The 57,671-nt window shown below is 43.0% G+C and carries 45 protein-coding genes, 1 tRNA gene and 12 pseudogenes; 36 read left to right on the top strand and 22 right to left on the bottom strand.

Annotation, left to right across the window (positions count from 1 at the left end; translation table 11 throughout):
- Positions 1 to 103: 103 nt before the first annotated feature.
- Complete coding sequence (locus HUK62_RS16580; protein ID WP_176538372.1) at positions 104 to 991, bottom strand: SDR family NAD(P)-dependent oxidoreductase; 888 nt, start codon at positions 989 to 991, stop codon at positions 104 to 106.
- A gap of 308 nt (positions 992 to 1,299) precedes the next feature.
- Entirely contained in the window at positions 1,300 to 2,577 is a 1,278-nt protein-coding gene (locus HUK62_RS16575; RefSeq protein WP_176538371.1) for an aminotransferase class I/II-fold pyridoxal phosphate-dependent enzyme, read from the bottom strand.
- 295 nt (positions 2,578 to 2,872) lie between these two features.
- Here HUK62_RS16575 and ettA point away from each other — a divergent pair, with 295 nt between their 5' ends.
- The gene (gene ettA, locus HUK62_RS16570; protein ID WP_004978114.1) at positions 2,873 to 4,534 is read left to right on the top strand and encodes an energy-dependent translational throttle protein EttA; all 1,662 of its coding nucleotides are present in this window, start codon (positions 2,873 to 2,875) and stop codon (positions 4,532 to 4,534) included.
- Between the two features lie 59 nt (positions 4,535 to 4,593).
- Here the strand turns inward: ettA and HUK62_RS16565 are convergent, their stop codons facing one another.
- The 5 genes from HUK62_RS16565 to HUK62_RS16545 form a co-directional block, all read right to left on the bottom strand.
- Complete coding sequence (locus HUK62_RS16565) at positions 4,594 to 5,397, bottom strand: DUF4198 domain-containing protein (RefSeq protein ID WP_176538370.1); 804 nt, start codon at positions 5,395 to 5,397, stop codon at positions 4,594 to 4,596.
- 148 nt (positions 5,398 to 5,545) lie between these two features.
- Positions 5,546 to 5,887: a membrane protein gene (locus tag HUK62_RS16560; RefSeq protein WP_010327661.1), complete on the bottom strand. Its 342-nt coding sequence runs from the start codon at positions 5,885 to 5,887 to the stop codon at positions 5,546 to 5,548.
- A 152-nt stretch (positions 5,888 to 6,039) separates the two neighbouring features.
- A tRNA-Glu gene (locus HUK62_RS16555) sits at positions 6,040 to 6,115 on the bottom strand.
- A gap of 92 nt (positions 6,116 to 6,207) precedes the next feature.
- Positions 6,208 to 7,716, bottom strand: coding sequence for a glutamate--tRNA ligase (gene gltX / locus HUK62_RS16550; protein ID WP_176538369.1), 1,509 nt, complete (start codon positions 7,714 to 7,716; stop codon positions 6,208 to 6,210).
- 148 nt (positions 7,717 to 7,864) lie between these two features.
- The gene (locus HUK62_RS16545; protein WP_176538368.1) at positions 7,865 to 8,149 is read right to left on the bottom strand and encodes a hypothetical protein; all 285 of its coding nucleotides are present in this window, start codon (positions 8,147 to 8,149) and stop codon (positions 7,865 to 7,867) included.
- Positions 8,150 to 8,560: 411 nt separating this feature from the next.
- Here HUK62_RS16545 and HUK62_RS16540 point away from each other — a divergent pair.
- Both HUK62_RS16540 and HUK62_RS16535 read left to right on the top strand, forming a co-directional pair.
- Positions 8,561 to 9,189 (top strand): annotated as a pseudogene (locus HUK62_RS16540) (transposase); the annotation flags it as partial.
- Positions 9,189 to 9,545: pseudogene (locus HUK62_RS16535) on the top strand (transposase); the annotation flags it as partial. The pseudogenes HUK62_RS16540 and HUK62_RS16535, both read left to right, overlap by 1 nt.
- Before the next feature lie 72 nt (positions 9,546 to 9,617).
- On the opposite strand, the pseudogene tnpA reads toward HUK62_RS16535, so the two are convergent.
- Positions 9,618 to 9,881, bottom strand: a pseudogene (tnpA, locus tag HUK62_RS16530) (IS200/IS605 family transposase); the annotation flags it as partial.
- A 32-nt stretch (positions 9,882 to 9,913) separates the two neighbouring features.
- A pseudogene (locus tag HUK62_RS16525) lies at positions 9,914 to 11,473 on the bottom strand (IS66 family transposase).
- Between the two features lie 60 nt (positions 11,474 to 11,533).
- Between HUK62_RS16525 and HUK62_RS16520 the strand changes: the two are divergent.
- The 3 genes from HUK62_RS16520 (at position 11,534) to HUK62_RS16510 (ending at position 13,928) form a co-directional block, all read left to right on the top strand.
- On the top strand, positions 11,534 to 11,917 hold the full coding sequence (locus tag HUK62_RS16520; RefSeq protein ID WP_176538367.1) for a transposase: 384 nt from the start codon (positions 11,534 to 11,536) through the stop codon (positions 11,915 to 11,917).
- Positions 11,914 to 12,249: an IS66 family insertion sequence element accessory protein TnpB gene (gene tnpB, locus HUK62_RS16515; protein WP_176536922.1), complete on the top strand. Its 336-nt coding sequence runs from the start codon at positions 11,914 to 11,916 to the stop codon at positions 12,247 to 12,249. Before HUK62_RS16520 ends, tnpB (HUK62_RS16515) begins: the two co-directional genes overlap by 4 nt.
- Positions 12,250 to 12,323: 74 nt before the next feature.
- The gene (locus HUK62_RS16510) at positions 12,324 to 13,928 is read left to right on the top strand and encodes an IS66 family transposase (protein WP_176538517.1); all 1,605 of its coding nucleotides are present in this window, start codon (positions 12,324 to 12,326) and stop codon (positions 13,926 to 13,928) included.
- On the opposite strand, the gene HUK62_RS19250 is transcribed toward HUK62_RS16510, so the two are convergent.
- The 4 genes and pseudogenes from HUK62_RS19250 to HUK62_RS16495 all read right to left on the bottom strand — a co-directional run.
- On the bottom strand, positions 13,925 to 14,059 hold the full coding sequence (locus HUK62_RS19250) for a hypothetical protein (RefSeq protein WP_267314093.1): 135 nt from the start codon (positions 14,057 to 14,059) through the stop codon (positions 13,925 to 13,927). The two genes, HUK62_RS16510 and HUK62_RS19250, sit on opposite strands and share 4 nt — an antisense overlap.
- A 74-nt stretch (positions 14,060 to 14,133) precedes the next feature.
- Complete coding sequence (gene tnpB / locus HUK62_RS16505) at positions 14,134 to 14,469, bottom strand: IS66 family insertion sequence element accessory protein TnpB (RefSeq protein WP_176538366.1); 336 nt, start codon at positions 14,467 to 14,469, stop codon at positions 14,134 to 14,136.
- Positions 14,466 to 14,894, bottom strand: a complete 429-nt coding sequence (locus HUK62_RS16500) for a transposase (protein WP_005401365.1) — start codon at positions 14,892 to 14,894, stop codon at positions 14,466 to 14,468. The genes tnpB (HUK62_RS16505) and HUK62_RS16500 overlap by 4 nt, the downstream gene beginning before the upstream one ends.
- Before the next feature lie 82 nt (positions 14,895 to 14,976).
- A pseudogene (locus HUK62_RS16495) lies at positions 14,977 to 15,132 on the bottom strand (transposase); the annotation flags it as partial.
- Between the two features lie 20 nt (positions 15,133 to 15,152).
- On the opposite strand from HUK62_RS16495, the gene HUK62_RS16490 reads away from it, so the two are divergent.
- The 10 genes and pseudogenes from HUK62_RS16490 to HUK62_RS16445 all read left to right on the top strand — a co-directional run bounded on the left by HUK62_RS16490 (position 15,153) and on the right by HUK62_RS16445 (position 26,579).
- Positions 15,153 to 16,211: an RNA-guided endonuclease TnpB family protein gene (locus HUK62_RS16490; RefSeq protein WP_005401363.1), complete on the top strand. Its 1,059-nt coding sequence runs from the start codon at positions 15,153 to 15,155 to the stop codon at positions 16,209 to 16,211.
- Positions 16,212 to 16,213: 2 nt separating this feature from the next.
- Positions 16,214 to 17,110 (top strand): annotated as a pseudogene (locus HUK62_RS16485) (sulfate ABC transporter substrate-binding protein).
- A 252-nt stretch (positions 17,111 to 17,362) separates the two neighbouring features.
- Entirely contained in the window at positions 17,363 to 18,382 is a 1,020-nt protein-coding gene (locus HUK62_RS16480) for a sulfate ABC transporter substrate-binding protein (protein ID WP_039890570.1), read from the top strand.
- A gap of 187 nt (positions 18,383 to 18,569) precedes the next feature.
- Entirely contained in the window at positions 18,570 to 19,493 is a 924-nt protein-coding gene (rsmH, locus tag HUK62_RS16475; RefSeq protein ID WP_004978100.1) for a 16S rRNA (cytosine(1402)-N(4))-methyltransferase RsmH, read from the top strand.
- Entirely contained in the window at positions 19,493 to 19,825 is a 333-nt protein-coding gene (gene ftsL, locus HUK62_RS16470; protein WP_004691506.1) for a cell division protein FtsL, read from the top strand. The genes rsmH and ftsL overlap by 1 nt, the downstream gene beginning before the upstream one ends.
- Before the next feature lie 12 nt (positions 19,826 to 19,837).
- Positions 19,838 to 21,661 carry a penicillin-binding protein PBP3 gene (gene ftsI, locus HUK62_RS16465; RefSeq protein WP_010327652.1) on the top strand — a complete coding sequence of 608 codons (1,824 nt, stop codon included), beginning with the start codon at positions 19,838 to 19,840 and terminating at the stop codon, positions 21,659 to 21,661.
- A gap of 7 nt (positions 21,662 to 21,668) precedes the next feature.
- The gene (locus HUK62_RS16460; RefSeq protein WP_005401359.1) at positions 21,669 to 23,165 is read left to right on the top strand and encodes a UDP-N-acetylmuramoyl-L-alanyl-D-glutamate--2,6-diaminopimelate ligase; all 1,497 of its coding nucleotides are present in this window, start codon (positions 21,669 to 21,671) and stop codon (positions 23,163 to 23,165) included.
- 9 nt (positions 23,166 to 23,174) lie between these two features.
- On the top strand, positions 23,175 to 24,584 hold the full coding sequence (gene murF / locus HUK62_RS16455) for a UDP-N-acetylmuramoyl-tripeptide--D-alanyl-D-alanine ligase (protein WP_005401358.1): 1,410 nt from the start codon (positions 23,175 to 23,177) through the stop codon (positions 24,582 to 24,584).
- Positions 24,585 to 25,703 carry a phospho-N-acetylmuramoyl-pentapeptide-transferase gene (mraY, locus tag HUK62_RS16450; RefSeq protein WP_004691502.1) on the top strand — a complete coding sequence of 373 codons (1,119 nt, stop codon included), beginning with the start codon at positions 24,585 to 24,587 and terminating at the stop codon, positions 25,701 to 25,703.
- Positions 25,704 to 25,772: 69 nt separating this feature from the next.
- Positions 25,773 to 26,579, top strand: coding sequence for a putative RNA methyltransferase (locus HUK62_RS16445; protein WP_039890567.1), 807 nt, complete (start codon positions 25,773 to 25,775; stop codon positions 26,577 to 26,579).
- A 31-nt stretch (positions 26,580 to 26,610) separates the two neighbouring features.
- Here the strand turns inward: HUK62_RS16445 and ponA are convergent, their stop codons facing one another.
- Positions 26,611 to 29,139: a penicillin-binding protein PBP1a gene (ponA, locus tag HUK62_RS16440; RefSeq protein ID WP_005401356.1), complete on the bottom strand. Its 2,529-nt coding sequence runs from the start codon at positions 29,137 to 29,139 to the stop codon at positions 26,611 to 26,613.
- Between the two features lie 166 nt (positions 29,140 to 29,305).
- On the opposite strand from ponA, the pseudogene HUK62_RS16435 reads away from it, so the two are divergent.
- From HUK62_RS16435 to HUK62_RS16415, 5 genes and pseudogenes are all read left to right on the top strand, one after another.
- Positions 29,306 to 30,364, top strand: a pseudogene (locus HUK62_RS16435) (pilus assembly protein PilM).
- Positions 30,364 to 31,020 carry a PilN domain-containing protein gene (locus tag HUK62_RS16430; RefSeq protein ID WP_005401354.1) on the top strand — a complete coding sequence of 219 codons (657 nt, stop codon included), beginning with the start codon at positions 30,364 to 30,366 and terminating at the stop codon, positions 31,018 to 31,020. The pseudogene HUK62_RS16435 and the gene HUK62_RS16430 overlap by 1 nt, the downstream one beginning before the upstream one ends.
- Complete coding sequence (locus tag HUK62_RS16425) at positions 31,017 to 31,754, top strand: type 4a pilus biogenesis protein PilO (protein WP_005401353.1); 738 nt, start codon at positions 31,017 to 31,019, stop codon at positions 31,752 to 31,754. The genes HUK62_RS16430 and HUK62_RS16425 overlap by 4 nt, the downstream gene beginning before the upstream one ends.
- Complete coding sequence (locus HUK62_RS16420; protein ID WP_005401352.1) at positions 31,754 to 32,281, top strand: pilus assembly protein PilP; 528 nt, start codon at positions 31,754 to 31,756, stop codon at positions 32,279 to 32,281. Before HUK62_RS16425 ends, HUK62_RS16420 begins: the two co-directional genes overlap by 1 nt.
- 64 nt (positions 32,282 to 32,345) lie before the next feature.
- A pseudogene (locus tag HUK62_RS16415) lies at positions 32,346 to 33,092 on the top strand (AMIN domain-containing protein); the annotation flags it as partial.
- A 10-nt stretch (positions 33,093 to 33,102) separates the two neighbouring features.
- Here the strand turns inward: HUK62_RS16415 and HUK62_RS16410 are convergent.
- Positions 33,103 to 34,053 (bottom strand): IS481 family transposase, encoded by a 951-nt coding sequence (locus HUK62_RS16410; protein WP_006582413.1) that lies wholly within the window; start codon positions 34,051 to 34,053, stop codon positions 33,103 to 33,105.
- 71 nt (positions 34,054 to 34,124) lie between these two features.
- Between HUK62_RS16410 and pilQ the strand changes: the two are divergent.
- The 13 genes and pseudogenes from pilQ to HUK62_RS16345 all read left to right on the top strand — a co-directional run.
- Positions 34,125 to 35,387, top strand: a pseudogene (gene pilQ, locus HUK62_RS16405) (type IV pilus secretin PilQ); the annotation flags it as partial.
- Between the two features lie 88 nt (positions 35,388 to 35,475).
- On the top strand, positions 35,476 to 35,958 hold the full coding sequence (locus HUK62_RS19140; protein WP_265937476.1) for a shikimate kinase: 483 nt from the start codon (positions 35,476 to 35,478) through the stop codon (positions 35,956 to 35,958).
- Positions 35,959 to 35,988: 30 nt separating this feature from the next.
- Complete coding sequence (aroB, locus tag HUK62_RS16395; protein ID WP_005401349.1) at positions 35,989 to 37,074, top strand: 3-dehydroquinate synthase; 1,086 nt, start codon at positions 35,989 to 35,991, stop codon at positions 37,072 to 37,074.
- Between the two features lie 7 nt (positions 37,075 to 37,081).
- Positions 37,082 to 37,921, top strand: a complete 840-nt coding sequence (locus HUK62_RS16390) for a hypothetical protein (RefSeq protein ID WP_005401348.1) — start codon at positions 37,082 to 37,084, stop codon at positions 37,919 to 37,921.
- Between the two features lie 447 nt (positions 37,922 to 38,368).
- Entirely contained in the window at positions 38,369 to 42,844 is a 4,476-nt protein-coding gene (gene gltB / locus HUK62_RS16385) for a glutamate synthase large subunit (RefSeq protein WP_171054262.1), read from the top strand.
- 72 nt (positions 42,845 to 42,916) lie between these two features.
- Positions 42,917 to 44,338 carry an FAD-dependent oxidoreductase gene (locus HUK62_RS16380; RefSeq protein WP_176538365.1) on the top strand — a complete coding sequence of 474 codons (1,422 nt, stop codon included), beginning with the start codon at positions 42,917 to 42,919 and terminating at the stop codon, positions 44,336 to 44,338.
- Positions 44,339 to 44,560: 222 nt separating this feature from the next.
- Positions 44,561 to 45,438 (top strand): annotated as a pseudogene (locus HUK62_RS16375) (metal-dependent hydrolase).
- Between the two features lie 148 nt (positions 45,439 to 45,586).
- Positions 45,587 to 46,177 (top strand): LemA family protein, encoded by a 591-nt coding sequence (locus tag HUK62_RS16370; protein WP_005401344.1) that lies wholly within the window; start codon positions 45,587 to 45,589, stop codon positions 46,175 to 46,177.
- Positions 46,178 to 46,223: 46 nt separating this feature from the next.
- Positions 46,224 to 47,297, top strand: coding sequence for a TPM domain-containing protein (locus HUK62_RS16365; RefSeq protein WP_005401343.1), 1,074 nt, complete (start codon positions 46,224 to 46,226; stop codon positions 47,295 to 47,297).
- Positions 47,291 to 47,851 carry a TPM domain-containing protein gene (locus HUK62_RS16360; protein ID WP_005401342.1) on the top strand — a complete coding sequence of 187 codons (561 nt, stop codon included), beginning with the start codon at positions 47,291 to 47,293 and terminating at the stop codon, positions 47,849 to 47,851. The genes HUK62_RS16365 and HUK62_RS16360 overlap by 7 nt, the downstream gene beginning before the upstream one ends.
- A 615-nt stretch (positions 47,852 to 48,466) precedes the next feature.
- Positions 48,467 to 48,814: pseudogene (locus HUK62_RS16355) on the top strand (hypothetical protein); the annotation flags it as partial.
- 317 nt (positions 48,815 to 49,131) lie between these two features.
- Positions 49,132 to 49,317 (top strand): hypothetical protein, encoded by a 186-nt coding sequence (locus HUK62_RS16350; RefSeq protein WP_010327641.1) that lies wholly within the window; start codon positions 49,132 to 49,134, stop codon positions 49,315 to 49,317.
- A gap of 33 nt (positions 49,318 to 49,350) precedes the next feature.
- Positions 49,351 to 50,283: an IS5-like element ISAha2 family transposase gene (locus tag HUK62_RS16345; RefSeq protein WP_010327640.1), complete on the top strand. Its 933-nt coding sequence runs from the start codon at positions 49,351 to 49,353 to the stop codon at positions 50,281 to 50,283.
- Positions 50,284 to 50,439: 156 nt separating this feature from the next.
- Here the strand turns inward: HUK62_RS16345 and bfr are convergent, their stop codons facing one another.
- The 6 genes from bfr to gmk all read right to left on the bottom strand — a co-directional run bounded on the left by bfr (position 50,440) and on the right by gmk (position 55,264).
- Complete coding sequence (bfr, locus tag HUK62_RS16340) at positions 50,440 to 50,904, bottom strand: bacterioferritin (RefSeq protein WP_004691472.1); 465 nt, start codon at positions 50,902 to 50,904, stop codon at positions 50,440 to 50,442.
- Between the two features lie 251 nt (positions 50,905 to 51,155).
- Entirely contained in the window at positions 51,156 to 51,350 is a 195-nt protein-coding gene (locus HUK62_RS16335) for a bacterioferritin-associated ferredoxin (RefSeq protein ID WP_010327639.1), read from the bottom strand.
- A gap of 155 nt (positions 51,351 to 51,505) precedes the next feature.
- Complete coding sequence (locus HUK62_RS16330; protein WP_004691470.1) at positions 51,506 to 51,889, bottom strand: RidA family protein; 384 nt, start codon at positions 51,887 to 51,889, stop codon at positions 51,506 to 51,508.
- 69 nt (positions 51,890 to 51,958) lie between these two features.
- Positions 51,959 to 54,058: an HD domain-containing protein gene (locus tag HUK62_RS16325; RefSeq protein ID WP_005401339.1), complete on the bottom strand. Its 2,100-nt coding sequence runs from the start codon at positions 54,056 to 54,058 to the stop codon at positions 51,959 to 51,961.
- A 223-nt stretch (positions 54,059 to 54,281) separates the two neighbouring features.
- Positions 54,282 to 54,563 carry a DNA-directed RNA polymerase subunit omega gene (gene rpoZ / locus HUK62_RS16320; RefSeq protein ID WP_004978050.1) on the bottom strand — a complete coding sequence of 94 codons (282 nt, stop codon included), beginning with the start codon at positions 54,561 to 54,563 and terminating at the stop codon, positions 54,282 to 54,284.
- Between the two features lie 77 nt (positions 54,564 to 54,640).
- Positions 54,641 to 55,264, bottom strand: coding sequence for a guanylate kinase (gene gmk / locus HUK62_RS16315; protein WP_005401338.1), 624 nt, complete (start codon positions 55,262 to 55,264; stop codon positions 54,641 to 54,643).
- A 134-nt stretch (positions 55,265 to 55,398) separates the two neighbouring features.
- Between gmk and ispH the strand changes: the two genes are divergently transcribed.
- Positions 55,399 to 56,349, top strand: coding sequence for a 4-hydroxy-3-methylbut-2-enyl diphosphate reductase (ispH, locus tag HUK62_RS16310; protein WP_004978047.1), 951 nt, complete (start codon positions 55,399 to 55,401; stop codon positions 56,347 to 56,349).
- Positions 56,350 to 56,563: 214 nt separating this feature from the next.
- Here ispH and HUK62_RS16305 read toward each other — a convergent pair whose 3' ends face one another.
- A complete protein-coding gene (locus HUK62_RS16305) occupies positions 56,564 to 57,496 on the bottom strand; it encodes an IS5-like element ISAjo1 family transposase (RefSeq protein WP_176538364.1) in 933 nt (310 codons plus the stop codon).
- A 54-nt stretch (positions 57,497 to 57,550) separates the two neighbouring features.
- On the opposite strand from HUK62_RS16305, the pseudogene HUK62_RS19305 reads away from it, so the two are divergent.
- Positions 57,551 to 57,668, top strand: a pseudogene (locus HUK62_RS19305) (IS3 family transposase); the annotation flags it as partial.
- Positions 57,669 to 57,671 lie beyond the last annotated feature (3 nt).

Here is a 57,671-nt window from a genome sequence, read left to right as displayed (position 1 = left end):
TGATGAGCTCTTTTTCTTAAGCTAATATTAAGAACTATAAAAGAGTGGTGAAAAATTGAGTTACCCAACCTTTAATCAAAGGTTGGGTAAATTGTAAGAAAACTTACCAGTGTTCACCTGGGAACAAACGTGCATACGCTTTTTGTACCCAGTTGAGTTTTTGCTGTTCGCCCACAGACGCGGTAGAACTTGGGAATAAGTTATAACCAATCGACATGAGCTTATTGTTGATGTCTGGTGCAATTGAATGAGTGATTGATGCCAAACGCCCTAAGTTAGTTGCCACTTTCTTCGGACGCTTCACAATCGCATAAGCAACTAGATCTGCTGCTTGTTCAGGCGAAAGAGTCGGGACGTATTTATAAATTTTCGTCGGCGCAATCATTGGCGTACGTACCAAAGGCATATACACCGAAGTAATCGCAATTTTATGTGAATGCACTTCAGCAGAAAGACAGCGACTGAATGCATCTAATGCGGCTTTAGATGCCACATAAGCCGAGAAACGAGTGGCATTTGCCAATACACCAATCGAGCTAATGTTAATAATATGCCCATCACGACGAATCATCATTTGTGGCAGGATGTTCATGACTAAACGTACCGCACCAAAGTAGTTGAGCTGCATGGTGCGTTCAAAGTCGTGGAAGCGTTCGGCTGACTCATGTACAGCACGGCGGATCGAACGACCTGCGTTATTAATTAAAATATCAATATGATCGACTGAAGCTAAAATCTGCTTAGAGACTTCATCAATCGAGTCTAAATCATTTAGGTCACATGGAAAAACAGAGGCTGAACCACCTTTGGCCTCGATTTCTGCTTTAACTTCATCTAGTGTTTCTTTGGTGCGCGAAACTAAAAGGACGTGTGCTCCTGCGTCAGCCAGTTTGTGTGCAACGGTTAAACCAATACCACTTGAAGCGCCTGTAATTAAGACGGTTTTTCCATTTACGCGTTCTTTAAAAAGTCTATCTATTCTTGAATTCACGTTATCATTCCTGATCTAAGTCAAATATTTGAGGGTTATGGCTGTTTTTGTATTCGATTATTAAGGCTGCATTTTCGGAGAAATGTAGCTGCTTTCCTTCACGGTATAATACCTAAACTGCTTAAAAATATCACGGCATAAGTTAATGAAATAATAAATAATTTTAGAGCAAAAGCTCTATTTTATTTGTTATAATTACTTGTTTTTACCACGAATTCAAGCGAAGTGAAAGGGCTATAAATATAAAAGACAAGCGTATAAAAAACCTCAATCATGTGATTGAGGTTTTAAGTTTAGTGGTCTGTATTTTAGACTTGAGCCAAGGCCTGCTCTAAATCTGCAATCAAATCATCAATATGTTCAATACCTACAGATAAACGCACCATATCAAGACTTACTCCAGCAGACTTTAATTCTGCTTCATTCAGTTGGCGATGTGTGGTGGTGGCAGGGTGGCAGGCTAGACTTTTGGCATCGCCAATATTGACCAAGCGAGTGAAGAGTTGCAGAGCATCAATAAAGCGGGTGCCACCTTCACGGCCATCTTGTACCCCAAAGGATAAAATTGCCGAAGGTATTCCTTTGACATATTTTTGTGCCAAGCCATGCTGAGGGTGATCTTTCAGGCCGGCATAGTTGACCCATTTCACTTTGGGATGGGCTTGTAAATATTCTGCGACTTTCTGCGCATTTTCAGTATGACGTTCCATACGCAGGTTTAGCGTTTCTAAGCCTTGTAGAATCAAGAACACGCTTAAAGGGCTAATCGCAGCGCCGGTATTACGTAGTGGTACCACGCGGGCACGCGCGATATAAGCTGCTTCGCCTAAAGCTTCTACATAGTTCACGCCGTGATAGCTTGGGTCTGGCGTATTCAGTACTTTAAAGCGCTCAGGATGCTTGCCCCAAGGAAATTTACCGCTGTCAACAATCGCACCGCCAATCGAGTTACCATGCCCACCAATATATTTGGTCAAGGAATGCACCACAATATCTGCCCCATATTCAAAGGGTTTCAGCAGTGCAGGCGTTGCAACGGTATTATCGACCACCACAGGCACACCATATTCATGTGCGATTTTGGCAATCGCTTCGAGGTCTATAATATTGCCCAGTGGATTGCCAATCGATTCAACAAAGACCAACTTGGTTTTTTCATCAATTAAACCGCGGAGGGCTTCTGGATCTTGATAATCAAAGAAACGGACTTCAATGCCTTGTTTCGGTAGAGTGTGGGCAAACAGGTTATAGGTGCCACCGTACAAGGTTGAAACAGAAGCAATGTTGTCCCCTGCTTCGGTAATCGTCTGAATCGCATAAGTAATGGCTGCCATGCCAGATGCTAAAGCCAACGCGCCAATTCCCCCTTCGAGTGCGGCTAAACGTTGTTCTAGCACCGCAGTGGTCGGGTTCATAATTCGAGTATAAATATTGCCTTGTACTTTAAGGTCAAATAGATCCGCACCATGTTGCGTATTATCAAAGGCATAAGACGTGGTTTGATAAATCGGTACGGCCACTGCTTTGGTGGTGGCTTCGGGGCTATATCCAGCATGGATAGCCAAAGTTTCATCTTTATAGGTCATGGGACTTCATCTGCGTGAGTTAAATATTGCACAGTCTACCATCAATGAATATGAGTGAAAGTGTGAAAATGATGAATATTTATCTAAAAAATTCATAAAGATGAGCTGCGAGCAGCTCCTTGTCTGCGGAAAAGTGAGATAAAGAGGGCGTTTAAAAAACAACCGTGCTGAAAGTTGTAACATTGCATTGAAGATCGGTTTCATGCCTTATTTTTTCAACGTATTCATCGTATAATGCCCGCAAATATTTTTTCGCTTCTTGCGATTTTTTGGTTTTTCTATTGAGGAGTCCTACGTGGCCCAATATATTTATACGATGAACCGAGTGTCTAAAATGGTTCCGCCTAAGCGCGAAATCTTAAAAGACATCTCTTTGTCATTTTTCCCGGGTGCAAAAATTGGTGTACTTGGTTTAAACGGTGCAGGTAAATCGACCTTGCTTCGTATTATGGCGGGCGTAGACAAAGATTTCTCTGGTGAAGCGCGTGCGCAACCGGGTATCAAAATCGGTTACTTAGAACAAGAGCCGCCACTTGATCCAAATAAAGATGTCCGTGGAAACGTAGAAGATGGTTTACGTGAACCATTGGATGCTTTGGCGCGTTTGGACGAAGTATTTGCTGAATATGCAGCAGAAGATGCAGACTTTGATGCATTGGCAAAAGAGCAAGAAAAACTTGAAGCAATTATCCATTCATGGGATGCGCATAACCTTAGCAACCAAATGGATCAAGCTGCAGCTGCTTTGAACCTTCCAGCTTGGGATGCAGATGTAAGCTTGCTTTCAGGTGGTGAACGCCGTCGTGTTGCATTGTGTCGTTTGCTTTTATCTAAGCCAGATATGTTGCTTCTAGACGAACCAACGAACCACTTGGATGCAGAATCTGTGTCTTGGTTAGAGCGTTTCTTGAAAGACTTTGCCGGCACGATTGTGGCGATTACGCACGACCGTTATTTCTTGGATAACGTAGCAGAATGGATTCTTGAGCTTGACCGTGGCATGGGTATTCCTTACCAAGGTAACTATTCTTCTTGGTTAGAACAAAAGAATGCACGTTTAGAGCAGGAAAATAAACAAGAAGAATCTTTTGCGAAAGCATTGAAGAAAGAACTGGAATGGGTTCGTTCAAATGCGAAAGGTCAGCAAAAGAAAAACAAAGCGCGTATGGAGCGTTTTGAAGAGCTTAACTCACGTGAATTCCAACAGCGAAACGAAACTTCTGAAATCTATATTCCACCTGGCCCACGTCTAGGTAATAAAGTCGTAGAAGTGGAAGGCATCAGCAAATCATTTGATGGTCGCGTACTGTACGAAAACCTGAGCTTTACCGTACCGCCTACAGCAATTGTGGGTATCGTGGGTCCAAACGGTGCGGGTAAAACCACACTGTTCCGTATGATGACTGGTGAACAACAGCCAGATACAGGTACGGTGACTTTGGGTGAGTCGGTTAAAGTAGCGTATGTGGGTCAGATTCGTGACACCTTAGATAACAACAAAACCGTTTGGGAAGAAGTTTCTGGCGGTTTGGATATCTTAAGAATTGGCGATTATGAAATTGCATCACGTGCTTATATCGGTCGCTTTAACTTTAAAGGTCAAGACCAGCAGAAGCGTGTAGGTGAGTTGTCAGGTGGTGAGCGTAACCGTTTACAACTGGCGAAAATCCTGCAAATGGGTGCAAACGTCATCTTACTGGATGAGCCATCGAACGACTTGGATATTGAAACCTTACGTGCACTTGAGGATGCAATTCTTGTATTCCCTGGTACGGTAATGGTGGTGTCGCACGACCGTTGGTTCCTTGACCGTATTGCAACGCACATCTTGTCGTTTGAGAACGAACAGCCTGAATTCTACGAAGGTAACTATGCTGAGTATGAAGCTTATCGTTTAGCGCGTTTAGGTGATGCTGCGGTTCAAAAACGTACCAAATACAAGAAAATTGGCGGTTAATTTTCCCGCATAAGAAAACCAGCCTTCGGGCTGGTTTTTTTATGCTTAGCAATTGCCGCTTAAGGCATTTTAGGAGCATTCACTTGTAAGCTGATAATGGTGTAATACTGATTTTTAGGTTTTGCTTTGGCATCGACTTTTTCGCTCACTTCAATCAGGTATTGCCCAGCTTGTGCAAAAGTGAGTGTGGCATGGCCTTGTGCATCGACAGGTGTGCTTTTCGCTTGCTGCTCAAGTTCACCTTGAGCACGAACCATGAGTTCTGCGTGTGCAAGAGCTTTGCCTGCTTGAGTAATTTGCAGTTGTACAGGCTGTTGCACCGTGATTTGGTTTGGATGGGTTTTAAAGTTGACTTGAATTGGGGCTGGCGTTATAGCAACAGGTGAGGTGCTGTCTTTGCTCACATAGCTTTGAATGCTCCATTCGCGAACCGTAGCGACCTTACTTGGCACTTTGCCTTTAAAGTCACTTGGAATGACATAGTCACGCTCGCTTAAGGCAGGGACTTTGTCTGCTGCGACATCGGAAAATATTTTCCATTGACGATTATGTTGTACATATTCAATTGGATATGAGGTTTTGGCAAAAATGGTATAGGTACCTTTTTCCGGTAGCTTAAGATCAAATGCAGTTGCAGATTCTAAGTGCTTTTGTGCTTGAATCGTCGTCTGTGTTTGGTTGGGTTGGAAAACGCTGAACGAAACATCTTTGAGGGCATATTCAGGATGAAAGGCTTGTTCTGCATAGGCGCTCAATACAGGGACTTGGGTATTTTCAGTGTGATACGCCAGTGGAGCGACATAGGGTTCATGCGCTTGAGCCACTGAACAAAACAAGAGTGTGCAGAGTAGAGCGTTTTTCATAGAGACTAGGCCTAAAAATATTTCGTAAGATGAGGTTTTTGCTTATATCGAGAAAAACTCACAGGTGATAATAATTATTATTTACTCTTTGGGCGAATAAAAGGGAGTACATAGACTCCCTTTTGGGATGCGGGTTCTAAGTTAAGGCTTAGATTTCCCACTCATGGTCACATTCACGGCATTTCCATTTTTTCTGAGACTGCATGAAGCCTTGCATTGAAATCTTAAAATCAGGAAGGTCGCGGTAAAATAGGAAGCCTGCAATTACACACACGATGAAAACCACAACCGTTGCAATTTGTAGTGTTGAGCCAGCGCCATCCCCGAACAGCCACATTGCGATGCTAATGAGCACCAAAAGTAATAATACAAAAATGGCTGGAACTAAAAAAACCAGACTTTTAGGCACGACAGGGCGTGTTGCTGGAGCCCCTGCTTGAGCAACAGGCATAATTTTTGGGCTTTGACATTGAGGACAACGATATTGCATTACAACTCCAAAATTCGAATCTATGCCGTATTCTAATCGGATTGGAGCAGAAAGCCAAAAAAGCGTGGTAATGAAGTGCTGATAAATTTGAGGCAATAAAAAACCCAAGTCATAATGCTTGGGTTTTTTACCAGATGTTGCCATCTTAAATATGGCGTCCCTACGGGGATTCGAACCCCGGTTACCGCCGTGAAAGGGCGATGTCCTAGGCCTCTAGACGATAGGGACTTATTGAGGCATCACGTTGAGTGGTTAACACCGTCTCTCTGTGTGAGCGCTATATTAGGGATATAACGCCCATGCGTCAACTAAAAAATCAATTAAGCTTCATCAACTGCGTCATTTTTCGGCAATTTTAGGCTTTCATTGAGTTTTTCCCAAACTTTTGCTTCTTTTTTGCTAGGACCACCCACAATTTCAAGGGCATGACGTAAGCGCGCGAAGGTTAAGTCAGGGCCAATGGTGACCATGGTTTGCATCACTGGGGTCGAAGCGGTTGAACCGGCAATGGCAATAAAGAACGCTGGCATAAAGTCACGGAGCTTAATTTCCATTTGGCTGGCTAAGTCCATCAAGGTTTGGCTTACGGTGTCATTGTTCCATGTGAACATACTTTCCAAACGCCAAATCGCAAATTGCAGACTTTGACGAACCTGCTCTTCGCTCAGTTTCTTGCTTTCAAACTGTTCTTTGGTCAAGCTTGGGAACTGGTTAAAGTAATGTGCAGACCAGTTCACCGCTTCTGAAAGTAAGTTGATACGAGGTTGAATCGCTGCAGCGATGTCTTCGAGCATCTTACGATCTGCTTTCCATGCCAATAAGGTATCTAACAGTTCAGCAGGGCTTAAGCCTTTGATCCATTGACCATTGAGCCAATTCAGTTTTTCCACATCAAAAATTGGACCACCGAGGGATACACGTTGAATATCAAAGTGTTCAATCATCTCGGCCAATGTGAATTTTTCGCGTTCATCTGGCATCGACCAGCCCATGCGGCCTAAGTAGTTCAACAAGGCTTCAGGCAAGACACCAATATTTTTGTAGTAGTTAATAGAAGTTGGGTTCTTACGTTTCGACAGTTTTGATTTGTCTGGGTTACGTAGTAATGGCATATGACCCAGTACAGGCATTTCCCAACCAAAGTATTGATACAGCAACTGATGTTTAGGTGCAGAAGGCAACCATTCTTCGCCACGGAAAACGTGGGTGATTTGCATCAAATGGTCATCGACTACATTGGCAAGGTGATAGGTCGGTAAACCATCTGTTTTAAGCAAAACCTGCATGTCCACTTGCACCCAAGGAATTTCCACTTCCCCGCGCAGTAAGTCATTGACTGTACAAATGCCTTCTTCGGGCACTTTCATACGAATCACGTGTGGCTCACCTGCGGCAAGACGACTTTGGACTTCTTCAGCAGATAATTTTAAACCACGGCCATCGTACTTTGGTGTCTCACCACGGGCCTGTTGTTCTGCACGCATTTGATCCAACTCTTCGCTTGTAGCAAAGCAGTAGAACGCATGACCTTTTTCAACCAAATCCAGTGCATATTGTTTATAAATATGCATACGTTCAGACTGGCGATACGGTGCATGTGGCCCGCCAATATCTGGACCTTCAGACCAATTCAATCCTAACCAACGCAATGAATCTAAAATCATTTTTTCAGATTCAGGAGTCGAACGAAGTTGGTCGGTATCTTCGATACGCAGAATAAATTCACCACAATGTTGCTTGGCATAGCATAAGTTAAATAACGCAATATACGCTGTGCCCACATGCGGGAAGCCAGTTGGAGAGGGTGCAATACGAGTACGAACAGTCATAGCCAATTATGATTCAGAATGTAAATTGAGGTCTATTATAACGAAAAAGCCCGACCACTTAATGCTTAATTCAACATTCAGTGATCAGGCTTTAGTACGCAAATGTCATAACTTGAGAGTGGTTACGACACTGTGGCTTATTTTTAGTTTAGAGGAACAATGATTGCACAAAACGGCTAAAGCGCTGGTTTTGTGTAGCAAAGAAATTTTGTGTCGGTGCAACTTTGATTGAGGTCATGATTTTTAAATCATTATCCGTCATCGTGGTTCGGTCACTGCCTTTTTGTTGACTGATCGCTTTTTCAATCAACGATGTTTTCTCAGTGGGCATCGTCGCTTTGTCATTGCTTTGAATGGCTGCACTATGTCCCAGTTGGCTAAAACAAGCCAAGCCGATACTCAACGTAACGGTATGTAAAAATGTTGCTTTCATGTCCTTTTCCCCCCTCTCAACATGGTATTGGAACAGATTTTTATTAAAGTCATTGGTAATCTAGTTTCAATTTAACCGATTTCACAAATAAAAAAGTAGAGCTGTGTCACACAATTTACAAAATTATAAACAAATTTGGGCTAAATTGACATTTAAACATCAAATATAAATCATTTGGCTTTTTGTACCAAATAACTGTGGAGATAGCATGGAGATTTTGAGCTTGATCTGTGGAGGGTGGATATGGGTTATCCTTAAAAGTGCACAAAATAGTCCTTTTAGAGATATCTTTTTATCAGTATAGCCGTAAAACCTCGCCTTCAGGGCATAGGTATCTATGATCCTAGCCAAAATAATGGACAGCACGTCCCTCTAAAGATAACGTAACTTTAATCTTTGGAGATTCAAGAAATGGCTAAACGTTTTAGTCCTGAATTTAAACAGCAAGCGATTGATTATGCACTTTCAAACCCCCACGAACCTATAGCTGCAATCGCCCAGAAATTAGGTGTTGGTTATTCAACATTGGATAAATGGATTCGTGAAGCCAATCCAGTGGGTTCAAGCAAACGCCAACTTTCATCAGAACAACAGCGGATTTTAGAATTAGAGAAAGAAGTCAAACAGCTCAGGGACGCCAATGACATCTTAAAAAAAGCGCATGTGTACTTTCTGACAGATCATGCCAAGAAAAGTACACGGTAATTCAAGATCTGGATGTGAATGAAGTCACTGTATCTTCTGCCTGTAAATGCCTGGGTGTCAGCACTTCAGGCTATTATGCCTGGCGAAAATGCCAGGCCAATCTAGCGCAGAAATATAATGATTTAAAAGCCGTATATTGGCAGCATCATGCACGATTGGGTGCACCTTCATTGGTACATGACATACATGATTTAGGTTACAGCATGAGCGAACGAACCGTTGGAAGAATGCTTAAAAAGCTTGGTTTACGTAGCAGGATTGCACGTAAATACAAGCATACGACTGATTCAAACCATCGTTTGCCTACAGCGCCTAACTTGTTGGATCGTCAATTTGGCGTTGGTCAATTGAAAGCTACTTCAAGCTTCTAAAACAAGCGGGTCATGATGTTGAATCGTGGCTCCAAACGACCCCTCAAGCAATTTTAAGAAAACTACTTGTTGCGAGTATGGCCTGCGTACTGACATGGCGAATACAACGCTGTAATGATGAACAAACTACTCGAGTAAGAGCCGTACTAACACGACTATCTGGGCGACAGCAAAAGCGAGGGAAAAGAGAAAGTGCACCATCAATACTTGCTGGACTTTCAATCTTATTAAACACCTTGAAGCTACTGGAAAGTTATTCGGTGGATGAGTTAAAGGAAATGGCTAAAATTGCGTTGGGGTATCCACACGAAGATGTGTAGATACCTATACCTTCAGGGCGGGGATGTAAGGCTGCAATCCGCTAGTCCCCTTGTGGGGATTAGCTAGGATTGCTAATGCGGAGTTTGCTGTTGCTGAATATATTGTTTGATAATCCCAATAGGTGTACCATCACATGATGCAGCGAAATAGCTAGGCGACCACAAAGCATTACCCCATAACTTGCTTCTAATTTCAGGGTGCTTGGTTCGTAAAATACGACTGGAAGCACCTTTTAAACTATTTACCAAGCTAGAAATAGCGACCTTTGGCGGATAATGCACAAGTAGATGGACATGATCATCTTCACCATCAAATTCTGCCAACTCGGCTTCAAAGGTAAGCGTGCGCTGAACCCCATAGCTATTTTTTAACTTGGGTTGGATTTCCAGCGGTGTGGCAGTAATTCTTCTATTTGGGTCACTTTATGGATCGGTAACCTTTTCAGCACATCACTGAGATAGGCATACGGATCCAGCCCATTCAGTTTTGCTGACTGGATCAGGGTCATGATATTGGCCGCTCGTTGACCACTACGCAGCGAACCTGCAAATAGCCAGTTCTTGCGCCCCAACGCCCAGGGACGCATCTGATTCTCAACCCAATTATTATCTATAGGTAAATTGCCATCATCCAGATAGCGGCTTAAGGCTGGCCAACGCTTCAGAGTGTAATTGATGGCCTTGGCGGTGGGAGAACTCGATGCCACTGTCAGATGATGTTGGTTGAGCCATTCATATAGTTGTTGCATCACTGGTTGACTATGCTGTTGTCGGTATTCGCGGCGGTGTTCTGCTGTACCATCCGTCTTTTTCCTGAGTTCTGCTTCTATGGCATACAGTTTCTGAATCAGCACTAATACCTGTTCAGCGACCTGACTTTTTTTGGTCACATGCAGTTCATGCAATTTACGACGTGCATGCGCCATACAGCCCACCTCAATGACCTGGCCTGATTTAAAGCGTGCTTTATAACCACTGTAATCATCACAGACCAGATGCCCCTGCCAGCCTTTCAGGAACTCTTCAGCATGCTGACCTGAACGGCTATCTTGAAAGTCATAGATCACCGCCTGAACTGGATTGTACTGTGTGGTGGCATAGGCCCAGACATAACCTTTCTTCGGTTTTTTCTCATCATCCCCCATCTGCATGATGATGACTGGTGTTTCATCTGCATGCAGCACCTGTTGTTGCAGCACAAGCTATTTTAAGGCATTGGTCAGAGGTTCAAGTTCTACCCCACAGCGTCCAATCCAGTCAGATAATGTGGATCTGGAAAGATCAACACCTGCGCGTAGAAAGATTTGACGTTGACGATATAGCGGTAAATGATCAGCGTATTTGGAAACCAGCACATGGCTGAGCAATTCAGGTGTAGCGATTCCTTTATCAATAACATACGCAGCCATCGCTTGTTGAGTCAGGGTGTCACACTGATCACAGACCCATTTGCCACGCACATGCTGTTCCTTATAGAACTGTGCCGGTCTGAAATGTAGTTTTTCACTGATATCTTCGCCGATACGACGCAAGGTGCAGCCACAAGCACATTGGGTTGATGTTGGTTCATGCTCGATACGGATGGTGTGTAGATGATCGGGCAGCAGTCGACGTTTACGTTTGTTGACTGTGGCTTTGTGTGTCGCTGCATCAGTTTTATCTGCATTCAGCCGTTCCAGTTCCAGATCAACAGCGGCAATATCTTCTTCGACCGCTTCATCCCACAGATGGATTTGTTTTGCGGTGAGATGTTCGTTTTTACTGCCAAATTTGTGCTGTTTAAATAGTGCGAGCTCATGCTCGTATTTTTGCGTGAGAATGGAAAGATGTTGAACTTTAGAATCTAATTGCTGATTGGTGACTTCAAGATGCTGAACTTTGGCATCTAATTGCTGGTTTGATGTAAGCGTCCGCTGAACACACCTTATGAATTCATCCTATAAGCCTTAATTTAGTCCCCACTTAAAAACAAGTGGGGACTAAAATTTATGACTACAAATCACCAGACATCCATCGCATCTCTTGCGAAAAAACGAAGAACATACAGTGCTGAATTTAAACAGCAGATCGTTCAGGCTTGTAAAGCATCGGAGGTTTCAATTGCTTCGGTCGCTTTGCAACATGGATTGAATACAAATCTTGTATCCAAATGGATTCGCTTAATTGATGGTAAGCCAGGGAATGATCGCTCACCACTACCGAATAAACCTGCATTTATTGCCTTATCTTGCTCCGCACCATTAGATCCTACTCCTACTGACATGTTAACGGTTCAAATTACTTTACCCCACTCAAAAGCAGAAATTGGCTTGAAATGGCAAGTATCAGAAATATCTGCTTTAGCAGAATTACTCAAGGCACTTGCAACATGATCCGCATTGATGAAATCTGGCTTTCTAGCCAACCTCTGGATATGCGAGCAGGGATGGATACTATCATGGCTCAGGTGGTGAGAGCCTTTGGCTACATTAAACCGCATTGTGCTTACCTGTTCTGTAATAAACGTGGCCATCGCATGAAAGTGCTGGTACATGATGGACTGGGCATCTGGCTGTGTGCCCGGCGGCTGGAACAGGGAAAATTCCACTGGGCGCAGGTTCACCAGGGTGAAAGCATGGCGATCAGTCCGGAACAGTTACAGGCACTGATCCAGGGTTTACCTTGGCAGCGCATTGGACGACAGCAGGTGGTGACGATGCTCTAAACCAGGCTGTTCCATTCTGCTATTCTCCAAACGTTCTATTTCATTCTTCTCATGACCTCAGGCATACTGCGGTCATGAAAATGCTGCCTGATTTAAGCCAACTGACCCATGAACAACTGCTGGAATTTACCCGGCAGTTGGCGATGCAGCATCAGTCTCTGGCACAATCAAATCAAGAATTAGAAAAATCAAACCAGCAATTGGATGCCAAAGTTCAGCATCTTTCTATTCTCAATCAAAAATACGAGCATGAGCTCGCACTATTTAAACAGCACAAATTTGGCAGTAAAAACGAACATCTCACCGCAAAACAAATCCATCTGTGGGACGAAGCGGTTGAAGAGGATATCGCAGCAGTTGATTTGGAACTGGAGCGGCTGAATGCAGATAAAACCAATGCAGCGACACAGAAAGCCAAAACCAATAAACCTAAACGTCGACCACTGCCAGATCATCTACACACCATCCGTATTGAGCATGAACCTGCATCAACCCAATGTGCTTGTGGCTGCCAACTCCGTCGTATCGGCGAAGATGTCAGTGAAAAACTGCATTTCAGACCGGCACAGTTCTATAAGGAACAGCATGTGCGTGGTAAATGGGTCTGTGATCAGTGTGACACCCTGACTCAGCAAGCGATGCCCGCCTATGTGATTGATAAAGGCATTGCTTCACCTGAATTGCTCAGCCATGTGCTGGTATCGAAGTATGCCGATCATTTGCCGCTGTACCGTCAACGTCTGATCTATCAGCGGGCGGGAATCGAACTTTCTAGATCAACTTTATCTGACTGGATAGGTCGCTGCGGTGTAGAACTGGAACCTCTGGTCAATGCCTTAAAAGAGGTGGTGCTGCAACAGCGGGTGCTGCATGCAGATGAAACACCGGTCACCATCATGCGGATGGGTGATGATGAGAAAAAACCGAAGAAAGGTTATGTCTGGGCCTATGCCACTACACAGTACAATCCAGTTCAAGCGGTGATCTATGACTTTCAGGATAGCCGTTCAGGTCAGCATGCAGAAGAGTTCCTGAATGGCTGGCAGGGCCATCTGGTCTGTGATGATTACAGTGGTTATAAAGCACGCTTTAAATCAGGCGATGTCATTGAGGTGGGCTGCATGGCGCATGCACGTCGTAAATTCCATGAGCTACATGTGACTGGGAAAAGTCAGATCGCTGAACAGGCATTACTGATGATTCAGAAACTGTATGCGATAGAAGCAGAACTCAGGAAAAAGACCGATAGTACAGCAGAACACCGCCGCGAATACCGACAACAGCACAGCCAACCGGTGATGCAACAACTGTATGAATGGCTCAACCAACATTATCTGACGGTGCCATCGAGTTCTCCAACCGCCAAGGCCATCAATTACAGTCTGAAGCGTTGGCCAGCCTTAAGCCGCTATCTGGATGATGGCAATCTACCCATTGACAATAACTGGGCAGAGAACTCAATGCGTCCCTGGGCATTGGGCCGTAAGAACTGGTTGTTTGCAGGTTCGCTGCGCAGTGGACAGCGAGCGGCAAATATCATGACTTTAATCCAGTCAGCAAAGCTGAATGGGCTGGATCCGTATGCCTATTTAAGTGATGTGCTGAAAAGGCTGCCGACGCATAAAGCGACCCAAATAGAAGAATTACTACCACATCGCTGGAAATCCAACTCAAATTAAAAAATAGGCATGGGGTTCAGCGGACGCTTACGGTTTGATTGTGCCAGAGACTGATGTTGCATTGCCAACTGTCTAGTAAATTCCAGCAGTTGTTCATGGGTCAGTTGGCTTAAATCAGGCAGTGTATTCATGACCGCAGTATGCCTGAGGTCATGAGAAGAATGAAATAGAACGTTTGGAGAATAGCAGAATGGACCAAGCTAGTTTAGAGCATTGTGACCAATTGCTGTCGTCCAATGCGCTGCCAAGGCAAACCCTGGATCAGTGCCTGTAACTGTTCTGGACTGAGTGCCAGGGTTTCACCCTGATGAAGCTGAACCCAGTGGAATTTTCCCTGTTCCAGCCGCCGGGCACACAGCCAGATACCCAATCCATCATGTACCAGCAGTTTCATGCGATGGCCACGTTTATTACAGAACAGGTAAGCGCAATGCGGTTTGATGTAGCCAAAGGCTCTCAGCACCTGAGTCATGACAGTATCCATACCTGCACGCATATCCATCGGCTGGGTAGCAAGCCAGATTTCATCAATACGGATCATTGAGTCAAACCCTGGATCAGCACCAGTAATTCAGTTACTGACTCCACCGGCCAGTCGATCTCGATCATCTGACCCCTTACGGAACCTGGTTCCTCATGTAGTGGAATCCTAATATGAGCGACAACTTTCTTCTCTGGTACAGGTGGCGGAGGTGCTTCTTGTCTGACTGGAGTCGGGTGAAGAATGACGGGAAGGAAGTCGGTCTGTGGAATAGATGGGGGTGTTAATGATGGAACCATTGATCTGGACTGACGAATCCATTTATGCAACAGATTCGCATTGACCTGATGTTGCATTGCCACCTTGGCCACTGATGTGTCTGGCTGCTGACATTGCTGAATAAGTTGATGTTTAAATTCAGCCGTGAAGGTTCGACGGGGCTTTTTTAGGGTTGGTGTGCTGTCTATAACTGTCTTTAAATCCATAAATAGGTGTCCACTTAAATTTTAGTGGACACTATCGCGGTATTAATGAGTTAGAAAAAGTGGGGTTCAGCGGACGCTTACCTTCAAAGTCTAAACAAACACGCTCAAACACTTCACGCATTGTTTCAAGCATTGCTTTGGTAAAAACATCTCTACGATATTTAGCGACAAAGACTAAATGAACGTGCATATTAAAAACACAATGACGACCTGTTCTAATCTCTTGACTATTGCTCATAGACCAAATATATTTTAGTAATGAAAACACTTAAATTACGAATAAAAGACAAACATTGCAAGATGCTAGACCAACTAGCAGTAGAGGTGAACTTTGTTTGGAATTATGTCAATGATTTGTGTTTCAAGCACCTACAACGTAAACAACAATTCTTTTCAGCATACGATATTGCTCAATACACGAAAGGCACATCAAAAGAATGTAACTTACATAGCCAAACCATACAGGCAATTGCAGAAGAATTAGTTACACGAAGAAAGCAGTTTAAAAAAGCCAAGCTAAAATGGCGTGTCAGTAACAACAAATCTGCAAGACGCTCATTAGGCTGGATACCTTTTAAGAAAGTAGCCATTAAATACGCCGATGGCTATGTGCAATATGGCAAGCACCAATTCAAACTATGGGACAGCTACGGACTAAGCAAATACAACGTCAAAACAGGCTCATTTGTAGAAGACAGTCGTGGACGTTGGTATGTTTGCCTTGTGGTTGATGATATTCAACAAGTTAAAGCTATAGCTAAAGGCTCAATTGGCATAGACTTGGGTTTGAAAGATTTAGCCACTTGTTCAGATGGTGTGAAACTCGAAGCTCCTAAAATCTATCGCCAATATGAGGAAAAACTTGGCATTGCTCAAAGAGCAAAAAATAAGAAACGTGTCAAAGCGATTCACGCCAAGATTAAAAATATACGCCAAAATATGTTGCATCAATTCAGCCATAAACTGGTGAATGCACATGCAGCAATCTTTGTTGGCAATGTGAATGCTAAAGCATTAGCACAAACTAGATTAGCGAAGTCAGTGTTAGATGCCAGTTGGACAACACTAAGAACCATGCTCAAGTATAAATGCGAGAACGCAGGAGTATGGTATGGAGAAGTCAACGAAGCCTATACGACCCAAACATGTTCGTGCTGTGGCTCACGCTCTAGCAGTCCGAAAGGTAGAGCAGGTCTTGGAATAAGAGAATGGCAGTGTATGGAGTGCGGTACGCTCCATGATAGGGATATAAATTCCGCACTGAATATTCTTGCGCTCGGACATGAGCGTCTCGGAGGAGGAATCCCCGTTCTTTAGGTCTGGGAGGATGTCAACAAGAATATAACCAAGCCTTTGGACAGTATCAGTATTGGAAAAGCAAAGCTGGGCAGGAGGTCAACTTTAAACAGTCTCATGGTGGATCGGGCAAGCAAGCACGTGCCGTTGCAACGGGTCTCCAAGCAGATGTGGTGGCCTTGGCCAATGATATTGATGAAATTGTGAATACTGGACAAATTGATAAAAACTGGCAAAAAGAATTTCTAAATAATTCTGCACCTTATACTTCAACCATTGTTTTTTTAGTGCGTAAAGGTAATCCAAACAAATTAAAGACTGGAATGATTTAACCAAGCTGGGGGTGAGATCATTACCTCAAAACCAAAAACAAGCGATGCGCCGCGTTGGATCTATTTATCTGCTTGGGGGTATGCGTTAAAACAACCTGGAGGTAATGATGCTAAAGCCAAAGAATTGGTGAAAAACTGTATCAAAATGTCAAAGTTCTTGATTCAGGCGCGCGAGGTTCATTGACCACGTTTGCTGAACGGGGCATAGGTGATGTGTTGTTGTCTTGGGAAAATGAAGCTTTACTGGCAACTCAAGGCCTAGGTAAAGACAAATACGATATTGTTTATCCGTCTATTTCGTTTTTAGCGGAGCCGTCAGTTGCGATTGTAGACAAAACCGTGGACAAAAATGGCAATCGAAATTTGGCCAAGGGCTATTTAAACTATCTGTATTCGCCAAAAGGGCAGGAGTTGGCGGCGAAGCATTTCTTCCGTCCACGAAATAAACAAGTGGCGAACAAATACCTTGCGCAATTTCCAAAGCAAAAAACCTTTAATATTAATGATGTCTTTGGAGGGTGGGCCAAAGCGCAGAAAACTCACTTTGTAAATGGTGCGATCTTTGATCAAATTTATACTGAAAAATAAACGTGCTGCGGTTTAATGAGATCACGTTCGGACATAAAAGTGGATATACGCATATCCACTTTTATTATATTTTAAGCATAAAAATGTATATAATAAGAATAAGTAAAGTGTTTGCTATTATTTTAAATAAAAACAATTCATTAAGTCTTAGTGATGTAAAAATAATGTGTATTTAAAAAACAAAAGCGAATTGCGATTTATGATTTTGTTTCATATATTTAGCATAATTCTTGATATTTAATTTAATACGCTATGAAAACGCATTTGAAATCTCTCTGGGCTGCTGCCGTAGTGGCAACAGGTCTGACATTCAGTATGACATCAGCTCAAGCAGCTGACCGTACTATGCTCAATGTCTCCTATGATGCAACACGTGAATTTTACGATGAGTTCAATAAATCCTTTGGTGCTTATTGGCAAAGTCGTACAGGGCAAACGGTTGACTTTAAACAGTCACACGGGGGTTCAGGTAAACAAGCCCGTTCGGTCGTGGATGGTCTAAAAGGGGATGTGGTGACCTTGGCCTTAGCCAATGACATTGAAGAAATTGTCAAATCAGGTCAAATTCAGCCGGGTTGGCAAAAAGAGTTCCCAAATAACTCTGCACCTTATACATCGACCATTGTGTTCATGGTACGCAAAGGCAACCCGAAAAAAATTAAGGACTGGTCTGATTTAACCAAACCGGGTGTACAAATTATTACGCCTAATCCTAAAACAGGTGGTCTACCACGTTGGGTGTATCTGTCTGCTTGGGGTTACGCACTGAAACAACCTGGTGGCAATGAGGCCAAAGCCAAAGAGTTCGTAGGTAAAATGTACCATAACGTGAAAGTCATGGACTCTGCGGCACGGGCGTCTATGACCACCTTTGCAGAACGTCGCATTGGTGATGTGTTATTGACTTGGGAAAATGAAGCCTTAGTGACACAAAAAACTTTAGGTAAAAATCAGTTCGATATTGTTTATCCATCGATCTCGATTTTAACCGAGCCTTCGGTGGCAATCGTGGATAAGACCGTGGCGAAAAATGGCAACAAGTGGTTAGCACAGGGTTATATCAACTATTTATATTCACCACTGGGTCAGGAAATGGCGGCGAAACACTTCTATCGTCCACGTAATGCTGCGGTTTTAGAAAAATATAAAGCGCAATTTCCACCGTTAAAAACCTTCACCATTGATGAAGTGTTTGGTGGTTGGGCCAATGCTCAAAAGACCCACTTTGTGAATGGGGCGACTTTCGACCAAATCTATAATAGCCGTAAATAATCCAGTTAATTATTTCAGCTGCTGCTTACAAAGCCTCCCTTGGGAGGCTTTTTTGATAATGAATGCCGTTTAAAAACGGTTTTGTCTATGAAAAGTAATATTTCCCTACAAAAAGTCGTTTGGAGCTTTGTTAAAACAAGGTAATAATGTGCAGTTACATTTTTCCTTCCGATCATATTGAGTCTTTATGTCGCATATTTCTGTATTACTTCACGAAACTGTTGATGCTTTGGTAGCAGATCGCAATACAGGGATTTTCATTGACGGGACGTTTGGTCGTGGCGGACATACGCGTTTGCTGTTGTCTAAGCTAGATGAAAATGCACGTGTCTATGGTTTTGATAAAGACCCGCAAGCACTGGAAACAGCCGCGATTTTAGAACAAGAAGATCCACGTTTTAAAATTATTCATGCCAGCTTTGCTGACCTTAAACATGAGTTAGAAGTACGCGGCATTGGCTTGGTCGATGGGGTTATGGCCGATCTGGGCGTGTCTTCACCGCAGCTTGATCAGGCGGAGCGTGGTTTTAGTTTTATGAAAGATGGACCACTGGATATGCGTATGGACAATTCAAAAGGTCCAACCGCAGCGCAGTGGTTGGTTAATATTGAGGAAGAGGCGTTAGCCAATATTATTTTTCAATATGGTGAAGAGCGTTATAGCCGTCGTATTGCCAAAGCGATTAAAGCGGCCGGATTGATTGAAACCACAGCGCAGTTGGCTGAAATTGTGAAAGTAGCGCACCCGAAATGGGAAAAAAATAAACATGCCGCAACACGAACTTTCCAAGCAATTCGTATTGCCATTAATAAAGAATTAGAAGATATTGAAGTTTTCCTACCGCAAGCGGTAGAAGTATTAAAACCGAATGGTCGCTTGGCTGTGATTAGCTTCCATTCCTTAGAAGATCGATTAATTAAACAATTTATTCAAAAAGAGTCGACACTTGAGGAAGATATGGGTTGGGGTATGCCACAACAACGACCAGATACGCGTCGTTTAAAGAAAGTATCACGTGTGAAAGCAAGTGATGCAGAGGTTAAAGCTAATCCACGTTCACGTAGTGCATGGCTTAGAGTTGCAGAGCGCTTAGCACTTAAAGGCGAATAATGAAAACTGAAGTCGTTGAAAAAATTCCAACAAAGTTAAAGTTTAAGAAGTTGATTGCCTATGTCATTTTATTGGTGCTGGTGTTTATCAGTGCCATGATGGTGGTGTTCCAAGTGTTTGAATACCGTCATGACTATCGCGAAATGAGCTCTTTTATGCGCGAGCGTGATGACTTAAATGCAGAGTGGGGCCGTTTGCTGATTGAACAGCAAACTTTTGGCGCAACTGCACAAATTGGAACGCGCGCGGTGACGCAACTGCGGATGTATTCACCACCTGCGGCGCAAACCGTAGTGATTTCTTTACCCACGACTTCAGAAGACAAAAAATAAGGCCGCTGTAACATGGTAGAAAAGCGTAAACCCACTCGTAAAAAACAGCAAGCGGTGACTGAAAAATCGGCTCTACAGGTTGAAATGTGGCGCTTTTATCTCATGTGGGCGGTGGTTTTAGCCTGCTTTATTGCTTTGGTTGGACGTGCTTTTTACGTACAAGTCATTAATACCGAATTTTTGCAAAATAAAGCCAATGCCAATATTTTAAGAACTGAAAAAATTAAGGCCATGCGCGGTGTGATTTATGACCGTCATGGTGTGCCTTTGGCGATCAGTACGCCGATTATGAAAGTGGTGATTGACCCACGTGATTATTTTGATAATAAAAAACTATTTGATGAAATTACCGCTGAATTAGCCAAAGATCCACACAATCGTAAATTGAAGCGTCAATTACCAGACAAAAATCTAAATCTGGATGAACTGGCTGATGCCGTGGGCATGGATCGTGCGGAACTGAAGCGGAAACTCAATGAACGTCCGCGTTCGCGCTACTTGGTTTTGAAAAAAGAAGTGCCACCTCAGCAAGCCGAACTGATTGCAAAACGTGAGTTCCAAGGTGTGTATACCGAAAAGAACTACAAACGTTACTATCCGCAGCCACAACCGAATGCGCAAATTATTGGTTTGACCAACAGTGAAGGTTCGGGCATTGAAGGTTTAGAAATGCAGCTGAATCAACGCTTGTCGGGTATTGATGGTGAGCAGCAAATTGTTCGAGATAAAAAGGGCAATCGTTTTAAAGATGCCGAGGTGGTTAAAGAAGTTGAGCCGGGCGAAAATATTACGCTCAGTATTGATTCGCGCCTTCAGTACATTATGTACCGTGAACTGACCGCTGCGGGTGTAGCCAATAATGCTCGTTCTGCCACAGCAATTGCGGTCGATGTGAAAACGGGTGAAATTTTAGCGATGGCGTCGTGGCCGTCGTATAACCCGAACGATAAAAACAGTTTGTCCAATAAAGACGCCATGCGTAACCGTGGTGCGGTTGACTCTTTCGAACCGGGTTCAACCATGAAGCCTTTGACCATTTCAATGGCCTTGGAAAGCGGCAAATACATGCCGAATACTGTGGTTAATACCACTCCGGGTTCGATGCGAGTCGGCAACCACACCATTCGAGATACACATAACTATGGTCCACTGACTTTGGGTGGAATTATTCAAAAATCGTCTAACGTGGGTGTGGCTAAAATTGCTTTGTCTCTCCCTTATGCAACTTTACCGACTTTTTATAAACGTCTCGGTTTTGGTCAGCGTTCAGCTGTTAAATTCCCGGGTGAAAGTGGTGGTTTAATTCTTCCACCAAGTAAATGGAATGTATCGGAAGTGGCGACCATGGCGTATGGCTATGGCTTAAATGCGACTGTGCTGCAAATGGTGGATGCTTATGCCATGTTGGCTAACAAAGGTGTGAAAATGCCTTTGAGTTTGTATAAGTTAGATGCGCCTCCCCGTGGTGAACAAATGATTGATCCAAAAATTGCGGATCAAGTTTTGTTGATGATGGAAACGGCAACCTTACCGGGTGGTACCGCGACTCGTGCAACCATTCCGGGTTACCGTGTAGGTGGTAAAACAGGAACCGCGCATAAGTTACGTGCTGACCGTAAAGGCTACTCAACCAATGAATATCGTGCACTTTTTGCCGGTGTTGCACCAGTCAGCGACCCGCGTTTAGCGATGGTGGTTGTGGTCGAAAACCCGCAAGGGACCTACTATGGTGGTACGGTGTCTGCGCCTGTATTTGCCCGTGTTATGCAAGAATCCTTACGTTTAATGAACGTGCCTTTAGATAAACCTTTAGATGCTCCTGTAATCAAGAGATAGGTGATGAATGTCCATTACATTTCAACAACTCTACACCGCTAACTTAAGCGCTGAATGGATGGCACAGCCATTTCAAGGTTTTGTTCTTGATAGTCGTAAAGTACAGGCAGGGCAAATTTTTATTGCGCTGACATCACTTTCACAACCTGAGAAAACAGAGCAGTTTGCGCAAATAGCCTTGGACAAAGGGGCTTTAGCAGTGGTGAGTGAAACTGAGCTTGCACTTGCAAACAGTATTGTGGTGCCGAATGTGCGTCACTTGATGGGAGGCTGGCAAAAGCAATTTTTGTTGGCCACTAGCCAAGTACAGCCTGCTCGTATTTTAGCGGTGACAGGAACCAATGGTAAAACCACCATTTCTCGTTTAGTCGCAGAACTGTTGATGCTACAAGGCAAATCATGTGCGGTAATGGGCACGACAGGTAATGGCATTTTGCCCAATTTAGAAGCATCGTCGCATACCACCTTGGATGCGCTGCATCTACAAAATGCACTACATAGCTATGCCAAGCAAGGTGCTGAATTTGCATCGATTGAAGCCTCTTCACATGGTTTGGAACAAGGCCGTTTAGCGGGCAGTGAAATTGAAATTGCTGCATATAGCAACTTAAGTCGCGACCATTTGGACTACCATGGCACGCTTGAGGTCTATGCCGAAGCTAAATCTCGCTTATTTCAATTTCCATCATTGAAAGTTGCAGTCATCAATCTGGATGATGAGCATGCTGGAGTCATGATTCAAGCGGCACAAAATAATCCAGCCCAACCGAAAATTTTAACTTATTCAACCACGCAGCCTGCAGACTATCTGGTAAAGAATATTCAATATAGCCTGACGGGTGCAAACTTTAGCTTGTGTACGGCACAGGCCGAATATCAGGTACAGAACCCATTATTGGGTCATTTTAATATTGAAAATTTGGTCGCCAGTTTAATTATGGTTGAACAAGCGGGTTTTGATTTAGCCGATGTGGTTGCTACAACAGCACAGCTCAAGGGTGCGCCAGGTCGTATGCAAGTGATTCGTGATGATGCGCGTTTGTTTGTGGTTGATTATGCGCATACGCCTGATGCTCTGGTGCAAGTCTTAAGTACGTTGAAGCGCCATGTGGAACAGCAACTCTGGGCAGTATTTGGCTGTGGTGGAGACCGCGACCGTGGCAAACGGCCACTCATGACCCAAGCAGCATTAAACGGAGCAGATGTGGTGTTGTTGACTTCAGATAACCCACGTACAGAAAATCCTGAGCAAATTTTTGCCGATATGAAAGCGGGGATTGATTTCTCAAACCGTGTGGTTCATGAAATCCATGATCGTCGTGAAGCGATTAAATTTGCCGTTCAACAGGCCCAAGCGGGTGATATTGTCGTGATTGCAGGCAAAGGTCATGAAAACTATCAAGAAATAGAGGGTGTTCGGCATTGGTTTGACGATGTCGTCGAAGTGCAATCCGCGATTGATACACAGCACCACACTACTGATTCTGCTTATCCTGCACACTAAGGAAGTCGTATGCATACCTCAACAACAAGCACAGTGCCTTTAGTGTCATGGACCGCCGCACAGTTGCTCGAAGCTACCCAAGGTTATTGGCTAAATGATCAAGCGCCAAATACTGAAATTAAACGCATTTTGACGGATTCACGTGATGCAGAAGCAGGAGATGCTTTCTTAGCACTCAAAGGCGAACGTTTTGATGCACATGCTTTTATTACGCAAGTTGCTGAACAAGGTTGCCAAGTGGCCATTGTGAGTCAGCCTATAGATGCAGAGGTTTGTCAGTTGGTGGTGCCCGATACACGTTTGGCATTGGGACAACTGGGGGCTTATCGCCGTGCACAAAACCCACAGCTAAAAGTGATTGCGCTGACGGGTAGTAGTGGTAAAACCACCACCAAAGAAATGTTAGGCAGTATTTTGTCACGTATAGCACCAACGTTGGTGACCCGTGGCAATCTGAATAATGACTTGGGTGTGCCAGTCATGTTATTGGAATTACATCCAGAGCATCAATATGCAGTGATGGAGTTGGGTGCAAGCCATCAAGGTGAAATTGACTATACTTCGAATTTGGTCCAGCCCTTGGTTGCAGGCATTATCAATATTGGTACAGCACACTTGGGTGAGTTTGGTGGACGCGATGGCATCTGCCGTGCTAAGTCTGAGATTTATGCGCATATTGCTCCAAATGGCACATCAATTGTTCCTGCAGCCGATGATTTTGCCGATAGCATTCGCCAAGCAGTGCAAACTGAACAGGTGCTCAGCTTTGGTGCGGGTGGTGAAATCTTTGCCACTGAGATTGAGTTACAGGCACAATCTGCAACGTTTAAGCTAAATACCCCGCAAGGCGTGCGTCAGGTGAATTTACCATTTGCTGGGGAGCATAATGTTCAAAATGCAACTGCTGCGGCAGCTTTTGCTTTAGCGATTGGTATTAGCTTGGATGATATTGTGCTTGGCCTTGAGCAAGCGGTCGGTGCAAAAGGGCGTTTGAACTTTATTCAACAAGGCCGTCATTTGTTGATTGATGATACCTACAATGCCAACCCAACCTCTATGCGTGCCGCTGCTGAAGTGCTTGCACAGCAAGAGGGGGTTCGAGTGATGGTGATGGGTGATATCGGTGAGCTAGGTAGCTCTGCTGCACAGCAGCACTATATGCTGGGGCGCGATTTGGTCTCAGTGAAAGGGCTGAACTTCGTGGTGGCTGTCGGTGAATTTGCACCTGCGGCACAAGAAGGTGCACGCAGCACCCAATATGGCAAAAAAATGCAGGCTTTTTTAACTCAAGAGCAGGCTTTGCCGTTCTTACTCAGTTTAATTGAAACACATCAACCCCAGTCTATGAGTTTCCTGTTTAAAGGTTCTCGTTATACCCATATGGAAACGTTGATGGCTGATTTGATGGAGAAACTCTAAATGTTGTTATGGTTGTTTGAACAACTGGCGGGCTACCATAGTTCGTTTCAGGTGGTTCGTTATTTAACATTGCGTTCTTTGCTCAGTGTTTTAACCGCACTGACCATTGGTCTAGTGCTCGGTCCTGTGATGATTCGCAAGTTGCAAGCACTCAAATATGGTCAAGCCGTGAGTTCATATGCTCCTGAAAATCATGCCAAAAAAATGGGCACACCAACCATGGGTGGTGTGTTGATCTTACTCTCAATTGGTATCTCCACACTGTTGTGGGCAGATTTATCCAACCCTTATGTATGGATTGTCTTGGCAGTGATGGTGATTTTTGGTGCAGTGGGTTGGGCCGATGACTGGATCAAGATTCGCTATAAAGACAATGCAGGCTTACCTGCCCGTAAAAAGTTCTTTTGGACGTCGCTTGCATCATTGGGCGCAGGTATTGCGCTATATGTAATTGCGCAACAACAGAGCAATCCTGTGCATACCGCAAATATGCTGGATCTGCTGATTCCATTTTTTAAAGATTTAAGTATTCCTTTGTCGGTGATTCCGTTGGGTATTGGTTTTATCATTTTCACCTATTTGGTAATTAATGGTGCATCAAATGCCGTGAACCTGACCGATGGTTTGGACGGTTTAGCGATTATGCCTGTAGTGCTTGTTGCAGCGGGTTTAGGTGTATTTGCATATTTGGCTGGTGATGTCCGTTTTGCCAATTATTTACATATTCCTTATGTGCGCTTTGCTTCTGAGTTGGTGGTGATTTGTGCAGCCATGATTGGCGCGGGTCTAGCCTTCCTCTGGTTTAATGCACACCCTGCACAGGTTTTTATGGGCGATGTGGGCGCATTATCATTGGGTGCAATGCTCGGTACAATTGCGGTCATGGTTCGTCAGGAAATTGTCTTTGCCATTATGGCTGGTGTGTTTTTGGTCGAAGCGATTTCAGTCTTCTTGCAAATTGGTTCCCTCAGAATGCGCAATAAACGGGTATTCCTGATGGCACCATTACACCACCATTATGAGAAAAAAGGCTGGCGTGAAACCCAAGTGGTGATTCGTTTTTGGATTATCACAATTATGCTGGTAGTTTTAGGTCTAATGACCTTAAAATTGCGTTAAGCAAAAGTATGAAAAGAGTCGGTATTTGCCGGCTTTTTTTATGCCTGAGGTAAGGTCTTGGAGAAAATAATGAATCTGCTCATGTGTCCTGTGTGTCGTGAGGCTTTAACTTTAAACGAAAGAACATGGCGCTGTGCGAATTCACATAGTTATGATGTGGCGAAACAAGGCTACGTCAATTTGCATGTCGTTCAACACAAGCACAGCAAAAATCCGGGGGATACGCGTGAGTCGGTACAAGCCCGCCGTGCCTTCTTAAGTGCAGGTCATTACGCGCCTTTACAGCAAGCAGTGATCAATAAGGTACGTGAGTTACGTATTGAAAATTTACTCGATATTGGTTGTGGTGAAGGCTATTACACCGATGCAATGCAGTCGGAGGTACTGCAATGTGTCGGTGTAGATATTGCAAAAAATGCAGTGCAAGTGGCTGCGAAAATCAATAAAAATATCACGTGGGTAGTGGGTACAGGAGCAACTTTACCCGTGTTGGATCAATCGATTGATTTATGTAGTAGTTTGTTTAGCCCGATTCCAATACAAGAGATTTTAAGGGTACTCAAACCGCAAGGATATTTGTTGGTGGTGACGCCTGCGCCTCAGCATTTATATGCCATGCGTGAGGCTTTGTTCGAAGAGGTGAAGCCGCATGAACCGAGCAAATTTGTAGAGCAGTTGAGTGATGCGTTTGATTTGGTGAGTGATGATGTTGTTGATGCTGATCTTAAGCTTAATCAGCAGGACTTAAAAAACCTGATTGCCATGACACCTTATGCCTATAAGGCGAAACAAGAGCGCCGTGAAGCTTTAGAGGCTCAAACAGCTTTTGAACTACAGGCACAGTATCAAATTTTACTGTTTCAGAAAAAAGCATAAGTATAAAAAAGCCCGCAGATGCGGGCTTTTATTATTGGACTTGATCAATCAAATGATCGAGCGCATCCGATTTAGGTTTTGGTTGTTCTTTGGGTGCTTGCATGGTGGGTGGGGTGCTGTTCTTTGGAACCAGCGTTTCCTCTTCACCCGGCAAATCATCAAAGTCATGCTCAGGAGCACGTGGAACTACCACCGGTGCAGGGCGATACAACGGCTGCGCCAAAGGTGGGGTTGGGCCTAAGTTACTCTGAGGTGTTTCTTTCTGATGGCGTTGAATCGGTGCTTTGGCTTTGGCATCGAGTTGAACCCACGCCGAAGGCGTGCCTTGTAAGGCTTTGCCCATGAAGTCCGTCCAAATTGGAAGCGCAGCCACACCGCCGTATTCGCGGCGTCCTAAAGTTGTTGGTTGGTCGAAACCAACCCACGCTACAGTGACCAATTTGCCATTAAAGCCGGCAAACCAAGCATCTTTTGCATCATTGGTGGTTCCTGTTTTACCGCCCAAGTCATCTCGTCCAATACGCAGCGCAGCACGGCCTGTACCATGTTGAATCACGTCTTTTAAAATATTCGCCATATCATAAGCAGAGCTAGATTTTAAAATACGTTGCGCTTGACGATAGTCACTGTTGATCTCAACAGGATTTGCCGATTTTTCAGCAGGGTTCAGCTCTTGGTTGGTGACTTCAATTACTTCATCATCAGGCGTGATGGTGTCAGCAGACTGAGGCTTTGATTCTTGTTGAGAGATACAACTGATACATGCATATTCAGGGTTGTTCTGATAAATGATCTTGCCATAGGCATCTTCAATACGATTAATGAAGTGCGGTTGAATACGATAACCGCCATTGGCAAAGGCTGAGTATCCAGTAGCCATTTGAATTGGTAAAACCTGAGGTGTTCCGAGTGCAATCGTGTAGTTGCGTGGAATCTGTTCATCAGTTAAGCCGAAGTCCATGAACAATTGGCGTGTACGTTCAATGCCCACGGTTTGCAGGAGTCGAACTGACACGGTGTTACGCGATAAATAGAGTGCACGACGCAGGGGAATCATGCCTAAATAGCGGCCATCGGCATTGCGTGGTGACCATTTCCCAATCGTGATTGGGCTGTCATTGACCATGCTATACGGTGTCATACCGCGCTCTAAAGCGAGTGCATAGACAAAGGGTTTAATAATTGAACCTGGTTGGCGCCAGCCTTGGGTGGTTCGGTTAAATTTAGATTGATAAAAATTATAACCACCAACCAGTGCTTCTACAGCGCCATTGTTTGGGTTAAGTGCAATCAGTTGGCCCTGAACTTTAGGCAGTTGCACCAAAGCCCATGAGGTTTTGTTGTCATTGGGGCGCAGACGTACGATGTCTTTCACTTTAACAATTTGAGATGCTCTTGATGGTGTACCGCCTACGGCATTCGCGTTGCGATAAGGACGTGTCCAAGACATGCCAGACCATGGCACGGTTACTGTTGAGCCATCTTGCATTAAGGCATCAAAACTATTTTGATTCACACGGGTGACTTCGGCAGGGAAGGTATTGGCAAAAGCACTAAAGCTACTTAAGGGTTTGTCATGGGCTTCCGCACCACGCCAACCATGACGACGGTCATAGGCTTCTAAACCATCTTGTACCGCTTGTTCGGCATAGGCTTGGCGTTCGCTGTTGATGGTGGTGTAAACCTTATAACCAGAGTCAATCGCGTGCTCGCCGAACTTTTCAATCAGTTCGCTACGGACCATTTCACCGATGTAGGGAAATCGGTTGCTTACCCCGCGGTCAGGCATATCGAGGTTAATTGGTTCTGCAATGCCTTTTTCATATTGGCTTTGGTTAATGTAGCCTAGCTGGAGCATACGACCCAAAATCCAGTTACGACGTTCTAAAGCACGTTCGGGGTTGACCACTGGATTGTATTTAGACGGCGCTTTAGGCAGACCTGCAATCATTGCCATTTGCGCAATGCTGAGTTCATCTAAGCTTTTGTTGTAGTAGATTTTAGCTGCCGCTGCGATACCGTAGGCATTTTTACCTAAGAAAATCTTATTGACATAGAGGGTTAAGATTTCCTCTTTCGTCAAATTTTGTTCAATTTTTCGGGCTAGAAAAACCTCAGTCAATTTACGTTTTAATGTACGCTCGGGACTGAGATAATAGTTTTTTGCCACTTGCATGGTGATGGTCGAGCCACCCGTTTGGACATTTGAGCCAGTAATACTTTCACTGACTGCACGTCCTAAACCTTTAAAACTGATACCACTATGCTCAAAAAAAGAAGAATCTTCCGCCGCTAAGAAGGCATGAATAAAACTTCGTGGGATCTGATCGTAATCTACGGGTACAGATAGCTTGCCACCGTATTCCGAAATGAGTTGGTTATCCGCACTATAAACTTGTAAAGGTTTTAGTAATGGCGCCTTTTTTAGAGTTGTCATTTGCGGCAAAGATGGGGCAATATAGAGATACATGCCATAAAAACCCATTGGAATTGAGACCAACATTATAATAATGATCAAAAAAAATGGATGAACACGGCCCGAACAAGATAGCTTTTTCATAACAAGTAAGTTTTAATAAGAGCTAATGGCAAACTAATTAGCGGTCAGTATATCCTGTACACATACGGAATGTTAGATGAGTTATTGTATCCGTATAAAATTATAGACGCGGACTAATTAGTGGGTTACTTTTTTTGGGGGATAAAAAAATAATAGGAATGATACTGTGCTCAGGTTATATCGTAAGCCAAGTAAGGGGTTAATAGGAGTAGATATTAGTTCGACTTCTGTTAAGGTATTGGAACTTTCTGTTAAAAACAATCGGTATTGGGTGGAGAGCTATGCACTAGTCCCATTACCAGAAGGAAGTGTGGTCGAAAAAAATATATTGAATCCAGAAGCAGTTGGTGATGCCCTTGAGCGTGCGGTAAATTTGGCCAATGTTCAATCGACAGACGTAGCGCTGGCAGTTCCGACTTCCATGGTGATTACTAAAATCATTGAAATGGATGCCGATATGAACGATGACGAACGTGAAATTCAGATTCGTGATGATGCTGAGCAATATATTCCATTCCCATTAGATGAGGCGAGTTTGGACTTTGAAGTCCTTCCAGACCGTTTACCAATCCAAATCGTGTCAATGTACTCCTCGTTGCAACCCGCATTGAAAATGTAGAGGCACGTGCCGAAGCATTGGAGTTGGGCGGTTTAACGCCTAAGATTGCCGATGTTGAAAGTTTCGCCATTGAAAATGCATTCAAAGTCTTTTCAGATACGCTTCCAATGGGCGTAAATACCGTTGGGATTTTAGACATTGGTCATACCATGACCACCTTGTCCGTTATGGGAAATAATAAAGTCATTTATACGCGTGAGCAGGTGTTCGGGGGGGAAACAACTGACCCAGGAAATTCAAAACCGTTATGGTTTATCTTTTGCGGAAGCAGGGCGTGCCAAAAAAAGCCGTACTTTGCCTGATGATTATGATATTGAAGTCCTTGAGCCATTTCTTGAAGCTTTAGTGGAGCAAGCTGCACGCTCTATGCAGTTCTTCTTTGCGTCCTCTCAATTTAATGAGATCGACCATATTTTATTGGCAGGGGGGAATGCTAATATTCCAGGACTGGCGAAGTTATTACAACAAAAATTAGGTTATCGGGTCACCATTGCCAACCCATTTTTACAGATGGGCTTTTCTCCACAAATCGACATTAAAAAAATTGAAAATGATGCTTCATCACTCATGGTGGCATGTGGATTGGCATTGAGGAGTTTTGATTAATGGCAAAAATAAACCTACTCCCTTGGCGTGATGCGTTAAGAGAGAAACGAAAAAAAGAATTTATTGCCTATTGTGTTGGGGCTGCATTAGTTGGGGTTTTAGCTGTTGCTTTGGCGTGGTTTTTTTACAGTCAAAAACTTGAAGATCAAGAACAAGCCAATCAGTTGGTGGTGAGTACCAATCAAAACTTAGATGTCCAATTAAAGTCATTGGAAGGTTTGCAAGAACAGCGAAATGCGATTGTTGAACGGATGAAGTTGATCCAAGGCTTGCAAGGTCAACGTCCTGTGGCTGTGCGTTTGGTCGATGAAATGGTACGTGTTACACCGAGTAATATGTACATTACTAAGTTTGTGCGTACAGGTGATAAATTTACCATTGAAGGTAAAGCGGAAAGCCCGAATACAGTTGCGGAATTCTTACGTAATCTCGAAGCATCTGCGTGGTATCGCAATGCCTTTATGAATTCATTCTTGGTTGCTGAAGAGAAAAAAGATAAAGCACCAAGTTCTATCGTGCCACGTGTTGAAGAAACCTATGGCACCTTTGTGGTCACGGCAGATTTAGATGAGATTGCACAGCCAGTAGCGCCTGATGCGACTACACCTGAAGCCGCAAGCACAGTTAATAATTCAACAGCGGGGGCAGCACAATGAGTCGCGATGAATTTGAAGAATTAACATCAGAAAACCATGCTGTAGCCAAGAAAAAAATGACGGTTGATAAATTTTTTCAACAGTTTAATACCTTAGATCCAAACAATTACGGTAGTTGGCCCTTTTCAGTCAAATTGACTTGTTGGATCTTTATCATTTTAGTGATTGGGGCATTGGGTTATTTTGTCGTGATTAAGCCGAAGCTTGATGCGATTTCAAATGCACATGCACAAGAACAAAATTTACTGAATGAGTTTCGTGAAAAAGATTCAAAATTACGTAATTTGCAGCAATATCAAGTGCAATTGCAAGAAATGGAAGCCAATTTTAATCAGCAGTTAGAACAGCTGCCGAAAGAAACTGAAATTCCTGGCTTGGTTGAAGATATCAACGTGAGCGGCGTAAATTCTGGATTAAAGTTTAAAAATATTCGTTTAGAACCAGAAATTCGCCAAGAGTTCTTTATCGAACAGCCGATTTCCATTGAAGCGACGGGTGATTATCATTCTTTTGGTTCATTTGTCAGTGGAATTGCAGCTTTACCGCGTATTGTTACCTTGCATGACTTCGATATCTCAGCATCAAGTAACAATGATAAAAAGACGGATATTCCGCAAATTTCATATAGTGTAAAAGCGAAAACCTACCGTTATGTCGGGGCAACGGCTACAACGGATGTTGATGTAAAAGATACAAAAAATGATAAGAAAGCCGATGCGGGAGGTGCCAAGTAATGAAACATCAAAACCTCTTACTTAGTCTCTGCGTAGGACTATTCCTTGTCGGTTGTGATTCACGTATTGATGCGGTCAATATGCAAATGGCTGAAATTCGCAATCAGCCACCATTGCCGATTGAGCCAGCGCCAGATTTCCCACCTGTACCGACCTTTAACTATGCTGCGCACCAATTAAAGAGCCCGTTTATGCCAAGCTCTTTAGCGGCTGAACTGAAGATTATGGCTGGAAAGCGTGTCTATCTAAACCTATCGCGCCAATTACAACCCTTGGAAAGTTATGCGATTGAATCGCTTAACATGAAAGGAAGCATGCGCGGACAAAATGGACAAATTTTGGCGTTGATTCAAACACCGGATGGTGAAATTGAACGCGTGCAGCGTGGTAGTTATTTGGGGATGAATCATGGTCGTGTGATTAATATCACCGCTACACAAATTGATTTGATTGAAATTATTCTGGATGGGCGTGAGGGCTATGTCGAGCGCCCGAGAAGCCTAGTATTAATTGGGCCGGCGCCTTAAAAAAGGAAAAGGAATAAAAATGAAAAATAGTGCTAAAGATTTTATATTTGGGGATGGCAATACGATGAACCATATGTTCCGTCAGTTTTCAATGGGTGCAATTGCAATGGCGGTGATGCAGGCTGCAAGTGCGCAAGTCAGTATTACGAATATTGTGCCGATGCAAATTCCGGGACAGGGAACAGAAATTCGTGTCATGTTCAACGGTTTGCCACCACAGCCGCAAGCCTATCAGTTGGAACAGCCATCACGTTTGGTTTTGGATTTTGATAAAGCGCAGCAGAGCTTAAAACAAGGCAGTATTGCGGTGGCAACGGCTGAAGCAAGTACAGTAGATGTAACTTCAGCTGCGCAGCGTTCACGTTTAACTGTAAATTTGGCTGATGCTGGTGCATTTACTACACGTGTTGAAGGTAATACTTTTATTCTGAAAATTAACTCAGCGAACCCAGCGCTAGCAACACCTGTTGCTGCAGCGCGTTCAGAGCAAGGTATTTCAAATATTGGATTCCAACGTGGTTCAGACGGCGAAGGCCAAGTTGTCATTGATTTAAAAGGTAGCAATACCCCTGTCGATGTGAAACAACAAGGCAGTAAAATTGTGGTGCGCGTTTTGGGGAATAAAATTCCTGCCCACTTATCGCGCCGTCTCAATGTGAATGATTTCGCAACGCCTGTATCGACCACTGATGCACAAAATGATGGCAGTAACGGCCTGATCACGATCCAATCGAATGGCAGTTTTGAATATATGGCTTATCAGGCAGAAGATAAGCTCACCATTAGTTTAAAGCGTCCTGAAGATAAAAATCCAATGAAGCCTAGGTGTTTAGTCCCGGCATTTGATGGATCGGATCAATTTTAAAAAGTTCAGGTTCATCTGTCCACTGTTTGCAGATGAATTCGTAGGGAGTCAGGCCCCTGAGTGTTTTGAGTCTGCGGCCGAAGTTGTATGCAGCAATAAAATCAGCAAGGTGAATGCATAGCTGAGTGTGATCGTCGTAATGGAACCGTTTGACAGTAGCTTCTTTAATCGTTCGGTTCATCCTCTCGACCTGTCCATTGGTCCATGGATGCTTAACCTTGGTAAGACGATGTTCAATGCCACATTCAGTACAAACCCGATCAAAGATGTGCTCAGAGGCGTAGCGATCACAGGTGCGGTTCGTGAACTGGATGCCGTTATCTGTTAGCACCGTATGGATTCTATAGGGCACAGCCTTAACCAGATTGCGCATGAACTCCGCGGCTGCCATCTTACTGGCTTTAGTATGCAATTCAGTGAACGCAAACTTGGAAGTGCGATCAATGGCAACGAAGAGATAAAGCTTACCCTGTGCTGTTTGCATCTCAGCGATGTCGATATGAAAGTAACCAATGGGGTAGCTCTTGAAGCGCTTCCTGACAGGGCGATCACCTTGTACCTCAGGCAGTCGTGAAATACCATGCCGCTGTAAGCAGCGGTGTAACGACGAGCGTGTCAGATAAGGAATACTCGGCTGCAATGCATAAAGGCAATCGTCTAGCGGCAACAAAGTGCGTTTTCGAAAAGCAACAATTGCCGCCTCATCTTCAGGCGATAACACGCTTGAGCGAGGATTCTTTGGGCCGGTTGTAAGATCATCTACTGAAGTACGTTTCTTCCATTTTGCGACGGTCTTTTGATTGATGCCGTAACGCTTGGCTAGCGTTCTTAAGCTCTCTTGACTATTTTGTATTGCTCGACGCACTGCCTGTGTCGTTGTGGCGCTGCTGTGTAGAACTTGTCCCATAGTGCTTCCTTCCATTTATCTGAGAATATTGCACCATTAAAATCTGGGACTAAACACCTAAAGCACCAAGTGCTTATACGGGCAAAAAGATTTCTTTAGATTTCCAAGATATTGAAGTACGCCGTGTATTACAGCTCTTAGCTGATTTTACAGGCATTAACATGGTGGCCTCGGATACGGTACAAGGTAATATTACCTTGCGCCTTAAAGATGTACCTTGGGATCAGGCACTTGATATCATAATGAAAACCAAGAATTTGGATAAGCGACGCAATGGTAATGTGATTTGGATTGCACCTGTAGCTGAGCTGATTAAATCTGAGGAAGAAGAGGCGAAAGCCATCGCGCAAAGTATTAAGCTTTCACCTATTCAAACCGATTATATTCAATTGAGTTATGCTAAATCGGCGGATGTACTGAAGTTATTGGAGGACTCTCGTGATAGTAAAGGAGGTGAGTCGAACCGAACAGCGGGTTCAGACTCCTTAGCTTTGGAAAGTTTATTGAGTGCTCGTGGTAGTGCGGTTTCTGATTCGCGTACCAATACTTTAATTATTAATGATAGGCAGCAAAATATTGACAAGATTCGTCGCATGATTGACTTGCTGGATGTCGCAGTTAAACAGGTGATGGTCGAAGCCCGTATTGTAACGGCGTCAACAGATTTTTCTCGCGAATTGGGGATTAAGTGGAGCGCGAAGAAGCTGGGCAATAGCCCAGTATGGGGCGGAGATTTCCAGCCAAGTTTTGATTTGGGGGTGGATTTAGCAACAAACACGGCTGGTACGTTTAACTTTGGTTTACTGAAGATCTCAGATTATATGTTAAACCTTGAGTTAAGCGCACTTCAAGCGGATGGTCATGGTGAAGTGTTATCAGCACCTAAAGTACTGACTGGTGATAAACAGAAAGCCTATATCTTGCGTGGTACAGAGATTCCTTATCAAACATGGAGTGCGACGGAAGGCTTAAAAACCGAATTCCGTGCGGCTAACTTAAAGTTAGAGGTGACTCCAAGTATCACCCCTGATGGTAAAGTTCAAATGGCGCTAAAAATTGAAAAAGATACAGTTGGTACACTAACATCAGTAGGGTATTTAATTAATACAAATGAACTTGAAACTAATGTTTTGGTTGATGATGGTGAAACAGTCGTACTTGGCGGTATTTTTGATGACATTAAGCAAAATCAATATGAGAAAGTTCCATTTTTTGGGGATTTGCCTGTAGTGGGTGCTTTATTTAAAAATAACACCAGATCTAGTGCGCAAACTGAGTTATTGATTTTTGTGACACCACGAATTGTTAATGACAGTGTTTCAAGAAATCATTAATATATTTTTAATTTGAACAAATCTAAAAGGTGACTCCTTGCCAAGCAAAGAGTTTGAAACCCTACCAAATATTTATTTGGTAGGGCCTATGGGGGCTGGAAAAACAACGGTAGGACGACATTTAGCTGAACTGTTAGGACGAGAGTTTCTTGATAGCGATCATGAGATTGAGCGTAAAACAGGGGCAACGATTCCATGGATCTTTGAAAAAGAGGGCGAGCTTGGATTTCGTAGTCGTGAAACGGTTGTAATCGATGAGTTAACCTCTCGACCCAACTTGGTCTTGGCCACAGGTGGTGGGGCGGTGACTCAGGCTCCAAATCGCGCATTTCTCAAACAACGTGGTATTGTTGTTTATCTTTATACTCCTGTAGAGATTCAACTACAGCGAACCTATCGTGATAAAAATCGTCCACTGCTTCAAGTGGAGAATCCTGAACAAAAGTTAACTGACTTGCTCAGCGTTCGAGATCCTTTATATCGTGAAGTTGCCCATTATATTATTGAGACCAATCAAGGGGCTGCACGTGATCTTGCGCAGCGTATCTTAAACTTGATTCTTTTAAAGTAGTTTTGATTCAGTTTTGAAGTGATTTGATCCATGCAAACCTTATATGTTGAACTTGGCGAACGCCGTTACCCGATCTTTATTGGTAGTGATTTAGATCCAAACGCTTTACTTGAGCCGTATATTCATGGTCGCCAAGTGATGATTGTGAGTAATGAAACGGTCGCGCCTTTGTATTTAGCGCGTTACGTGGCAGCAATTGAAGCGTTGGGAAAAACAGTTGCAACCTGTATTTTGCCTGATGGAGAAAAATATAAGAATATTGAGCACCTCAACCTGATTTTTGATGCATTGCTAGCGTCAGGCTTCAACCGTGATTGTACAGTTTTAGCTTTAGGTGGTGGTGTGATTGGAGATATGGCGGGCTTTGCTTCAGCATGCTTCCAGCGTGGGGTCTATTTTATTCAGGTGCCAACGACACTTCTTTCACAGGTTGATTCGAGTGTTGGTGGTAAAACAGGGATTAATCATCCGCTGGGTAAAAACATGATCGGGGCATTTCAACAACCGCAAGTGGTCTTGGCGGATATGTCTCAACTTAAAACGCTGCCAGCACGTGAGTTATCCGCAGGTTTGGCAGAAGTGATTAAGTACGCACTCTTGGGGGATACTGACTTTCTCACTTGGTTGGAACAACATATAGATGATTTGGTGCAGGGTGATGAAGCTGCACTGGCTGAAGCTGTGTATCGTTCTTGTGCCCATAAAGCGCGTATTGTTGCCAATGATGAAAAAGAGCAAGGTGAGCGTGCCTTATTGAATCTTGGGCATACCTTTGGACATGCGATTGAATCTTATCTAGGCTATGGTGAATGGCTCCATGGTGAAGCTGTGGCAACAGGTATGGTGATGGCAGCAGATTTATCGCAGCGTATGGGATGGATCAGTGCAGAAGATTTGGCGCGTACAAAAAATATCATTCAACGCGCGAATTTACCGATAGTATGTCCGCAGATTCCCCTCGATGACTTTTTGGCGTATATGGCTCATGATAAAAAAGTCTTGAACGGGCAACTGCGTTTGGTTTTGATGCAAGCGGTAGGACAGGCCATCATTACCAAAACATTTGATGTAGAATTGATGAAACAGGCGATTTTAGCCAACCAAGAGCAGGCATAACTTTATTATGGCAACAACCCTTCGAACCCAGTGGCAGACAAAGCAAAATTATATTTGGCTTGCATTCGGAGGGGTATGCTTGTTTGGCGCCTTAGTCTTTTGGGCCATTACAGATCAAGAGACTGTGGTTGAAGTTGAAAAAAAAGCTGAATCTGAAGTTGAGTTACAAATTCAGCCAGAAAAAGTCGCAACAACCGCACATTTAGGTTCATTCCTCGATGAAGTAAAACCTTTGGATATGACGACACGTGTTGTAGCAATCGCGCAGCATGAAGCTGAATTCCGTGGGACCAAATTTATTCAGGAAAATAAAAAGAACAGTGCAGTTGAGTTGTTTAGAGTTTCAGAAGAGGCGATTATTAAGCGCTTTTTGCAAAGACAATCTGATCGTCAAGCGTTTAGTTACTTAAGACTGACGGGTGAAAACCAAATTGAGCAATATGTGCTGATCTATGGTGTGTATAAAAATGCCAATGAGGCGCAAAAGGCATTGGCGGATTTAAAACTGACGTTGCCGAAGTCGGTGCAACCCAAAGTTGAAAAAATTGAAAGCTATGCTGAATATGTCAATGATCTCGGTTCTGATGAACTTGGACTTAGCAATAAGCTCTATGCCGTGCAGTTGAAACCAGCCGCTGTGCCTGTGATTGATGAAGCTACGCTTGCTGCGCGTCAACAAGCGGCACGTGCAGCAGTTGAACAAAATAAACAATCGACCACATCGACAACGGTTACTCGTCGTGATGCGGATGGAAATGTGGTTGATGTGCAAAAGTCACAAACGACCGTAGAGAATGCGCCACAAAATAAAACAAATGAACCTGAAGTGACCGACCCATTTAATTAAAATTGGATCATTATGGCGCATCAAAAAATGTAAATTCCATATGTGCACAGATATGGTGCAATAAATGGATTATCCTCGAACTAGTTTTTTACGTAAAAAACACAAACCTAATAAAACTAAAGCGCTTAACACACAAAATAAATAATTGGCATAAAACTTGCTTTAATGGTGCATGAATTGAGTTGATGTCACTGTTTTGGCGCAAAAAAGATTCGATTTATGAGCGAAATAGTAGCGGCCAAGTGCCTTATAAAAGTGCGTGACTGCTGCATACATTTTTTCAATTAAGACATGCATAAAGACGAAAATCAGTCTATCTTGGGTGTGAAGAAAAAATGCTGTACTTCAATCAGAATCTGAATATGAGTCAATTGAACGAATCGGCAAGAAGTAATTAGATTGTTAGACGCCCGACAGGGCCTGTAGAAAGAAGGGTACGCTATGCACATGCCATCGCCTAATACTGTAGCTCCCGCTCAAGGTTTATACCAACCGGATGAGTTTAAAGATAACTGTGGTTTTGGTTTAATCGCCCATATGCAGGGTGATGCAAGCCATGATCTTGTCAAGACTGCTATGCACAGTCTGAGCTGTATGACCCACCGCGGTGGTATTGCTGCAGATGGTAAGACAGGGGATGGTTGCGGTTTACTCTTAGCAATGCCAAAACAGTTTTTCCGTGAAGAAGCGAAAAAACTCAGTGATATTACACTCAGTGAAGTTTTTGCTGTCGGCACGGTGTTTTTAAGCCTCGATCCAGCAATTGCAGCACATGCAAAACAAATTCTAACTAAAGAAATTGAATCTGAAGGCTGTCGAGTATTGGCGTGGCGTGTGATTCCGACCAATAACGATGCTTTAGGTTCGATTGCGATGCAGTCACTTCCTGCATTTGAGCAAATTATTGTGAACTGCCCAATGGGTGTGTCTGAAGTTGAGTTTAACCGTAAACTCTTCTTGGCACGCCGCCGTGCAGAACAGCAGCTTACTAATGACCCTTCATTTTATGTAACCACATTATGTTCAACAGTGATTAGCTATAAAGGCTTGATGATGCCTGAAGCGATTGCTGACTTCTACACAGACTTGGCAGACCCACGTCTTGAGTCACATATTGTGGTGTTCCACCAACGTTTCTCGACCAATACATTGCCGCGTTGGCCTTTGGCTCAGCCATTCCGTTATCTTGCACACAATGGTGAAATTAATACCATTACTGCGAACCGTAACTGGGCGATGGCGCGTACGCCAAAGTTTGAAAACCCATTATTGCCTGGTTTAACTGAGCTCAATCCAATCGTGAACCGTACTGGCTCGGATTCTTCAAGCTTAGATAACATGCTTGAAATTCTTGTGGGCGGCGGTATGGACTTGTTCCGTGCACTGCGTATGTTGGTTCCTCCAGCATGGCAGAACGTGGAAACTTTAGATGCTGATTTACGTGCATTCTATGAGTTTAACTCGAAGCATATGGAAGCGTGGGATGGTCCTGCTGGTCTCGTGATTCAAGATGGTCGTCATGCGATTTGTATGTTGGACCGTAACGGTTTACGTCCAGCACGTTGGGTGATTACCAAAAATGGTTACATCACACTGGCGTCTGAAATTGGTGTATGGGGCTACGAGCCTGAAGATGTAATTTCTAAAGGTCGTGTCGGTCCAGGTCAAATCCTAGTGATTGATACCTTCACAGGTAAAATGCTCGACACTAAAGATGTCAGCACGCATTTGAAAAAAATGCGTCCTTACCGTGAATGGTTACGTGAAAACTCAGTTCGTGTACAAGGTAGTCCAGAGCTTGAAGAATATTTATGTGATCAAGGCTTAAAAGGCGACGACCTTAAAGCATCACAAAAAATGTTTATGGTGACCTTTGAAGAACGTGATCAATTGCTTCGTCCAATCGCTGAAAGTGGTCAGGAAGCAGTGGGTTCAATGGGTGATGATACGCCAATGGCAGTTTTGTCTCGCCAAGTACGTCATGTGTCGGATTACTTCCGTCAACAGTTTGCTCAGGTCACCAACCCACCAATCGACCCATTACGTGAATCGATTGTGATGTCATTGGAAACGTGTTTAGGTCGTGAGCAAAACGTTTTTGAACAAAGCCCTGAGCATGCGGATCGTTTGATCATTTCAAGCCCAGTGTTGTCAAATTCGAAAATGCATCAAATCCGTACGCTGGGTCGTAAGGGTTATGAGATTGCAGATATCGATTTAAATTATGCGGAAGATGAAGGTCTAGAAGCTGCAATTGCGCGTATCTGTGAAGAAGCAGCGCAAGCGATTCGTGACGGCAAAACCTTATTGGTGTTGTCTGATAAGAAAATTCGTCAAGGTTTCTTGCCTGCCAATGCATTGATGGCAACTGGTGCTGTGCACCATTATCTAATTAATGTCGGTTTACGTACCGATGCCAACATTATTGTTGAAACAGCACTGGCACGTGACCCGCACCAATTTGCGGTTATTCTCGGTTTTGGTGCGACAGCAATTTATCCTTACCTTGCTTATGATGTGATCAATGACTTGGTTGCAAAAGGCGAGCTATTAGGTGACCCAATTCAAGCACAAGTGAATTTCCGTAAAGGCATTGAAAAAGGCTTGTTAAAAGTCCTTTCAAAAATGGGGATTTCTACGGTTGCCTCTTACCGTGGTGGTCAGTTGTTTGAAGCGGTGGGTCTGTCTGAAGAAGTGGTTTCAAAATGCTTCACGGGTGTACCGAGCCGTATCAAAGGTGCAACCTTTATTGACCTTGAAAATGACCAAAAGAAATTGGCCGATACCGCATGGAAAACACGTAAACCAATCGATCAAGGTGGTTTGCTGAAATTTGTCTTTGATAAGGAATACCATGCGTTCAACCCAGACGTAATCAATGCTTTGCATAAATCAGTGCGTTCTGGTCAATATGCAGACTTTAAAGAATATGCTGAGCTGGTGAATAACCGTCCAGTGGCAACAATTCGCGACTTATTAAAGTTAAAAACAGATAACTCGATTGCTCTAGATCAAGTGGAGTCTGTAGAAGCGATTTTACCGCGCTTTGACTCTGCAGGCATGTCTTTAGGAGCATTGTCTCCTGAAGCGCATGAGGCGATTGCGATTGCGATGAACACCATTGGTGGTCGTTCAAACTCGGGTGAGGGCGGTGAAGATCCAGCGCGTTATGGCACCATTCGTAACTCGAAAATCAAACAGATTGCATCAGGTCGTTTTGGTGTAACACCTGCGTATTTAACCTCTGCTGAAGTCTTGCAGATTAAAGTGGCGCAAGGGGCTAAACCGGGTGAAGGTGGTCAATTACCAGGTGGTAAAGTGAATGGCTTAATTGCACGTTTACGTTATTCTGTGCCGGGAGTGACCCTCATTTCTCCACCACCGCACCATGACATTTACTCGATTGAAGATTTATCACAATTGATCTTTGACTTAAAACAAGTCAATCCTCAAGCGATGGTTTCAGTAAAACTGGTGTCTGAGCCGGGTGTAGGTACCATTGCAGCAGGTGTGGCAAAAGCCTATGCTGACTTCATTACTATTTCAGGTTATGACGGTGGTACAGCAGCCTCTCCATTGTCTTCAATTCACCATGCAGGTTCGCCTTGGGAGTTGGGTCTTTCTGAAGCGCATCAAGCACTTCGTGTCAATGACTTACGTGGTAAAGTTCGTGTTCAAACCGACGGCGGTTTGAAAACAGGTCTAGATGTGGTGAAAGCAGCCATTTTAGGTGCAGAAAGCTTTGGCTTTGGTTCTACACCAATGATTGCTTTAGGTTGTAAATACCTGCGTATTTGTCACCTGAATAACTGTGCAACGGGTGTTGCGACTCAACAAGATCATTTACGCCAAGAACATTATATTGGCGAGCCACAAATGCTCATCAACTTCTTCACCTTCATTGCTGAAGAAACACGTGAGTGGCTGGCAGCGTTGGGTGTTTCAAGCCTCAAAGACTTGATTGGTCGTACAGATTTGCTTGAAATGCTTCCAGGTGAAACGGAGAAACATGCGCACCTTGATTTGAGCGCATTACTGGAGTCACATCCTTCTGCGCAAGGTAAGGCGCAGTACTGTGAAGTTGAAGGTAACGCACCGTTTGATAAAGGCTTGCTTGCTGAGAAAATGGTTGCTGAAATGCTACCAGCAATTGAAGCTGGGACCACAGGTGAATATCACTTCACCATTGGTAACTGTGACCGTTCAATTGGTGCACGTATTTCAGGTGAGATTGCGCGTCGTTATGGCAACCTCAGCATGGAAGCGCACCCAGTGAAGATGAACTTGGTGGGTACTGCGGGTCAATCCCTCGGTGTTTGGAATGCGGGTGGTTTGCACATTCGATTAGAAGGTGATGCGAACGACTACGTGGGTAAAGGCATGGCAGGTGGTCGTGTGTCGATCTTCCCACCAAAAGGTTCACCTTTCCAAACCCAAGAAACGGCAATCATTGGTAACACCTGTTTATATGGTGCAACGGGTGGTAAATTGTTCGCAGCAGGTACAGCAGGTGAGCGTTTTGCAGTACGTAACTCGGGTGCTTTCGCTGTAATTGAAGGTGCAGGCGATCACTGTTGTGAATATATGACAGGTGGTATCGTGACTGTACTTGGTAAAGTGGGGCACAACTTCGGTGCAGGGATGACAGGTGGTTTTGCTTACGTTCTTGACCTTGATAATGACTTCGTTGATCATTACAACCACGAACTGATTGAGCTGAATCGTATTTCGACTGAATCGATGGAAGAACATAAAGAGTTCTTAAGCCGTATCTTAGATGAACACATTGCTGAGACTGGTAGTGCTTGGGCGTACAAGATCCGTAACGAGTTTGATTTCTACAGTCGTAAATTCTGGTTGGTGAAACCGAAAGCTGCCAACTTACAGACTTTGTTGAAAACCACTCAAGCTGATCCACAATAATTCCACTACTGCTGATACATAGGCAGGTGCAGACGATAGATAAACGGGCTGCACCTACCCACGGAGAGAGACATGGCAGAGCGCCTAAACAATGACTTTCAATTTCTGGATGTAGCACGCCAAGATCCAGAGAAAAAAGAGATTCAGGTCCGCAAAGCAGAGTTTGTGGAAATTTATAAACCTTTTACAGCGGAAGTGGCAGCAAATCAGACCCACCGTTGTTTAGGGTGTGGTAACCCATATTGTGAATGGAAATGTCCAGTACATAACTATATTCCAAACTGGTTAAAGTTGATTGCTGAAGGCCGTATTTTCCAAGCAGCAGAACTGTGTCACCAAACCAACACGCTACCAGAAGTGTGTGGTCGTGTTTGTCCGCAAGACCGTTTATGTGAAGGGGCTTGTACCTTAAACGATGGTTTTGGTGCAGTGACGATTGGTAACGCTGAAAAATATATCAATGACACTGCGTTTGCACTGGGCTGGCGTCCAGATATGTCTTCAGTAAAGTGGACAGATAAAAAAGTCGCGATCATTGGTGCAGGCCCTGCGGGTCTAGGCTGTGCTGATATTTTGGTGCGTAGTGGGGTTAAACCTGTAGTATTCGACAAACGCCCTGAAATTGGTGGTCTACTGACTTTTGGTATTCCAGAATTTAAAATGGAAAAAGATGTGATGAAGCGTCGCCGTGAAATCTTCACGGGCATGGGCGTGGAATTCCGTTTAAATACTGAAATTGGTACAGATGTCACCATCGATCAATTGCTTACTGAATACGATGCGGTGTTCATGGGTATGGGTACTTATACCTACATGAAAGGTGGCTTCGCAGGTGAAGATCTAAATGGTGTCTATGATGCCTTGGATTTCTTGATTGCCAATGTCAACCGTACTCAAGGTTGGGAAAAAGACCCAAGCGAGTACATCAGTGTTGAAGGTAAAAAGGTGATTGTCCTAGGTGGTGGTGACACTGCAATGGACTGTAACCGTACTTCGATTCGTCAGGGTGCAGAAGTGGTGAGCTGTGCATACCGTCGTGATGAAGAAAATATGCCAGGTTCACGTCGTGAAGTGCAAAATGCCAAAGAAGAAGGAGTGAACTTCTTGTTTAATCGCCAACCAATTGAAATTGTAGGTGAAAATGGTAAAGTCACAGGCGTAAAAGTGATTACGACTCAACTTGGCGAGCCTGATAGCCGTGGTCGTCGCAGCCCAGAACCAATTCCGGGTTCAGAAGAAATTTTACCTGCAGATGCAGTTTTATTGGCATTTGGTTTCCGTACCAGCCCTGCGGATTGGTTTACAAATGTGAATATTAACCTTGATGGTTCAGGTCGTGTAGTTGCGGCTGAACAGCAAACCTATAAATTCCAAACCTCAAATCCGAAAATCTTTGCGGGTGGTGATATGGTTCGTGGTTCAGACCTTGTTGTCACAGCGATTTGGGAAGGCCGTCAAGCAGCTGAAGGTATTTTGGATTATTTAGACATTTAATCTAAATCGTTCAACACAAAAACCCGCTTCGGCGGGTTTTTTATGATCACTGTTTGCTTGAGATGATATGAAAGAGGTGGATCGGGATAAATCGAAAAAGATCTGGTGGAGAGTCCGATAAAAATGGACGAATTTGCAAACGTACTAAGCACTTTTGCCATATGTGAACGGTCTCTAAATTCAGATACTGAAGATCGCTCGGTTAAATGTTAGGAAATAGACATGACTCAAGTGACGACAGAAAAACTATATCAACATCGTCCAAAAGCTCAGGGTATTACGATTCGACGTTTGCAATTCAACCCCAAAGCCATTCGCAGGCATTATTTTGCCAATTCACCGGTCATGTCACATTTGCTGACGGCATTGTCTTCGACTTTTCCCATAGGTGAGCAGTTCTTTGTGCATAGCGTGCGTAATGTACGTGACCAAGTGAAGGATGAAAATCTGCAAGTGCAGATTGCGGCATTTATTGGTCAAGAGGCGATGCATTCTCAAGCACACACGGCATTTAATGCTGCATGGCGCCGTGATGATTATAATCTCGACCGTTTTCAGGCATGGTTGGCGGGTAAGATGATGATGTGAAAAACCTGCATCCTAAAATTCAGCTCGCAATCACCTGTGCTTTTGAGCATTTTACGGCACTGCTAGGCGGCTATATCTTAAGGCATCCTGAGGTATTGAGCACCTTGGATGATGATGCGGTTAAACTCTGGGTGTGGCATGCCATTGAAGAAATTGAGCATCGTGCGGTTGCCTTCGATGTTTATCAAGATGTGTATGGTGATGACAAGATTCGCCGTTTAATTATGCGCAGTGTAACGACAGGTTTCGCCAGTTTAACTTTTTACTCAGCCAGTCGATTATTTTTACAAGACCACAAAAAGAGTATACCGAAATTGGGTGGGAATCTCTTTGGGTTGTATTTACTGGCGAAGATGTTTGTGCAATTGCTGCCTGAATATCTGTCTTATTACAAAAGCAACTTTCATCCCTCAGATATTGATTACACCCAACTGTTGAAATACTGGAAAACCCGTTTGGCAGACAACTATCAACTCGAAGGTTTTCAGCAGGAATTGCACGCGGCTATTTAGTTTAAGTATAAAAATAAATAATCAAAACCGAGTGAATATCGCTCGGTTCTTTCATTTTTAGCTACTTTAACTAAAAGTAACAAAAGGATAATCAAATGTGTTTACAATCAGGTTATTGCAATAAATACAAAAGAAAGAGGATAGCTGAATGAATTTTATGAAAAAAACTGCTGTCGTTGTTGCCCTTGTGAGCACGTTAACGCTATCGGGCTGTGGTTATAATACCTTACAGGTCAAAGATGAGGCAGTTACAGCTGCTTGGTCGGAAGTACAAAACCAATATCAGCGCCGTGCAGATTTGGTGCCGAACTTGGTGAATGTAGTGAAGGGGTATGCTAAGCATGAAGAGCAAGTCCTAACTGAGGTCACACAGGCTCGTGCCAATGTGGCAGGTTTAAAAGTCGATAAAGAAGTATTAGAAGACCCTGCATTATTCCAAAAATATCAAGAAGCTCAGGCGCAAATGACAGGTGCATTGTCGCGTTTAATTGCGGTCTCAGAAAACTATCCAGACTTAAAAGCCAATGAGCAATTCCGTGATTTACAGGTTCAACTCGAAGGTACCGAAAACCGTATTGCGGTAGCGCGTAATCGCTACATTAGTACAGTACAAGACTTTAACTCCTATGCACGTCAGTTCCCACAAGTCATGACTGCGAAGGTGATTGGGATGGACACCAAACCGAACTTTAGTGCGGAGCAAAGTGCGCAAAAAGCACCAACGGTATCATTTAACTAGTTGAAACCTCAGTGATCTCACGCAATCGTAGCTATAGGGTGAATGAATGATAGGACGGCAGCAGTTCTTACGGTTTTCCTATAAATGGATGCTTGCATTCATTTTATCAGGACTGCTGTGTCTAAGTTCTTTAACATGGGCGGAAGTTGCTACAGCAACAGATGGTGCTGCGGAAACAATCGTTGCTGGAAAGATGATTCAAGGTCAGCAAGCAGCGAGTTCTAATAAGGTAAGCTCTACCAATACTGATGCCGTGCCACAACCACCCATTGCCAATGATATGGCAGAAGGTGAATTGATATGGGCGTTACCGACCTTAAATGAACCCGTGATCGATCAAGCACATATTTTAAGTGCTGAAGATAAGGAAGCTATTGGCCAAAAAATTCGTGCCTTGCATGACACAGGAAAAGCCCAAATAGGCGTAGTGATTGTCCCGACCACAGGTCAAGAGGATATTTTTGGTTTTGCAATGCGTATTGCAGACCAATGGCAGCTCGGTTCAGCAAAGCAGGACAACGGTTTGCTGATTGCAATTGCCGTTAATGACCGACGTATGCAAATTCTTACGGGTTATGGTTTGGAAGGCGTCATTCCTGACATTATTGCGAATCGCATTATTAATCAACAAATCACACCGTATTTTAAACAAGCTCAGTATGCTCAAGGGATCAATGCAGGGCTTACTGAAATTGAACGTATTTTAAATCTTGACCCTGAAGTTGCAGCCCAAGCAGCGCAGGAATTACAAGAACGCCAAGACCAAGCCATTCGAGAGCAGGAAGCCAAAAGTAAAACCTTTAGTACTGCTTTATTTATCTTAATTGCTGGCGCAATTGGCTCATTTGTGGTGGGGAAGCGTTTAAGTGCCTCGACGGCTGCAGTTGCAGGCATCGTGGCAGGCTTGGTCAATGGAGCTGGTTTAGTCACCAGTTTGCTAATTGGTGGTGGGATTTTCTTTTTACTCATCACGGCCTTAGCCCAAACGATATTTCAGCTCTTTCTCTCTTCTGGCGGTGGAGGTGGGCGCGGAGGTCGTGGCGGCGGCGGTTTTGGTGGAGGTGGATATAGTGGCGGGGGCGGCGGCTTCGGCGGTGGAGGAGCATCAGGGTCATGGTAACAACAACTGAAACGACGGACATCGTTACTAAACCAAAGCTAGATGAAGTTGTACAACCGAGTTTTAAGCGTTGGTTAAAGCATTTATTACATATGCCAGCTAGTAAACGCTTTTTTAATCAGCAAGATCAACATGCGATTGCGCAAGCGGTATCTGCTGCTGAACATGGGCACATTGGTGAAATCCAAGTGGTGATCGAAGGGCACATGCCTGCTCGAGAAGCCTATTATTTAGATACTCGTGGACGTGCGAAACAACTGTTTGCTGAGCTCGGTGTGTGGGATACCGAGTTGAATAGCGGGATTTTACTGTACTTAAACTTGTGTGAGCGTAAAGTCGAGATTGTCATTGACCGTGGAATACAGTTAGCTACTACACAGCAGGTGTGGGACGAGGTCTGCCAAAGTATTATTGCAAAAATGGCACAGCAACAGTATCGGCAGGCTTTAGTCGATGCCGTTACTGAAGTTGGGACTATTTTGGATCATTTCTATGCCAATAAAATAGAGGATAAAGCTGATGAATTGAGCAATTCGCCAATTATGTTGAACTAGAAAGAGGGAAACTGACAATATTTGTCAGTTTTTTACATAAAAACACAATGCTCAAAAATAAATTTTTAAATAGTGAAATAAAGTGCTGTTTTTTATTTAAAAATAAATATAATAAAAGTTGGCATAATACATGCTAATTACAAAGTAGCTTAAAAAGCTTATAAAAAATTAACAAAACATTTGTGGAGAATGTTATGAACGCTCAAAAGGGTTTCACTCTTATTGATACTCCATAAGTGTCCATATAAAATGAACAATCCATAAGTAAGTCAATATGGACATAAAAATAATAAATTTGATATGAAGAATCACTATTATCTTTTTCTACTTTTTTCAATCTCCGGTTTTACTCATGCTCAAGAACTAGACTTCATTCAATATTCAGATATTTCATCAATTCCTCAAATTGTTTTGAATCCAAAAATCCAAACAGAACTTCAAACATTGTTAAAGCATGATTATCTAAAATTTCAGGTGGTGTTTCAAAAAGTATGCTAGTTAATTCTGTCAATAGAGAAATTGAAAATAAGTAAATTAAATTCACTATATTTTTAATGCTTTATGAGATTTCAATTGTGGTTAAAATATAATCAGTATACTTTTTGAAACACCACCAAATTTCAATCTAATTTTGACAATTACTCAGCGCCATATTTACTGAAAACAGATGAGGCGCTGTATTATGAAGGTCGGTCTGGAAGCACTTTAGATGCTTCATCCGCGATTGTGTTTAAAGATGGGCGATTGTTTGCTGCAATATATTTTTCCAATACCAAGACTTTAAAATACTTTAGCAACGATGCCAGTTGCTCAGAACAGTTACATCCTGCGATTCAAGTTTTTGCTCAGCAGCGTGAAATTCAAGGTATTGAATATGCAACAGCTAGAGCCAATACCGCTTTAAAATATAATTTTGGCCCCGCTTCAAAATGTGAAACCTATTTTAAAAAATTAGGAAGATAGCTGTGTTAGCGGCAGTGTAAAAATGCCCCCCTAACGGCATTTAAAAACTGCCCCCCTTGGTTAATATAGTGGTCGATTTATTGTTCGTGTTCCATCATTGTTCATCAAAAACTTGCCTTGGAAGCAGCAGGGCGTGGTGTAAGTATGAATCATCAGGTGTTGGCAAAAATTAGCTTATGTGACTATTTCTGGTCGTCTAACAAGTAAGAATAACTGGTATGCTACGAACAGTAATAGGTGATCGTTTTATCTAGTAATTTGTATGATATTGTTAGATTTAAGGCTTGATCAGTAAAATTAGAGCTTGAGGTGATGCTATGACGTTATTGGAACAGCAGGTAGTACCAGCAGCTGTATTGGGAAAGTCAGTACTTAGGGCTGCTAAACTGCTTTCCCTTAGTCAGTCTCCGCTCGCAATAGTGCTAGATATGGATGTTGAGGCAATCACTCAATTGCAAAACCAACCTGAATTAGATCCAAATGGCTTTGTTGCACAAACCTAGCCTATAAGGTTTATTCAGTCCTATAATTTCAAAATGAATAAACCTACTCCTAAAACTTATCGTACAACCAACTGGTCTTCCTATAATCGCGCTCTCATTAATTGGGGCAACATTTCCATTTGGTTTGATCCAAACACTCAGTGGTATGCACAACCACAAAACAAGCAAGGTCGAAATCAAACTTACTCCGATACGGCTATTCAATGCTGTTTAATGATCAAATCTTTATTTAGACTCTCTTTACGCATGGTCACAGGTTTTGTTCAAAGTCTGATTAAACTTTGTGGATTAAATTGGACCGCACCAGATTACAGTACGCTTTGTCGAAGACAAAAACATATTGATATTGCGATTAGCTATCAAAAAAGTAGTGATGGGCTACATCTACTCGTCGACTCAACTGGCTTAAAGTTTCTAGGTGAAGGTGAGTGGAAACGTAAGAAACATGGACCTGAATATCGTCGCCAATGGCGTAAGCTTCATATTGGCATCGATGCTGAAACCTTGCAAATACGTGCAGTACAGCTTACTACAAATAATGTGAGCGATTCGCAAGTACTCGGTGATTTACTTGCTCAAATTCCCTTAGATGAACGAATTGATTCGGTCTATACCGATGGTGCTTATGACACGAAGCACTGCAGACAAGTCATTCTAGATCGAGATGCACATGCGCTCATTCCGCCAAGAAAAAATGCAAAACCATGGAAAGATCAGAAATTGAGATCTTTAGAGCGGAATGAGTTACTGAAAACAGTTAAACGTTTAGGAAGAACGCTTTGGAAAAAATGGTCTGGTTATCATCGTCGAAGTTTAGTTGAAACCAAGATGCATTGCATCAAACTATTAGGTGATAAATTAACAGCAAGGAGTTTTTCTAGTCAGGTGAATGAGATTCATGCACGCATAGCCGTATTGAACAAATTTACAGAATTAGGTCGTCCTCATACCCAAGTTGTCATTTGAATTCTGTTCAAATGAGCAGAGTGTTATCTTTTAAATCTTTGTGCAACAAAGCCCCTGAGAACTGTACTCAAAATTAATGATTATTTTATCTTTGGAAATAAGCATAAACAGTAAAAAACCTGCATATGCAGGTTTTTTTTAAACAGTAGAAAAGTCTTAAATTTGACTCTGTATATAATTTTCTACACCGACGGTTTCAACCAAATCGAGTTGTGTAGTTGTCCAATCTAACCACTCTTCTTCTTTTTCTAAAATCTCTTGAACAAGATCTCGAGTAACGTAGTCCAGTTGTTCTTCGGCAAGCTTAACAGCGGCTTGAATGGATTCAATGTTCTCTTTAACTTTACGGACATCACAGTTTAGAACTTCAACAGTATGTTGGCCGATATAGAGTTTACCCAAGTGTTGTAAGTTTGGTAGACCTTCTAAAAAAAGAATGCGCTCAATAATTTTGTCAGCATGCTTCATTTGACGGATTGACTCTTTATATTCAGCTGAACCGAGTTGCTCAATTCCCCAATCATTAAACATACGAGAGTGCAGGAAATTTTGGTTAATGGCAGTTAAATGATGATAAAGCACCTGATTTAACTGATTAATTACATCACGATTGCCTTTCATGAGAAAGCTCCATTCAAACTGCGGCTTAAAAATAATATCAATAACTTATGAGAAATATCTTAAACAACAAAGTGGATTTTGGCGAGTAATTTATAGAACAGCAAATGAAAATCGCAATCAAAAGCATACGAGGTGGAAATTGGATTTTTAGGCATTTAAAAAGAAAACCCGCTTAGAGTCATAAGCGGGGGAGGAGCTACTCATAAAGAGTACGTTTATAATTATGGTTATTCTAAAAACGAATAAAATATCTAGGCAGCAATAGCTAAGCGTGAGGCAATCGCAGAGACTTCTGCGCTGATGATTGAGCGTGCTTCTGGTGCACAGCGACCACAGCATGTCCCGAGATCCAGCATCTCGCGAACTTCGCGATAACTGCCCGCACCATTTTCAACAGCGTCTTTAATATCTTGATCTGTAATACCACGGCATAAGCACACGTACATTTCAGCAAGCCACATGAATGAAATAAGATAAGTGATATTATTGATAATTGTTATCGTTTGTCAATAAAAATCATTTGAAATCTCATTTGTCTTTATTGGAATTTTGGATAAAAAAAAGCCACTCAATCGGTGGCTTTTTCTTAAAAAAATATAACTTATTGATTAATAATCACAATGCCATCCATCTCAACCAATGCATTTTTAGGTAGGCTAGCCACACCGAGTGCAGCGCGTGCAGGGTAAGGTTGTGCGAAATACTCGCCCATAATTTGATTGACCAACTGGAAGTTTGAAAGATCGGTTAAGAAAATATTCAACTTCGCGATATCAGCCAGTGTTCCACCAGCAGCTTCACAGACAGCTTTTAAATTATCAAACACACGACGAATTTGTGCTTCAATGCCTTCAACCAACTCCATACTGTATGGGTCTAAACCGATCTGACCAGAAAGGTAAAGTGTATTGCCGACTAAGATTGCTTGCGAATAAGTGCCGATCGCAGCAGGGGCATTTTCAGTATGAATTACTTGGCGGGACATCGTGTTCTCCTATTATATTCACCATCAATCATAGCCTAGATTGGCATTAAAATGTGTGGATTTAAACAATTAACTCGCAATCGATGTTTCCGCAATACTAACAGGTTGAGCCAATCGACTGATACGTGGGAAGCCAAAATGCATACGTAGATCACGAATGATTTTTGCAATTTGCTTACGGTTGTGCACCACAACATTGACATAAGTCTTATCATCTTGATTACACACCATTTCGACCCCGATTTTTTCTTTACGGCATTGATAAATTAGGTCAGAAATTTGTTCGTCATCCATGGCCATGTTAATCAATAAATATGCAGTAAAACTAATTTCTTCTTCATTCTCGTTAGTCCACTGCAACGGCATGATATTTTCAGGGTGCAGATGTTGTTCATGTAGGAGGTTATGACAACGTGCACGATGCACAATAAGACCGCGGCGTGATAAATGTCCTTGAATTGGGTCACCCAACACAGGGTTACAGCAATGTGCGTATTTAACATCGACACCCTCAGTACCTTGAATGAGTCTGTCAGATTCCTGTGCACTTTGGTCATGCGCAAACAAATGATTCGCAACCAATTGCGGCAGTAAATCGCCCACGGCAATTTGTTCAAAGAGTTGGTCTTTACTTTCAATATGTCGCCATTGTAAAAGTTCTAACCAATCTGATTCGGTTAAATCTTTAATGGATACATTGAATAGCTTTAAAGCGCGATTTAAAGCTTGTTGTCCAACAAGGCGTTGTTCTTCGATGTCTTGCTCACGCAGTATATTTTGTAAGGCACGACGGGCTTTTTGCGTGTTGACAAAGCTGAGCCAATCTGGGTTTGGGGTGGCCAAGACATCAGTAATAATTTCAATCACCTGACCACTGTGCAATGGCGTAGAAAGTGGTTTAGTTTCCCCATTGATTTTCGCACCTACCGCATGGTTACCTAAAAATAAGCTAGCAGAGTAGGCAAAATCGACTACCGTTGCACCTTGTGGTAACTCGTGTAGATGACCTTGTGGGGTATACACCCAAATTTTCTCTTGGTGTAAATAATCGAGCAGTTCGCTAAAAGTGGTTTTAGCACAGGCTCCATCGATCAAGACATTCAAGTTCTGCATCGAGGCTTGAATCGCAGAGCGGCAAGCTTGCGGAGCACTATCGCCTAGGACTACACCAAAACGCGCAGCTTTGCGCATCAGTTCGGTTTGAATGGTGACTGATAAGGTTGTGTTTTCACCTTTTAAACGTAGTAGTAGCGATTGGTTACCACCTGGGAGTGGTTTACGAATATGGTCTGCAAAGTGTAAAACTTGAAAACTCTCTCGCAACACATCGGCTAAGCGGTCACAGTCAGCAATACTATTTAGAATAATTTCAAAGGCATGACTATGCGTAAGTTCATGTAGATCAATGTCATTTTTTACAAAGTGACGTAACAGTTCGATATTATTATTTTTCTTTTTAATTCGACCTGAGATTTGATGGGTTTTTAATAGCTCAGTAAGATTATTTTCCCATTTGCTTTGATATTCACAGCGTTTGGGTTTGGTTTGCAGGAGGGCTTCTTGGACATTGTTATACATGTCGAGATCAAGGTTTTGATAACACAGATGTTCGAGGTTATCGCCCATCTCATTCATACCAACAATACGTGCCATTGGGACAAAAATATCAAAGGTTTCTTGAGCAATACGCGCACGCTTATCGGGACGTAGTGCATCCAAGGTAGTCATGTTGTGATAGCGGTCAGCCAGTTTAATAATAATGACACGTGGGTCTTGTAATGTGGCTTGCAGAATTTTTCGGAAAGAAGCGGCTTTATTATATTCTTTATCGCTGGATTGACTAAGTTTGGTGACGCCATCGACCAGTTCGGAAACGGTTTTTCCAAATTTTTCTGCAATATCTTCTTTGCTAAAGTCTGTGTCTTCAATCACATCATGTAAAAGTGCCGCCATCAGGGTTTCGGGATCTAGACGCATATGCGCTAAAATGCAGCTTACCGCAATCGGGTGCAAAATATAGGGTTCGCCACTTTTACGGGTAATACCATCATGGGCAATATCCGCATAATCACAGGCCGCAAGCACTCGTTCGACGTCGCTTTCAGTTAAGTAAGCATCGATAATAGTTTTGAGCTGTTGTTTAGCTTGGCTGACCATTGGGCCTGGCATAAAACACCTTTAAGACGTAGCAATTACAAGAAAATTTTACTGATCCTCTAATGAAAAACATATTGCATGAGTTGTCAAATTTTTCATTGAGAGAAAAGCAAAAAAGATACACCTAAACCACGATGAATCCTATCTTCTAGTTATAACGTGTATTGCACAAATATAAAAGTTATCCAATAAAAAAGCCTAGTTAAAAACTAGGCTTTTAAGCGATAAATTTTTCTTATTGGAAAGAAAAACCATCTAAATTCAAATTGTTTGCAGAAAGTGCAAGATCAAGACTCGAAGTTTGGTAGTCTTGCTCACGTTGTTTCAAAATATCTTTAGAAACATGACCGATTGCGATTTCACGTAATGCAACAACAGTCGGTTTGTCATTGTCCCACTCAACAGTAGGTTCAATGCCTTGACGTGCCAATTGACGCGCGCGTTTGCTTGCCACTAGTACAAGCTCAAAGCGGTTGTCTACATGGTCTAAACAATCTTCAACGGTTACGCGTGCCATAAGAGTTCTCGTTACAAAGGCTAAAATTAAACAGACTGTGCAGTATAAAGTGCTTTGTCTGTAGACTCAAGTTTTAATCACTTTTCAACTGGGGTGATCAGCTCAGAAATCATTTTCTGATGACGACTTGCTTGCTGAGTAATGACTAAACGATTGGCAATAATCACAGACTCAAGATCGTGCAAAGCTTTATTAAAGTCATCGTTGATAATGACATAGTCGAAGTTAACATATTGTTGCATGTCTTCAACTGCACAGCCTAAACGCCGCTCAATCACTTCAACCGAGTCTGTGCCACGGTTAGACAGACGCTGACGCAGATCAAACTGGCTTGGTGGTAAAATGAAAATTTGTTTAGAGTCAGGAAAAAGCTTGCGAACTTGCTGTGCGCCTTGCCAGTCAATTTCTAATAGAACATCATGACCTTTCGCGAGTTGTTCTTTCACAGTAGCTTGAGCTGTACCATAGTAATTGCCAAAGACTTCAGCGTATTCAATAAAACCACCTTGTTCAACCAAGGCCAAAAATGAGTCTTTTTCGGTAAAATGGTAATGTACACCATCAAGTTCGCCGGGACGTTGCCCACGTGTAGTATGAGAAACAGAAACGTGAAGATTCGTTACACGATCGAGGAGGGCTTTTACGAGGGATGTTTTGCCTGTTCCTGAAGCTGCAGAAACGACAAACAAGAGACCCGACATGATATTTTTCCTGATATGATAAAATATCTTCTCTATTTTAGAGCAGACAAGGTTTAAACGAAATAGCAAGGCGTCACTTTGTTTGCATTTATTTTATTAGTTTCCGCTGATTGAAAAGTGGTATCGAGGAACATATGGAAATTGTATTGGCCAATCCACGTGGTTTTTGTGCAGGTGTTGACCGTGCGATTGCCATCGTAAATCGTGCACTTGAGTGTTTTAATCCCCCCATTTATGTAAGACATGAAGTGGTACACAATAAATTTGTCGTGGACGATTTACGTCAACGGGGTGCAATTTTTGTCGATGAGCTAGATGAAGTACCCGATGACAATATTGTAATTTTTAGTGCGCATGGGGTTTCTAAAGCGGTACAGATCGAAGCCGAGCGTCGTGGTTTAAAAGTTTTTGATGCAACCTGTCCATTGGTGACCAAGGTTCATATTGAAGTTACTAAATATGCTCGTGAGGGAGTTGAGGCTATCTTAATTGGTCATGAAGGCCACCCTGAAGTTGAAGGTACCATGGGGCAATATGACCTGAAAAATGGTGGTGCGATTTATTTGGTTGAAGATGAACAAGACGTGGCTGAGCTTCAAGTGCATCATCCTGAGCGAGTGGCTTTTGTGACTCAAACAACTTTATCGATCGATGATACTGCAAAAGTGATTGATGCTTTACGGGCGAAATTTCCTGAGATTCAAGGGCCGCGTAAAGATGACATTTGTTATGCGACTCAAAATCGTCAAGATGCGGTGCGTGATTTAGCAACCCAATGTGATGTGGTGTTGGTGGTCGGTTCACCAAACTCATCGAATTCAAATCGTTTACGAGAATTGGCCGAGCGAATGGGTAAAGCGGCTTATTTGGTCGATAATGCAGATGAACTTCAACAGGCATGGTTTGAAAATATTGCTAAAGTTGGCGTCACAGCGGGTGCATCTGCACCTGAAATTTTAATTAAGCAAGTGATTCAACGATTACAAGACTGGGGTGCAACACCACCACAAGAGCTGGCCGGAACGGAAGAAAATATTACCTTTAGTTTGCCAAAAGAGTTACGTATTGCAGTAACTCAAGCCTAAAGTGTTAATTTCATTTAATAAGTTTTTATATGTAGTTGAAAATGCCCCTTCTTTAAAAAAAGGGGGCATTTAGTTATTGATAACTGATAGAGGATGGGGTGACGGATTTAACTGTGACTGGGATAGAGTTGCCAGCAGCATCAGAATTTCCTAGTACAACATGGCTTTGTTGCATAAAGATTTAAAAGTTAAATTTACCCTGTTCTACTCAAATTCAAGTGACAACTTGGGTGAGAGGTCGACCTAACTCCGTAAATTTATTTAATACTGCCACACGTGCATGCATTTCATTGACTTGACTTTGAAAGTTTCTCGTACTGAGTTTATCCCCCAATAATTTGATGCAATGCATCTTGGTTTCGACCAAACTTCGCCGATGATAGCCTGACCATTTTTTCCATAGTGTCCTGCCGAAACGTTTAACTGTTCGAAGTAATTCATTTCGCTCTCGCGAATGAACTTTGTTATCTTTCCAAGGCTTTGTATTTTTTCTGGGTGGAATCACTGCATACGCTTGCCGATCTGCAATGACCTGACGGCATTGTTTGGTGTCATAAGCCCCGTCTGTATAGACTGAATCAATCTGCTCATCCAATGGGATTTGATCAAGTAAATCTCCAAGGACTTGCGAATCACTGACATTATTTGTTGTCAGCTGTACAGCTCGTATTTGCAAGGTTCTAGCATCTATACCAATATGTAATTTACGCCATTGCCGACGATATTCAGGCTGATGTTTCTTACGTTTCCATTCACCTTCGCCTAAAAACTTAAGGCCAGTTGAGTCTATCAATAGATGTAATCCTTCATGACTTTTTTGATAGCTGATCGCAATATCAATCTGCTTTTGTCGTCTGCAAAGTGTGGAATAATCTGGTGCTGTCCAACTTAACCCACTGAGTTGAATTAGGCTTTGCACAAAGCCTGTGACCATACGCAAAGAAAGTCGAAAGATAGGTTTGATCATCAAACAGCACTGAATTGCTGTATCAGAATAAGTTTGATTTCTTCCATGCTTAGCCTGTGGCTGAGCATACCATTTAGTCTGAGGATCGAACCAAGTTGAAATATTTCCTCGCTTGATTAGAGCTTGGTTATAAGAGGACCAATTCGTTGTGCGATAAATTTTAGATGCAGGATTCTTCATTTGGAAATTATATTGCTGAAGAAGCCTTTAAGAATAGCTTTGTGCAACAAAGCCCATCGCAACTATAAAACTAGAGAAGAAGCTAAAGCAGATATTACAAAATACATAGATAGAGCTATTTTATAATCAGCAGAGAATTCAGAAAGGATTAGATTTTAAGACACCAAATTAAATG

This window comes from Acinetobacter sp. NEB 394 (assembly GCF_013374795.1).
Classification (GTDB): Bacteria; Pseudomonadota; Gammaproteobacteria; order Pseudomonadales; family Moraxellaceae; genus Acinetobacter; species Acinetobacter johnsonii.
This window is presented reverse-complemented; position numbering and strand designations above follow the sequence as displayed.

What these genes read in the sequence shown, in the direction of transcription:
- HUK62_RS16575 (WP_176538371.1), bottom strand. Translation starts at nt 2,577, where the DNA reads ATGACCTATAAAGATGAAACTTTGGCTATCCATGCTGGATATAGCCCC.
- HUK62_RS16565 (WP_176538370.1), bottom strand. Translation starts at nt 5,397, where the DNA reads ATGAAAAACGCTCTACTCTGCACACTCTTGTTTTGTTCAGTGGCTCAA.
- HUK62_RS16560 (WP_010327661.1), bottom strand. Translation starts at nt 5,887, where the DNA reads ATGCAATATCGTTGTCCTCAATGTCAAAGCCCAAAAATTATGCCTGTT.
- gltX (WP_176538369.1), bottom strand. Translation starts at nt 7,716, where the DNA reads ATGACTGTTCGTACTCGTATTGCACCCTCTCCAACTGGCTTCCCGCAT.
- HUK62_RS16545 (WP_176538368.1), bottom strand. Translation starts at nt 8,149, where the DNA reads ATGAAAGCAACATTTTTACATACCGTTACGTTGAGTATCGGCTTGGCT.
- HUK62_RS16520 (WP_176538367.1), top strand. Translation starts at nt 11,534, where the DNA reads ATGACTACAAATCACCAGACATCCATCGCATCTCTTGCGAAAAAACGA.
- tnpB (WP_176536922.1), top strand. Translation starts at nt 11,914, where the DNA reads ATGATCCGCATTGATGAAATCTGGCTTTCTAGCCAACCTCTGGATATG.
- HUK62_RS16510 (WP_176538517.1), top strand. Translation starts at nt 12,324, where the DNA reads ATGAAAATGCTGCCTGATTTAAGCCAACTGACCCATGAACAACTGCTG.
- HUK62_RS19250 (WP_267314093.1), bottom strand. Translation starts at nt 14,059, where the DNA reads ATGAATACACTGCCTGATTTAAGCCAACTGACCCATGAACAACTGCTG.
- tnpB (WP_176538366.1), bottom strand. Translation starts at nt 14,469, where the DNA reads ATGATCCGTATTGATGAAATCTGGCTTGCTACCCAGCCGATGGATATG.
- HUK62_RS16500 (WP_005401365.1), bottom strand. Translation starts at nt 14,894, where the DNA reads ATGGATTTAAAGACAGTTATAGACAGCACACCAACCCTAAAAAAGCCC.
- HUK62_RS16490 (WP_005401363.1), top strand. Translation starts at nt 15,153, where the DNA reads ATGAAAACACTTAAATTACGAATAAAAGACAAACATTGCAAGATGCTA.
- HUK62_RS16480 (WP_039890570.1), top strand. Translation starts at nt 17,363, where the DNA reads ATGAAAACGCATTTGAAATCTCTCTGGGCTGCTGCCGTAGTGGCAACA.
- rsmH (WP_004978100.1), top strand. Translation starts at nt 18,570, where the DNA reads ATGTCGCATATTTCTGTATTACTTCACGAAACTGTTGATGCTTTGGTA.
- ftsL (WP_004691506.1), top strand. Translation starts at nt 19,493, where the DNA reads ATGAAAACTGAAGTCGTTGAAAAAATTCCAACAAAGTTAAAGTTTAAG.
- ftsI (WP_010327652.1), top strand. Translation starts at nt 19,838, where the DNA reads ATGGTAGAAAAGCGTAAACCCACTCGTAAAAAACAGCAAGCGGTGACT.
- HUK62_RS16460 (WP_005401359.1), top strand. Translation starts at nt 21,669, where the DNA reads ATGTCCATTACATTTCAACAACTCTACACCGCTAACTTAAGCGCTGAA.
- murF (WP_005401358.1), top strand. Translation starts at nt 23,175, where the DNA reads ATGCATACCTCAACAACAAGCACAGTGCCTTTAGTGTCATGGACCGCC.
- mraY (WP_004691502.1), top strand. Translation starts at nt 24,585, where the DNA reads ATGTTGTTATGGTTGTTTGAACAACTGGCGGGCTACCATAGTTCGTTT.
- HUK62_RS16445 (WP_039890567.1), top strand. Translation starts at nt 25,773, where the DNA reads ATGAATCTGCTCATGTGTCCTGTGTGTCGTGAGGCTTTAACTTTAAAC.
- ponA (WP_005401356.1), bottom strand. Translation starts at nt 29,139, where the DNA reads ATGAAAAAGCTATCTTGTTCGGGCCGTGTTCATCCATTTTTTTTGATC.
- HUK62_RS16430 (WP_005401354.1), top strand. Translation starts at nt 30,364, where the DNA reads ATGGCAAAAATAAACCTACTCCCTTGGCGTGATGCGTTAAGAGAGAAA.
- HUK62_RS16425 (WP_005401353.1), top strand. Translation starts at nt 31,017, where the DNA reads ATGAGTCGCGATGAATTTGAAGAATTAACATCAGAAAACCATGCTGTA.
- HUK62_RS16420 (WP_005401352.1), top strand. Translation starts at nt 31,754, where the DNA reads ATGAAACATCAAAACCTCTTACTTAGTCTCTGCGTAGGACTATTCCTT.
- HUK62_RS16410 (WP_006582413.1), bottom strand. Translation starts at nt 34,053, where the DNA reads ATGGGACAAGTTCTACACAGCAGCGCCACAACGACACAGGCAGTGCGT.
- HUK62_RS19140 (WP_265937476.1), top strand. Translation starts at nt 35,476, where the DNA reads ATGGGGGCTGGAAAAACAACGGTAGGACGACATTTAGCTGAACTGTTA.
- aroB (WP_005401349.1), top strand. Translation starts at nt 35,989, where the DNA reads ATGCAAACCTTATATGTTGAACTTGGCGAACGCCGTTACCCGATCTTT.
- HUK62_RS16390 (WP_005401348.1), top strand. Translation starts at nt 37,082, where the DNA reads ATGGCAACAACCCTTCGAACCCAGTGGCAGACAAAGCAAAATTATATT.
- gltB (WP_171054262.1), top strand. Translation starts at nt 38,369, where the DNA reads ATGCCATCGCCTAATACTGTAGCTCCCGCTCAAGGTTTATACCAACCG.
- HUK62_RS16380 (WP_176538365.1), top strand. Translation starts at nt 42,917, where the DNA reads ATGGCAGAGCGCCTAAACAATGACTTTCAATTTCTGGATGTAGCACGC.
- HUK62_RS16370 (WP_005401344.1), top strand. Translation starts at nt 45,587, where the DNA reads ATGAATTTTATGAAAAAAACTGCTGTCGTTGTTGCCCTTGTGAGCACG.
- HUK62_RS16365 (WP_005401343.1), top strand. Translation starts at nt 46,224, where the DNA reads ATGATAGGACGGCAGCAGTTCTTACGGTTTTCCTATAAATGGATGCTT.
- HUK62_RS16360 (WP_005401342.1), top strand. Translation starts at nt 47,291, where the DNA reads ATGGTAACAACAACTGAAACGACGGACATCGTTACTAAACCAAAGCTA.
- HUK62_RS16350 (WP_010327641.1), top strand. Translation starts at nt 49,132, where the DNA reads ATGACGTTATTGGAACAGCAGGTAGTACCAGCAGCTGTATTGGGAAAG.
- HUK62_RS16345 (WP_010327640.1), top strand. Translation starts at nt 49,351, where the DNA reads ATGAATAAACCTACTCCTAAAACTTATCGTACAACCAACTGGTCTTCC.
- bfr (WP_004691472.1), bottom strand. Translation starts at nt 50,904, where the DNA reads ATGAAAGGCAATCGTGATGTAATTAATCAGTTAAATCAGGTGCTTTAT.
- HUK62_RS16335 (WP_010327639.1), bottom strand. Translation starts at nt 51,350, where the DNA reads ATGTACGTGTGCTTATGCCGTGGTATTACAGATCAAGATATTAAAGAC.
- HUK62_RS16330 (WP_004691470.1), bottom strand. Translation starts at nt 51,889, where the DNA reads ATGTCCCGCCAAGTAATTCATACTGAAAATGCCCCTGCTGCGATCGGC.
- HUK62_RS16325 (WP_005401339.1), bottom strand. Translation starts at nt 54,058, where the DNA reads ATGCCAGGCCCAATGGTCAGCCAAGCTAAACAACAGCTCAAAACTATT.
- rpoZ (WP_004978050.1), bottom strand. Translation starts at nt 54,563, where the DNA reads ATGGCACGCGTAACCGTTGAAGATTGTTTAGACCATGTAGACAACCGC.
- gmk (WP_005401338.1), bottom strand. Translation starts at nt 55,264, where the DNA reads ATGTCGGGTCTCTTGTTTGTCGTTTCTGCAGCTTCAGGAACAGGCAAA.
- ispH (WP_004978047.1), top strand. Translation starts at nt 55,399, where the DNA reads ATGGAAATTGTATTGGCCAATCCACGTGGTTTTTGTGCAGGTGTTGAC.
- HUK62_RS16305 (WP_176538364.1), bottom strand. Translation starts at nt 57,496, where the DNA reads ATGAAGAATCCTGCATCTAAAATTTATCGCACAACGAATTGGTCCTCT.